This is a genomic window from Sphingobacterium alimentarium (assembly GCF_004342685.1).
GTDB lineage: Bacteria > Bacteroidota > Bacteroidia > Sphingobacteriales > Sphingobacteriaceae > Sphingobacterium > Sphingobacterium alimentarium.
This window is the reverse complement of sequence record NZ_SMBZ01000001.1, coordinates 115,343-173,013: the sequence shown is the minus strand read 5'-3', so window position 1 is coordinate 173,013 and position 57,671 is coordinate 115,343. Positions and strand designations below refer to the sequence as shown.

At 38.8% G+C, this 57,671-nt stretch carries 52 protein-coding genes and 1 pseudogene (2 of these 53 running past the window's edge); 19 read left to right on the top strand and 34 right to left on the bottom strand.

Annotated elements, in window-relative coordinates; genetic code table 11:
- From EDC17_RS00805 to EDC17_RS00760, 10 genes are all read left to right on the top strand, one after another.
- A protein-coding gene (locus EDC17_RS00805) for a 3-hydroxyacyl-CoA dehydrogenase/enoyl-CoA hydratase family protein (RefSeq protein ID WP_132775961.1) crosses the window boundary here: on the top strand, positions 1-639 show its final stretch. Its footprint begins 1,788 nt before the window's first position; 639 of the gene's 2,427 nt are visible here — the last part of the coding sequence; the start codon falls outside the window, past its left edge; it ends in the stop codon at positions 637-639.
- A gap of 237 nt (positions 640-876) precedes the next feature.
- Positions 877-2,052 (top strand): acetyl-CoA C-acyltransferase, encoded by a 1,176-nt coding sequence (locus EDC17_RS00800; protein ID WP_132775959.1) that lies wholly within the window; start codon positions 877-879, stop codon positions 2,050-2,052.
- 66 nt (positions 2,053-2,118) lie between these two features.
- Entirely contained in the window at positions 2,119-3,903 is a 1,785-nt protein-coding gene (locus tag EDC17_RS00795) for an acyl-CoA dehydrogenase family protein (protein WP_132775957.1), read from the top strand.
- Positions 3,904-4,350: 447 nt separating this feature from the next.
- Positions 4,351-6,945 carry a TonB-dependent receptor gene (locus EDC17_RS00790; protein WP_132775955.1) on the top strand — a complete coding sequence of 865 codons (2,595 nt, stop codon included), beginning with the start codon at positions 4,351-4,353 and terminating at the stop codon, positions 6,943-6,945.
- Between the two features lie 34 nt (positions 6,946-6,979).
- Complete coding sequence (locus EDC17_RS00785; protein WP_132775953.1) at positions 6,980-7,879, top strand: sulfite exporter TauE/SafE family protein; 900 nt, start codon at positions 6,980-6,982, stop codon at positions 7,877-7,879.
- Between the two features lie 137 nt (positions 7,880-8,016).
- A complete protein-coding gene (locus tag EDC17_RS00780) occupies positions 8,017-9,450 on the top strand; it encodes a phytoene desaturase family protein (protein WP_132775951.1) in 1,434 nt (477 codons plus the stop codon).
- Positions 9,450-10,370: an epimerase gene (locus EDC17_RS00775; RefSeq protein WP_132775950.1), complete on the top strand. Its 921-nt coding sequence runs from the start codon at positions 9,450-9,452 to the stop codon at positions 10,368-10,370. Before EDC17_RS00780 ends, EDC17_RS00775 begins: the two co-directional genes overlap by 1 nt.
- Positions 10,371-10,380: 10 nt before the next feature.
- Entirely contained in the window at positions 10,381-11,637 is a 1,257-nt protein-coding gene (locus EDC17_RS00770; RefSeq protein ID WP_317126022.1) for a YeiH family protein, read from the top strand.
- A 49-nt stretch (positions 11,638-11,686) separates the two neighbouring features.
- Positions 11,687-12,235 (top strand): RNA polymerase sigma factor, encoded by a 549-nt coding sequence (locus EDC17_RS00765; RefSeq protein WP_132775948.1) that lies wholly within the window; start codon positions 11,687-11,689, stop codon positions 12,233-12,235.
- On the top strand, positions 12,225-12,872 hold the full coding sequence (locus EDC17_RS00760) for a hypothetical protein (RefSeq protein WP_132775947.1): 648 nt from the start codon (positions 12,225-12,227) through the stop codon (positions 12,870-12,872). Before EDC17_RS00765 ends, EDC17_RS00760 begins: the two co-directional genes overlap by 11 nt.
- A 160-nt stretch (positions 12,873-13,032) precedes the next feature.
- Here the strand turns inward: EDC17_RS00760 and EDC17_RS00755 are convergent, their stop codons facing one another.
- From EDC17_RS00755 to EDC17_RS17685, 9 genes and pseudogenes are all read right to left on the bottom strand, one after another.
- Positions 13,033-13,596: a nitroreductase family protein gene (locus EDC17_RS00755; protein ID WP_132775945.1), complete on the bottom strand. Its 564-nt coding sequence runs from the start codon at positions 13,594-13,596 to the stop codon at positions 13,033-13,035.
- 123 nt (positions 13,597-13,719) lie between these two features.
- On the bottom strand, positions 13,720-14,982 hold the full coding sequence (pepT, locus tag EDC17_RS00750; protein WP_132775944.1) for a peptidase T: 1,263 nt from the start codon (positions 14,980-14,982) through the stop codon (positions 13,720-13,722).
- Positions 14,983-15,284: 302 nt separating this feature from the next.
- Positions 15,285-15,985: pseudogene (locus tag EDC17_RS00745) on the bottom strand (DUF4197 domain-containing protein).
- A 105-nt stretch (positions 15,986-16,090) separates the two neighbouring features.
- Entirely contained in the window at positions 16,091-16,924 is an 834-nt protein-coding gene (locus EDC17_RS00740; protein WP_132775942.1) for an endonuclease/exonuclease/phosphatase family protein, read from the bottom strand.
- Between the two features lies 1 nt (position 16,925).
- A complete protein-coding gene (locus EDC17_RS00735; protein WP_132775941.1) occupies positions 16,926-17,684 on the bottom strand; it encodes a glycerophosphodiester phosphodiesterase family protein in 759 nt (252 codons plus the stop codon).
- 16 nt (positions 17,685-17,700) lie between these two features.
- A complete protein-coding gene (locus EDC17_RS00730; protein WP_132775939.1) occupies positions 17,701-18,519 on the bottom strand; it encodes a phosphodiester glycosidase family protein in 819 nt (272 codons plus the stop codon).
- 44 nt (positions 18,520-18,563) lie between these two features.
- Positions 18,564-19,211 (bottom strand): HD domain-containing protein, encoded by a 648-nt coding sequence (locus EDC17_RS00725; protein WP_132775937.1) that lies wholly within the window; start codon positions 19,209-19,211, stop codon positions 18,564-18,566.
- A 321-nt stretch (positions 19,212-19,532) separates the two neighbouring features.
- Positions 19,533-19,859, bottom strand: coding sequence for an RteC domain-containing protein (locus EDC17_RS17690; protein ID WP_449441389.1), 327 nt, complete (start codon positions 19,857-19,859; stop codon positions 19,533-19,535).
- Between the two features lie 8 nt (positions 19,860-19,867).
- Entirely contained in the window at positions 19,868-20,356 is a 489-nt protein-coding gene (locus tag EDC17_RS17685; protein WP_432047020.1) for an RteC domain-containing protein, read from the bottom strand.
- Positions 20,357-20,392: 36 nt separating this feature from the next.
- Here EDC17_RS17685 and EDC17_RS17390 point away from each other — a divergent pair, with 36 nt between their 5' ends.
- Positions 20,393-20,515 carry a hypothetical protein gene (locus EDC17_RS17390; RefSeq protein WP_262708152.1) on the top strand — a complete coding sequence of 41 codons (123 nt, stop codon included), beginning with the start codon at positions 20,393-20,395 and terminating at the stop codon, positions 20,513-20,515.
- A 180-nt stretch (positions 20,516-20,695) separates the two neighbouring features.
- Here EDC17_RS17390 and EDC17_RS00715 read toward each other — a convergent pair whose 3' ends face one another.
- The 8 genes from EDC17_RS00715 to mobA form a co-directional block, all read right to left on the bottom strand.
- Complete coding sequence (locus tag EDC17_RS00715) at positions 20,696-22,750, bottom strand: heavy metal translocating P-type ATPase (protein WP_013597178.1); 2,055 nt, start codon at positions 22,748-22,750, stop codon at positions 20,696-20,698.
- A gap of 22 nt (positions 22,751-22,772) precedes the next feature.
- Positions 22,773-23,477, bottom strand: a complete 705-nt coding sequence (locus EDC17_RS00710; protein ID WP_003010388.1) for a transglutaminase-like domain-containing protein — start codon at positions 23,475-23,477, stop codon at positions 22,773-22,775.
- Positions 23,478-23,524: 47 nt separating this feature from the next.
- Complete coding sequence (locus tag EDC17_RS00705) at positions 23,525-23,947, bottom strand: Fur family transcriptional regulator (protein ID WP_013597180.1); 423 nt, start codon at positions 23,945-23,947, stop codon at positions 23,525-23,527.
- Between the two features lie 13 nt (positions 23,948-23,960).
- Positions 23,961-25,232 (bottom strand): efflux RND transporter periplasmic adaptor subunit, encoded by a 1,272-nt coding sequence (locus EDC17_RS00700; RefSeq protein ID WP_032132265.1) that lies wholly within the window; start codon positions 25,230-25,232, stop codon positions 23,961-23,963.
- Between the two features lie 8 nt (positions 25,233-25,240).
- Positions 25,241-29,599, bottom strand: a complete 4,359-nt coding sequence (locus EDC17_RS00695; protein ID WP_132775936.1) for a CusA/CzcA family heavy metal efflux RND transporter — start codon at positions 29,597-29,599, stop codon at positions 25,241-25,243.
- 132 nt (positions 29,600-29,731) lie between these two features.
- Positions 29,732-30,070, bottom strand: a complete 339-nt coding sequence (locus EDC17_RS00690; RefSeq protein ID WP_003010400.1) for a DUF6660 family protein — start codon at positions 30,068-30,070, stop codon at positions 29,732-29,734.
- A gap of 48 nt (positions 30,071-30,118) precedes the next feature.
- Positions 30,119-31,378: a conjugal transfer protein MobB gene (gene mobB, locus EDC17_RS00685; RefSeq protein WP_003010403.1), complete on the bottom strand. Its 1,260-nt coding sequence runs from the start codon at positions 31,376-31,378 to the stop codon at positions 30,119-30,121.
- A 4-nt stretch (positions 31,379-31,382) separates the two neighbouring features.
- Positions 31,383-31,817 carry a conjugal transfer protein MobA gene (gene mobA / locus EDC17_RS00680; protein ID WP_013597184.1) on the bottom strand — a complete coding sequence of 145 codons (435 nt, stop codon included), beginning with the start codon at positions 31,815-31,817 and terminating at the stop codon, positions 31,383-31,385.
- A gap of 540 nt (positions 31,818-32,357) precedes the next feature.
- On the opposite strand from mobA, the gene EDC17_RS00675 reads away from it, so the two are divergent.
- From EDC17_RS00675 to EDC17_RS00665, 3 genes are all read left to right on the top strand, one after another.
- Positions 32,358-32,816 (top strand): DUF3408 domain-containing protein, encoded by a 459-nt coding sequence (locus EDC17_RS00675; protein ID WP_132775934.1) that lies wholly within the window; start codon positions 32,358-32,360, stop codon positions 32,814-32,816.
- A gap of 380 nt (positions 32,817-33,196) precedes the next feature.
- Positions 33,197-33,493: a helix-turn-helix domain-containing protein gene (locus tag EDC17_RS00670; protein WP_132775933.1), complete on the top strand. Its 297-nt coding sequence runs from the start codon at positions 33,197-33,199 to the stop codon at positions 33,491-33,493.
- On the top strand, positions 33,490-33,771 hold the full coding sequence (locus EDC17_RS00665; protein ID WP_132775931.1) for a helix-turn-helix domain-containing protein: 282 nt from the start codon (positions 33,490-33,492) through the stop codon (positions 33,769-33,771). The genes EDC17_RS00670 and EDC17_RS00665 overlap by 4 nt, the downstream gene beginning before the upstream one ends.
- A 176-nt stretch (positions 33,772-33,947) precedes the next feature.
- Here EDC17_RS00665 and EDC17_RS00660 read toward each other — a convergent pair whose 3' ends face one another.
- From EDC17_RS00660 to EDC17_RS00625, 8 genes are all read right to left on the bottom strand, one after another.
- Complete coding sequence (locus EDC17_RS00660; RefSeq protein ID WP_132775929.1) at positions 33,948-35,579, bottom strand: type I restriction-modification system subunit M; 1,632 nt, start codon at positions 35,577-35,579, stop codon at positions 33,948-33,950.
- Between the two features lie 17 nt (positions 35,580-35,596).
- Entirely contained in the window at positions 35,597-36,781 is a 1,185-nt protein-coding gene (locus EDC17_RS00655; RefSeq protein WP_132775927.1) for an AAA family ATPase, read from the bottom strand.
- Between the two features lie 3 nt (positions 36,782-36,784).
- Positions 36,785-38,053, bottom strand: coding sequence for a restriction endonuclease subunit S (locus EDC17_RS16780; protein ID WP_165894344.1), 1,269 nt, complete (start codon positions 38,051-38,053; stop codon positions 36,785-36,787).
- Positions 38,040-39,077 carry a PDDEXK nuclease domain-containing protein gene (locus EDC17_RS00645; protein WP_132775925.1) on the bottom strand — a complete coding sequence of 346 codons (1,038 nt, stop codon included), beginning with the start codon at positions 39,075-39,077 and terminating at the stop codon, positions 38,040-38,042. The genes EDC17_RS16780 and EDC17_RS00645 overlap by 14 nt, the downstream gene beginning before the upstream one ends.
- A 6-nt stretch (positions 39,078-39,083) precedes the next feature.
- A complete protein-coding gene (locus tag EDC17_RS00640; RefSeq protein WP_132775923.1) occupies positions 39,084-42,095 on the bottom strand; it encodes a type I restriction endonuclease subunit R in 3,012 nt (1,003 codons plus the stop codon).
- On the bottom strand, positions 42,092-42,280 hold the full coding sequence (locus tag EDC17_RS00635) for a helix-turn-helix transcriptional regulator (RefSeq protein ID WP_132775921.1): 189 nt from the start codon (positions 42,278-42,280) through the stop codon (positions 42,092-42,094). The genes EDC17_RS00640 and EDC17_RS00635 overlap by 4 nt, the downstream gene beginning before the upstream one ends.
- A gap of 265 nt (positions 42,281-42,545) precedes the next feature.
- A complete protein-coding gene (locus tag EDC17_RS00630; protein WP_132775919.1) occupies positions 42,546-43,796 on the bottom strand; it encodes a site-specific integrase in 1,251 nt (416 codons plus the stop codon).
- Between the two features lie 322 nt (positions 43,797-44,118).
- Positions 44,119-45,288: a THUMP domain-containing class I SAM-dependent RNA methyltransferase gene (locus tag EDC17_RS00625; RefSeq protein WP_132775917.1), complete on the bottom strand. Its 1,170-nt coding sequence runs from the start codon at positions 45,286-45,288 to the stop codon at positions 44,119-44,121.
- A gap of 69 nt (positions 45,289-45,357) precedes the next feature.
- Here EDC17_RS00625 and EDC17_RS00620 point away from each other — a divergent pair, with 69 nt between their 5' ends.
- Positions 45,358-45,732, top strand: a complete 375-nt coding sequence (locus tag EDC17_RS00620; protein WP_132775915.1) for a DUF3127 domain-containing protein — start codon at positions 45,358-45,360, stop codon at positions 45,730-45,732.
- A gap of 107 nt (positions 45,733-45,839) precedes the next feature.
- On the opposite strand, the gene EDC17_RS00615 is transcribed toward EDC17_RS00620, so the two are convergent.
- A complete protein-coding gene (locus EDC17_RS00615; RefSeq protein ID WP_132775913.1) occupies positions 45,840-46,853 on the bottom strand; it encodes an acyltransferase in 1,014 nt (337 codons plus the stop codon).
- A gap of 121 nt (positions 46,854-46,974) precedes the next feature.
- On the opposite strand from EDC17_RS00615, the gene EDC17_RS00610 reads away from it, so the two are divergent.
- Together EDC17_RS00610 and EDC17_RS00605 are read left to right on the top strand one after the other, a co-directional pair.
- Positions 46,975-47,751 (top strand): 5-bromo-4-chloroindolyl phosphate hydrolysis family protein, encoded by a 777-nt coding sequence (locus EDC17_RS00610; RefSeq protein WP_132775911.1) that lies wholly within the window; start codon positions 46,975-46,977, stop codon positions 47,749-47,751.
- A gap of 3 nt (positions 47,752-47,754) precedes the next feature.
- Complete coding sequence (locus EDC17_RS00605; protein ID WP_132775909.1) at positions 47,755-48,858, top strand: toxic anion resistance protein; 1,104 nt, start codon at positions 47,755-47,757, stop codon at positions 48,856-48,858.
- Positions 48,859-48,920: 62 nt separating this feature from the next.
- On the opposite strand, the gene EDC17_RS00600 is transcribed toward EDC17_RS00605, so the two are convergent.
- From EDC17_RS00600 to fumC, 3 genes are read right to left on the bottom strand one after another with little or no spacing between them, the layout of a single operon-like run.
- Positions 48,921-49,871 carry a hypothetical protein gene (locus EDC17_RS00600; RefSeq protein WP_132775907.1) on the bottom strand — a complete coding sequence of 317 codons (951 nt, stop codon included), beginning with the start codon at positions 49,869-49,871 and terminating at the stop codon, positions 48,921-48,923.
- Between the two features lie 58 nt (positions 49,872-49,929).
- Positions 49,930-50,463 carry a fumarate hydratase gene (locus tag EDC17_RS00595; protein ID WP_132775906.1) on the bottom strand — a complete coding sequence of 178 codons (534 nt, stop codon included), beginning with the start codon at positions 50,461-50,463 and terminating at the stop codon, positions 49,930-49,932.
- Between the two features lie 4 nt (positions 50,464-50,467).
- Positions 50,468-51,865, bottom strand: a complete 1,398-nt coding sequence (gene fumC / locus EDC17_RS00590) for a class II fumarate hydratase (RefSeq protein ID WP_132775904.1) — start codon at positions 51,863-51,865, stop codon at positions 50,468-50,470.
- A 141-nt stretch (positions 51,866-52,006) separates the two neighbouring features.
- On the opposite strand from fumC, the gene EDC17_RS00585 reads away from it, so the two are divergent.
- Positions 52,007-52,495 carry a hypothetical protein gene (locus tag EDC17_RS00585; RefSeq protein ID WP_132775902.1) on the top strand — a complete coding sequence of 163 codons (489 nt, stop codon included), beginning with the start codon at positions 52,007-52,009 and terminating at the stop codon, positions 52,493-52,495.
- Positions 52,496-52,498: 3 nt separating this feature from the next.
- On the opposite strand, the gene EDC17_RS00580 is transcribed toward EDC17_RS00585, so the two are convergent.
- Positions 52,499-53,068: a hypothetical protein gene (locus tag EDC17_RS00580; protein ID WP_132775900.1), complete on the bottom strand. Its 570-nt coding sequence runs from the start codon at positions 53,066-53,068 to the stop codon at positions 52,499-52,501.
- A gap of 136 nt (positions 53,069-53,204) precedes the next feature.
- Between EDC17_RS00580 and EDC17_RS00575 the strand changes: the two genes are divergently transcribed.
- Entirely contained in the window at positions 53,205-54,818 is a 1,614-nt protein-coding gene (locus EDC17_RS00575; protein ID WP_132775898.1) for a S41 family peptidase, read from the top strand.
- Here the strand turns inward: EDC17_RS00575 and EDC17_RS00570 are convergent.
- The 4 genes in view from EDC17_RS00570 to mutL are tightly spaced (at most 15 nt apart) and all read right to left on the bottom strand, a layout consistent with a single transcriptional unit that may run on beyond the window.
- The gene (locus EDC17_RS00570; protein WP_132775896.1) at positions 54,815-55,933 is read right to left on the bottom strand and encodes an endonuclease/exonuclease/phosphatase family protein; all 1,119 of its coding nucleotides are present in this window, start codon (positions 55,931-55,933) and stop codon (positions 54,815-54,817) included. The genes EDC17_RS00575 and EDC17_RS00570 overlap by 4 nt on opposite strands.
- Positions 55,933-56,793, bottom strand: a complete 861-nt coding sequence (locus EDC17_RS00565; RefSeq protein WP_132775894.1) for a rhomboid family intramembrane serine protease — start codon at positions 56,791-56,793, stop codon at positions 55,933-55,935. The genes EDC17_RS00570 and EDC17_RS00565 overlap by 1 nt, the downstream gene beginning before the upstream one ends.
- A gap of 15 nt (positions 56,794-56,808) precedes the next feature.
- Positions 56,809-57,531 (bottom strand): rhomboid family intramembrane serine protease, encoded by a 723-nt coding sequence (locus tag EDC17_RS00560; RefSeq protein ID WP_207895613.1) that lies wholly within the window; start codon positions 57,529-57,531, stop codon positions 56,809-56,811.
- Between the two features lie 14 nt (positions 57,532-57,545).
- A protein-coding gene (mutL, locus tag EDC17_RS00555) for a DNA mismatch repair endonuclease MutL (protein WP_132775892.1) crosses the window boundary here: on the bottom strand, positions 57,546-57,671 show its 3' portion. The gene runs 1,755 nt beyond the window's last position; 126 of the gene's 1,881 nt are visible here — the last part of the coding sequence; the start codon falls outside the window, past its right edge; the stop codon is at positions 57,546-57,548.

Genomic DNA, 57,671 nt, shown 5'->3' with positions numbered 1-57,671 from the left:
ACGCTAGGCGGTGGATGTGAATTCTCTATGCATGCAGATTTCGTTCAATTGCACGCCGAGACGTACATGGGGCTGGTAGAATTTGGTGTAGGCGTTATTCCTGGCGGTGGAGGTTCTAAAGAATTTGCTTTACGCGCTTCGGATGAATACAAACCTGAGCAAATCGTACAAAGCACGTTGAAGGACAGGTTCTTGACTATTGGTCAGGCAAAAGTGTCTACCTCCGCTGTTGAAGCATTCGAATTGGGCTACCTGCGTGAAGGAAAATATGCCATTACCATGAATCGTTGGAGATTGTTGGCGGATGCAAAAGCGAAAGCTATTGAACTAGCTGATGCAGGTTATGTACAACCTATTCCACGTACAGATATTAAAGTGCTGGGTAACCAAGGTTTGGGTATCGTATATGTAGGTGCCGATTCTATGCGTGCCGGAAAATATATCTCCGATCATGACAAGAAAATTTCGGAAAAACTAGGCTGGGTAATGTGTGGCGGCGATCTATCCGCACCGACCGAAGTTTCTGAACAGTATTTGCTGGATTTGGAACGTAAAGCATTCTTAGAATTGTGTGCTGAGCGCAAGACACTCGAGCGTATCCAGCATATGTTGACCAAAGGTAAACCGTTGAGGAATTAATAGTAGGATGGACTAGAAGGTATTCGTATGCTTACGCCTAAGTCGATAGGTTTGGTAATAACAAAGGCGTAGCATATGATCGTTAAGTTTGAATAACTTCTTCCCGTTCCAATTCATTGAAGAATCAATATTTAGATAAACGAAGTAATGGTGTAGTAACGGAATGGAGAGTGATTTTATAATTCATCAAGCAATCCATAGGAGTACTACTTATTACACACTAGAAAAAGTAAAAAAATGGAAGCATATATAATAGCAGGATATCGGACCGCAGTAGGAAAAGCACCTAGAGGTGGTTTTCGTTTCATGCGTGCGGACGATTTAGCCGCTGAAGTTATAAAGCATTTAGTGGCTTCAGTGCCTAATTTAAATAAAGAAGAAATTGACGATGTCATCGTCGGCAATGCCATGCCCGAAGCAGAGCAAGGGATGAATATGGCGCGGTTTATCTCCCTAATGGGACTGGATACCGATAAGGTGCCCGGGGTAACTGTAAATCGGTACTGTGCGTCGGGATTAGATACCATCGCGACCGCTACGGCCAAAATCAAAACAGGAATGGCGGATATTATTATTGCCGGTGGTGCAGAGGTCATGTCGGGTATGCCTTTTGGAGGATGGAAAATTGTTCCTAATCCACAGGTAGCTAAGGAACATCCGGACAGATATTGGGGAATGGGTCTGACAGCTGAGGCGGTAGCACAGGAGTTTAATGTTTCACGTGAAGATCAAGACGCTTTTGCTTTGAAATCGCATCAAAAAGCCGTTCAAGCTATCAAAAATGGTGTTTTTAAGGATGAAATAGTGCCGATTAAGATTAAAGAAAATTTCATCAAAGACGGCAAGATGGCTACGCGTGAGTATGTCGTCGACACGGATGAAGGACCGCGTGCTGATTCCTCAATCGAGGCTTTAGCTAAGTTGAGACCTGTGTTTGCGGCAGACGGTTGTGTGACGGCAGGTAATTCATCCCAAACTTCGGATGGAGCGGCATTTGTATTGGTTATGTCGGAGCGCAAAGTGAAAGAACTGGGACTAAAACCTATTGCTAAGCTGATCTCATATGCTGTGGCTGGTGTGCCACCCCGCATTATGGGTATTGGTCCTATTGCAGCTATTCCTAAGGCGCTGGAAATGGCTGGTCTAAAGAAGGAAGATATTGACTTGTATGAGTTGAATGAAGCATTTGCTTCTCAATCCTTAGCTGTTATCCGCGAATTAGGATTGGATGAAGAAAAGATTAACGTAAATGGCGGAGCTATTGCGTTGGGGCATCCACTAGGTTGTACGGGTGCAAAATTAACTGTGCAATTACTCAGTGAATTAAAGCGCAGAAACAAAAAATATGGTATGGTGACTATGTGTGTGGGTACAGGTCAAGGTGCAGCAGGAATATTCGAACTATTGGATTAAAAAATTTAATAATCAACGAGCTATAGACGTGGTGCTATAGCTTGCATTTAAACCTATAATAAACTTATGAGCGACAACAAAACAATAAAAGGTGGTGAGTTTGTAATTAAAGAAACATCTTATAACGATATTTTTATTCCGGAAGAATTTGACGAAGAAGCACAGATGATTCGTCAGACTTGTTTGGATTTTTTGGACACAGAAGTTTTGAATAAATTGGATGCTATCGATGCCCAAGAGGAAGGTCTTATGGAAAGCCTTTTGGATAAATCGGGAGAGTTGGGTATGCTGGGAGTTTCTATTCCAGAAGAGTATGGCGGTTTTGGTAAAAGTTTCAACACTTCCATGCTGGTAGCAGATGCAGTGGGCGGCGGGTTTTCTTTTGCGGTAGCGTTATCTGCTCATACAGGAATTGGTACATTGCCTATTCTGTATTATGGAAATGCCGAACAAAAAGCCAAATATATTCCCAAATTGGCTACAGGAGAGTGGAAAGCTGCATATTGTTTGACAGAGCCTAACTCTGGTTCGGATGCGAATTCAGGTCGTACATCCGCAAAATTGAATGCAGAAGGTACACATTATTTGATCAATGGTCAGAAGATGTGGATTACCAATGGAGGCTTTGCAGATATTTTTATTGTATTTGCCAAAATTGATGACGACAAGAATCTAACAGCTTTTATCGTAGAAAAAGATTTTGGTGGTATTACCATGAATCCGGAGGAGCATAAGCTGGGGATTAAAGGATCTTCGACAAGACAGATATTCTTTAATGACTGTGCTGTGCCGGTAGAAAATATGTTGTCCGATCGGGAGAATGGTTTCAAGATCGCGGTTAATATATTAAATATTGGACGTATCAAGTTGGGCGCTGCGACGATTGGTTCTGCACGTGCGGTGATTTCTAGAGCAGTGAATTATGCCAATGAGCGTGTTCAGTTCAATCTTCCTATTTCCAAATTTGGTGCTGTGCGCTACAAGTTAGCCGAAATGGCGATCCGATTGTTTGCTACTGAATCTGCTGCTTATCGTGCTGGTCAAAATATAGATGATACATATGATACTTTGATAGCAGAGGGCATGGATGAGGCAAAAGCCAAATTGAAATCGGTAGAACAGTATGCGATTGAGTGTGCCATTATCAAAGTGTGGTGCTCGGAGATGTTAGATTATGTTGTGGATGAAGGGGTACAGATATACGGTGGTATGGGATACTCGGCTGAGGCACCAATGGAAAGAGCTTACCGTGATTCACGGATTAACCGAATTTTTGAAGGTACCAATGAGGTTAATCGTTTGTTGGTGGTAGATATGCTGTTGAAGCGCGCTATGAAAGGGGAGTTAGACCTTATGGGGCCGGCTCAAGCTGTTGCCGGTGAATTGATGTCTATTCCTGATTTTGGTGAAGAGGATGATGCAGCATTTGCTGCTGAAAAGAAAATTTTAGCTAACCTCAAAAAGGCGGGGCTACTAGTAGCGGGTGCTGCGGTACAAAAACTGATGATGTCTTTGGCGAAAGAACAAGAAATATTGATGAATATCGCGGATATCATTGGCTATGTGTATGTGGCTGAGTCAGTACTGTTGCGTGCAGAAAAATTGTATCATACGAAAGGTGAGGAGGCAGCTGCCTTAGCTACCGATATGGCACGCGTATATTTATATTCTACAATTGATAAAGTAAATATTGCAGCGAAAGAAGCTTTATATTCTTTTGGTGAAGGTGACGAATTGAATATGATGCTCGTGGGTATCCGAAGATTTACCAAAGCTAATCCATTCAATGTAAAAGAAGCGCGTCAGCGAATTGCTCGCAAGCTTATAGAAGAAAATAAGTACTGCTTTTAATTAGTAGCTTACTTAAGGTTGATTTATCGTGAACCCGCTAATTTAGCGGGTTTTTTTATTTTTAATCAATATGCTGATGTTAAGTTCATTATCTAAAATCTAGACTTTTAATTAAATAGTATATAAAATCTATAAAATTAGTAGACTTTTTATTTTTTGTTTATATATTTGCAGGTGTTAAATCACGAAAGGTCTTAAAGACCCTTCCTTAATTTTTAAAATTTTCTTATGAAAAGACGCAGCAAATCACCAAGTAATGTTCAGTACAGTAGCTTACTAAAATTTCTTCCAGAACTTTCGAATAGAAAAATGCGAATGTGTAGATAGTCTAATCCTTATAAATAGATAGGGGAAGTGTGAGGCTTCCCCTTGATTTTGTCTAATAAAAAACAAGTTCTCAATTGGCGTTGGCACTTGTTGATTTTTCCTATTAAACGATTTAAATTTATGAATTTTAAAGCTATTTACAGCATATCATTTGGATTATCTCTCTTTCTGAGCACCCACACAATCGCTCTAGCACAACAAAAAAATCCTAAACCTATTATAAATGCATCACTAGTCGGTACCGTGATTGATGCGGAAACTCAAGAACCTATTTCGGGCGTCACTGTGCAGCTTGACGCTGTCACACATCAGGTCAAAACGGATAGGGATGGTAAGTTTCAATTCATAACTGGTCAAAAGTTGCCATTTACCTTGATTGTATCTTACCTGGGCTATGAAACGCAAAAACTTGTGGTGGAGAATTCTCCGACAGTTATAGCATTGCGCCCAAGCGTCAATGCGTTGGATCAAGTCTTTGTCACTTCTCGCCGTCGAACAGAGAAAATCCAGGAAGTGCCTATTCCCATATCGATAGTTAAAGCAAATGTAATAGAAGATGCAGGAGCTTTTAACGTAAATCGTATCAAAGAAGTGGTACCCTCCGTACAGTTATATGCTTCGAATGCGCGCAATACTACATTGAATATTCGTGGTCTGGGATCTACGTATGGGTTGACGAATGATGGTATTGATCCAGGTGTGGGTTTTTATTTGGATGGCGTTTACCTAGCGCGTCCGGCTGCTACGGCTTTAGACTTTATTGATATCGAGCAAATTGAAGTGTTACGTGGTCCGCAGGGAACGTTATTCGGTAAAAATACGACGGCAGGAGCTTTCAATATTACCTCCCGACTTCCTTCTTTTATACCCGGAGCAAATTTTGAGGTAAGTTATGGTAACTACGGATATGTACAAGGCAAAGCTTCTATTACCGGACCAATTATAAAAGATAAATTGGCGGCGCGAATTTCATTCTCCGGAACACAACGCGATGGGTTATTATATAATGTGAATTCAGAACGCTCGATAAATGATATAAATAATTTAGGCGTACGCGGACAACTGCTGTTCACACCGAATGACAACCTGAAGATTACTTTGGCAGGGGATGTGACGAAACAAAGGCCTGACGGATATGGATGGGCGGTCGCCGGTGTTGTTCAAAATCAGCGTGCGGAATACAGACAGTTCAAAAGTATAATTAAAGACTTAGGCTATGAAATTCCGTATAAGAGTGCGTTCGAGCGTAAAGTGGATTTGGATACGCGTTCTAAAGCAGATAATGAATTGGGAGGAATTTCGTTTAACGTAGATTACAAACTAGGGAACGGTACATTGACCTCGACTACGGCTTGGCGCTATTGGGATTGGATCCCTTTGAATGATAGGGATTATCTAGGAATTCCGGTTTATACGATTTCATCTGGTAATTCTACACATGATCAATATTCGCAAGAATTCAGGTATTCGGGCGATATCAATGAGAAAATCAGCGCCACCGTGGGTGTTTTTGGCCTGTGGCAAGATCTCCGAACCGATCCTGTGCATACAGAAGAAGCAGGAGATGCATTGTGGCGTTTTCAGCAGAATGCGGCTACAGCAACACAGTGGGCCCCCGGTTTAATTGACAGAGTGGGCATCCGCACAAAGTATGGAATCAAAAGCACCAGCTTGGCAGTATTCGGTCAGTTAGATTGGGCCATCACAGACCAGCTTCACCTATTACCCGGTATTCGATACAATTACGATAAGAAAGTCGCGCATTATGATCGCGTCAACTACATCGATAATCAAATAACATATACCGATGCACAATTGGCCTCCGTAAAAGGTATTTATTCGAATCAACAATTTGATGTGGATGCCGATGCCGGAAACTTATCGGGTCAATTATCCTTACAGTATAGATTTACACCAAATTATAGTGCGTTTGCTACGTATTCAAAAAGCTATAAACCCATCGGCATTAATGTTGGAGGATTGCCAGTAATCGAGGGTGAGGTAGCTACTGCATTAGCGGAAGTCAAACCCGAATCTGTAAATCACTACGAACTCGGTGTGAAAACGAATCCTATACAAAATGCATTTTTCAACGTAACACTCTTCCAAACACATATTAAAGATTATCAAACCCAAGTACAAACTCCAGATCCAGGGGTGAACAGGGGTTACTTGGCAAATGCAGAAAAAGTTAGTGTAAGAGGCCTAGAATTAGATGGAAGTCTTCGTGCGACTAGTTTCCTGCGTATCAATGCAGCATTCGCTTATACCGATGGGCGCTATGATACCTTTACGAATGCGCCAGTTCCCTTGGAAGAAGTAGGGGGTGCACAGGCATTTAAGGATGTGTCGGGTGGACAGCTGCCGGGTATTTCCAAATATTCTTGGACCCTTGCGCCCGAATTGACAACAAAAGGTAATTTCCTGAGTCTTTCGGGCACCTATTTCTTGGGGGTAGACGCTTTTTATCGTTCCAGATTTTCCTCTAGTCCTTCACCATCTGCCTATTTGAATATTGATGCATATACCTTACTGAATAGCCGTATTGGATTCCGCGGAAGCAATGGACTATCCGTTATCGTGTGGGGTAGAAACATTGCTGACAAAGATTATTATGAACAATTGCTGGCCGCACCCGGAAACTTTGGACAATATGCTGGCGTAGTGGGTGATCAGCGCACGTATGGGGTGACTATGCGCTACAATTGGAGATAGCAACAGAATATCATCCTTCTAAAATATACAGAACATGAGCAATAAAGTAGAAGCCTTAGAAATACCTGCTAAAGCAAATAAGAAAAAAATATTATCACCGATAGTCTGTGTAATTCTCTTTTTAAAAATTGTAATTATTGGCTATTTTATCTATTTGTTTAATCAATCCTTCGAAGCGGGATCTGTACTGTTTGACCGTACTTTTTTCCTGTTTATTATCGCCGGGTTCTTTGCGCAGCTGATCGACGGAGCTTTGGGCATGGCCTATGGCATAAGTTGTACTACATTGCTCTTGAGTCTGGGAATTCCGCCAAAATTGGCTTCTGCTAGTGTGCATACTTCCGAAATATTCACGACCGGCGTGTCGGGACTTTCACATATACGATTCAATAATTTAGACAAAAAGCTATTCTTTAGCATTGTATTTACAGGTGTGATAGGAGCTACAGCAGGTGCATACTTATTGGCTGATATTTTAGATGGTTCTATGGTCAAGCCCTATATATCTGCTTATCTGGTTATTCTCGGTGCTTATTTGATTTATAAGGCTTTTCGCAAAAAAGAAAACAAGAAACCAAAAAGAAAATATGCGTCATTTTTGGCGCTATTTGGCGGCTTATTCGACGCTGTAGGTGGCGGTGGCTGGGGACCAATTGTTACTTCTAATTTATTGAGCCAAGGGCATAATCCTCGCAAAACAATTGGAACAGTAAATACGGCGGAATTTTTTGTTACCTACTTCGCTACTGTTGTTTTCATTTTTATATTGGGGGTTCAGCATTTAGATATTGTGCTGGGATTAGTAATAGGTGGTGTTATAGCTGCGCCTTTAGGCGCGTATATCGCTTCCAAAGTTAATCCCAAAACCTTGCTTATTTTGGTTGGCGTATTAGTGGTACTGACATCCTCATATAATTTATTTCAGCTCTTATAAGCTGCTGGCAATTCGGGAATGTCTATTTTTTGGATAGCCTAAAATATTCCAATTGGATTCATAATAAATAAAAAGGTGGCAGAAGAGTGCATATTTTCAGTTTTTACCTTTAAATTAGGTTATAAAACGAATTATCCTTGGAAAAATACGATGCCATCATAGTAGGTTCTGGTCCCAATGGTTTTGCTGCTGCCATCACTTTGCAACAGCAAGGACTTTCTACATTGATAGTCGAAGGCGCGGATACGATTGGGGGTGGTATGCGTACGAAAGAGCTGACGCTGCCTGGATTTAAGCATGATGTATGTTCAGCAATCCACCCTATGGCAATGGCGTCTCCCTTTATGCGGGCGATTCCGCTGCAGGCATATGGTTTGAATTTTCAATACGCTCCATATGAAGCTGCTCATCCGCTGTTGGAAGAAGAGGGGGCTGTGGTATCTAGGGACTTGCAGCAGACTATTCAAGATTTGGGAGAGGATGGGGACCGATACAGTCGCCTGATTGCTCCGGTAGTTCAACAATGGGATAAACTCGCGATAGATACGTTAGGACCTCTGCGGCGACCTCGGCACCCCGTTCAGCTCGCTAAATTTGGGATGAAAGCCCTTCAACCTGCCTCTTGGCTCGCTCATACATTTAAAAGTGAAAAAGTCAAAGCACTATGGGCTGGCATGGCCGCTCATGGTATACAGCCATTAGACAATATGGCTACCTCAGCGATAGCCATGGTTTTGTTGGGCGTAGGTCATCGCTATGGGTGGGCCATTCCGGAAGGTGGTTCGCAATCCATCGCTACAGCCTTGGAACGCTACTACCGCAGTATAGGAGGCAAGATTCAAACTGATTTCTGGCTGAAAAATAAATTTGACTTGCCTGCACATAAGGTGCTCTTGTTGGACATGACACCTAAGCAGTTGTTGGAAGTCAAAAATCTAAACTTTGCCCCGCCTTACCTCAAACAACTTCTTCGATACAAGCAAGGCATGGGCGTATTCAAGATTGATTGGGCATTGTCCGAAGAAACTCCTTTTTCTGATCAGCGTGCACGGCATGCAGCAACAGTTCATATCGGAAATTCTTTTAATGATATCGCTTTGGCCGAACATGATGCGCAAATGGGCCGTGTGGTAGACAAGCCCTTTGTATTATTCACCCAACAAAGTCTATTTGATAAATCGCGTGCACCCGAAGGAAAACATACAGGTTGGGCATATTGTCATGTGCCTCATGGTTGTACGGTTGATTATACGAATATTATAGAAAATCAGATAGAGCGGTTTGCTCCGGGATTTAAGGATACAATCCTAGCAAGACATACTTTTAGTCCTGCTCAATTAGAAAATTATAACCCCAATTATGTCGGTGGTGATATCAATGGGGGACTGATGGATATAACACAATTGTACACCCGTCCGACATTTTCGCGGAATCCACACCGAACTTCAGATCCAATGGTTTATATCTGTTCTTCTGCGACGCCTCCGGGTGGCGGTGTGCATGGTATGTGCGGCTATCATGCTGCTCGGCTCGCACTGAAAGATCATTTTAACATTAAAGTAGAGTTGTAATGAGTTTAAAAAAAATTGTGTTGGCAGGAGGGACTGGTAATATCGGCCAATTGCTGACAGACTATTTCTTGCCATTCGGATATCAGGTGGTTATTCTATCCAGAAGTGAGAGAAAAGGCGCTCCTGAGCGCGTACAGTACGTACAATGGGATGGTGAACATATGGGAGATTGGATGCTTGTGCTTGATGGAGCAGATATGTTGATCAATTTGAGTGGTAAATCTATTCAATGTCGATTTACAGCGCGTAATAAGGAAGTGCTTTTGGCATCCCGGATACTTCCCACTAAAGTATTAGGTCAGGCTATTGCACAGCTGCATAATCCTCCGCGATTATGGATCAATTTCTCAGGTGTTTCTATTTTTGAAGGTGTAGAAGGTCTCCATGATGAAGGTTCTACACAGTATGGACATACTTTTTTAGCGGATCTAGTACAGCAATGGGAGAATACATTTTTCGAATATCATACCCCTTCGACGCTGAAAGTCTGCCTTCGTCTGAGCCCTGTGCTGTCGCGTGATTTTGGTATGTTCAAAGAGTTATATCCGTTGGCAAAGCTGGGCTTAGGTGGACAAGTGGGGGATGGTGAACAGCAGGTTTGTTGGATACATGAGCAGGATTTAGTGCAAATGGTGAAGTGGATTATGGACCATCCAGCGCCTTCTCCATTATATCATGCATGTGCTCCAGAGCCGGTGAAAAATAAAATATTCATGAAAGAACTCCGCAAATCCGTAGGTATGTCACTGGGTATGCCATTGCCCACACCTTTTGCCAAAATTGGTGCTTATTTTAAAGATGTAGAGAGTGATATGCTGTTGCTTACCAATGCGGTGCAATCTTCTCGACCTTTGCAACAAGGGTTTCATTATAAATTTCCTAATCCAAGTATAGCTTTTTCACAACTAACCCAAAAATAATCCCACTACGATGATGTGGACAAAAAAAATCCCCTTCAATGAGGATTGGACCGTAGTTGTCCTAGGCCTCGGACTTATCTTGATGGCTTTACTAGGCTTTCTGGTACCCAAGCCGAGCTTCAGTTGGTCTGCCTCTTCCGAATTAGCGGAGAAGGTTCTTTCGCTATCCAATTTAACGAAAGTGGGCAGCCAGTTTCTTATGGTGTATATAACAGCCATTCTTGCAGCTCTACTCCTTAATAAATCTATTCGAGCGCTGTTGGTTGTATTTCCTGTAGTTTTCTTATTGACGTTGCTCGCATTAATTTTAGCTGGAAATGCGAGAGTAAAAGAATATAACCTCGAAGCCGTAATCTTTGCTTTGGGCATTGGATTATTGATTAGCAATACCATTAAATTGCCAGAAGGGTTTAAAAACGCGCTAAGTACGGAGCTATATGTCAAGATTGGTTTGGTATTGTTAGGGACAACCGTTTTATTTAATGAAATTTTAAATGCCGGCACCCGTGGCTTAGTACAGGCGTTGGTGGTTGTGATTTCAGTTTGGTACTTTGCTTTTTGGTTGTGTAAAAAATTGAAGATTGATAAAGAAATGTCTCTCATGCTTGCCAGTGCGGTTTCCATTTGTGGGGTTTCGGCAGCTATTGCGACTTCTGGAGCAATAAAAGGTGATAGCAAAAAATTGTCTTATGTCATTTCGTTAGTACTCATCACCGCTATTCCGATGATGATTTTCATGCCTTATCTGGCTGAATGGATGGGCCTTTCGCAAGACGTAACAGGTGCATGGCTCGGCGGCTCTATAGACACCACGGGCGCTGTCGTGGCTTCCGGATCTTTGGTAGGCGAGGAAGCGTTAAAAATAAGTACAATCGTAAAATTTTCACAAAATGTATTACTCGGAATAGCTGCATTTGCGATTAGTATTTATTGGACGTATGCCAAATCAGTCGACGAGGAAACGAAAAGAGAAAAGCCTACATTGAAAATTATTTGGGAGCGGTTCCCTAAGTTTGTTCTGGGTTTTGTCGCGGCATCACTTCTTTTTTCCTTTGTTATTTCGCCAGAAACAAATAATAATGTAAAAGATTCTTTGAAATGCTTGCAAACCCTATGGTTTGTTTTGGCATTTACCTCTATTGGATTAGAGACCAACTTCAAAGATTTATTTCAGCACAGCAACAAAAAACCTTTATATGCATTTTTAATTGCACAAACATTTAATGTAATTGTTACTTTAGTAATAGCCATGCTATTATTTCAATAATATTTATGGAAAAATCGATTTTAAAGCATCATTATAACAAATAAAGTGCATGAACGAAAAGGAGCTTCTCACACAATATAAAGCTACGGGTAGTCTAGCTGTATTGGGCAAGTTGTATGCTCCGTATATGTCTTTGCTGTATGGTGTATGCTACAAGTATTTGCAAGATGCGGAGCAGAGTCAAGACGCGGTGATGCAAATTTTCGAAGAGCTGATTCCCAAATTGCGTACACATGAGGTAGACAATTTTAAAAGTTGGCTGCACGTGTACACCAAGAATTATTGTTTGATGCAATTGCGCAGGGATAAGCGTCGTCCGCAAGTGGATATTGATGATAATATCATCGAAAGTGAGCAGCAATTGAATAATGTGGAGGAGGAAAAATGGACAGAGGGAGATTATGAGAAGCTCGAGAATTGTTTGCAGACACTGAATAAGGAGCAAGAACAGTGCGTTCGTTTATTTTATTTAGAACAAATGTGTTATAAAGATATCGCTGAAAAAACACAACTTGACCTCAATAAGGTTAAAAGTGCTATCCAGAATGGTAAGCGGAATCTTAGGATATGTATGGAAAGTAATAAAAATGGAAAATAATTACCAACTCTCACGCATTCACAATTATGTACATGGGTTAATGAACCCTGACGATATGCATGCGCTGGAACGTGAAGCATTGGAAGACCCATTTTTGCAAGATGCAATAGATGGTTATAGATTACAAAATGGGGTTGACACCAAGCAATTGAGTTTGCTACAGCAACGTCTTGCTTCCCGCGTGGAGGCACAAGCGGATACGCGCAAGAAACAGTTCTACAGCTGGCAAAGATTAGCTATAGGAATGGCTGCAGGTGTGCTATTTGTCGCTGTATGTACATTGGTGTTGATGCGGTATCTGACGGATACCAAAAAATCTGATTTGGTGGAAGTGCAGATTATGCAAGACCAAGTTTTTGATTTCAATATATTTCCTGTTTCTGGAAATGATGTTGAACCTGTTGATGGCTGGAAGGCTTTTCAAGAAGTGTTGGAGAAGGAGATTCTTGTAGATCAAGAACAACGCATTGAAGTCTCTTTTAATGTCGGTGAGAATGGTAAGGCTAGCGATATTAAGATTGAAGGAGGAAGCAAGGACACCAAAGATGTGTTGACTAATATTATCCAGAATGAAATATCATGGAAAGGCGGTAAAGCAAACTTCTATGTGGAAGCAACGAAAGTGAAAATTCCCTAAATAGAGAAAATTTTCTTTGAATTAGAGCTAATTCGGATTTACTTATTATTCAAAAATAGATTTTACATTTGACCCCGGTAGCTCCTACGGATATGATCATTGGCATTGGCTATAGGTTTTAAATAATAAAGGTTGGCAATTTGCCAACCTTTATCTTTTATTATTCTTCCCAACGGATTTTATCTTCGATAGGTGAGCGAACGGGTTCGCGAGGTTCTGCATTGTGATGTCCTAAATAGAATAAGCCAACGCATTTTTGATTTTCTTCTAAATTTAAGAATTCACCTAAATGATTGATTAATCCTGGAGTAGCCCAGTAACCACCAATATTTAATGAATGTGCTGCCAACCATAAATTTTGAACCGCACATGCTGTTGCTGCCAATTCTTCCCATTCAGGCAGATCACCCGTATAGTTTACAACAATTGCGATAGCTACATTGGATTGTGTAGCTTTTTTCGCCATATTTTGTTCCGTTAGTTCGGTATATTTTTCTGATGGTGTAATGTTTTTGTATATGCGTGCTAATTCGCTGCCCAATCTTTCTAAACCATCTTTGCGAAAGATGACGAAACGCCAAGGTTGCGTACGTTTGTGTGTAGGAGCAGCATTTGCCGCTTCTAAAATGGTTAAAAGATCTACTTTTGAAATATCTTGATCTGTAAAACTGTTTTGATTTACTGTTCTACGGAATTTGATTGCGTTTAAAACTTCGTTTGACATAAAATTATATTTAAGTAATGTCCTATTGCCGGACAGGCAGTTACTTTTTTAGAAAAAGCAACCAAAAAGTTGTCGCTGAAAACTTTGGCTTCGATACGTTTTTAGCTGTCGAATTATGTTGATTTAAGCTTTTTCTTCCCAAAGAGTAGCAATATGCAAAATTGTTTTTACTGCTTTCTCCATATCCTGCTTGCTGACCCATTCCATTTTACCGTGGAATGCATGACCACCAGCAAACACATTCGGACACGGCAATCCCATGAATGATAATCTAGAACCATCGGTACCACCACGGATGCTGCGACGTTCTGCTTTAATTCCTGCACGTTCGATAGCTTCCAAGCCAATAGCCATAATTTGAGGATATTGATCCAATACTTCTTTCATATTGCGGTATTGCTCTTTGGTCTCAAATGTATAGGTCGCGCCGGGATATTGAGCCACGATATCTTTTGCAAGTGACTCGAGCTCCGCTTCATGTTTCGCCAAATTTGCGGTATCATGATCGCGAACAATAAATCCTATAATTGCTTTTTCTACGGTACCCGATACATTTGTGGGATGCACAAAACCTTCTTTTCCTGAAGTACTCTCAGGTGAGAGTCTGTTTGTAGGCAAAGCGTCAATAATTTTTGAAGCTATTTTGATAGCCGATTGCATTTTGCCTTTAGCGAATCCTGGGTGTACGGATACACCATGAATCGTAATGGTTGCAGCATCTGCCGAAAATGTTTCATCTTCAATGGTGCCAGCCTTTTCACCGTCCATCGTGTATGCAAATTGGGCTCCTAAGCGCTCTAAATTCACAAAATCTACACCACGGCCAATTTCTTCATCTGGCGTAAATAATATTTTGATGTCACCATGTTTGATTTCAGGATGGGCTATCAATAATTTGGCTGCTTCCATGATTTCCGCCACACCGGCCTTGTCATCCGCGCCCAATAAAGTCGTTCCTGAGGCGGTGATGATGTCGTTTCCTATTTGCTCCGCCAAATCTTTATGCTCCCCAAAACGAATAACTACTGCATTGTCATCAGGCAATACAAGGTCTTGGCCTTGGTAATTGGCGTGTACAATTGGTTTTACATTCGTGCCAGAGCAATCCGGAGAAGTATCGACATGCGAACAAAAGCAGATGACAGGAACATTTTTGTTGGTGTTAGACGGAATGGTGGCATATACATAGCCATTTTCATCCAACTCTACATCCTGCGCACCCATTTCTTTCAATTCTTCTACCAGCAGTTTACTTAGATTGAGTTGCTTAACTGTCGATGGAAAGGTTACTGAACTTGCGTCCGATTGTGTATCTATCTGCACATAACGCATAAAACGGTCTGCCACAGAAAGATTCGATAGATTATTTATAATAGAATGATCCATTTTGACGTTATTTTAATACAAATGTAGCAAAGAAAGCAGGTTTTAAGGTATATTTATTGTCAAGAACGCAAAAGAAAAATGGGGAAAGATTGCTAAGGGCACTGAAAAAGTCCTCTTCAAAAATTTGAGTATCAAAAAAAGGGAAAAAGCACATATTTAACCCACTGAGAATCTCTTATTTGAAGATTTATTGATAAATGCTTTAAAATAAACAAAGGATAAGGGCTTATGAGTATAAAAATTCATAAGCCCTTTTTTAGTGGATAGTTTTTCAGTGCCCTCAGATTGCTTTCCCCATTTTTTTATTTTTGCTTGTCAACCCATCCAAATACGGATTGCAAGATATTGGTATTTCGGGATCCTCCGATATTCTGTCTGATTTTCAACTCTTCATCGGCTACTTTGACAAAAAGGCCTTGTATCGCTTTCTGCGTGACATAGGCATTCAAATCTGTTTGCACTTTATTCGAAGATAATGGAAGTGAATTATAGGCTGTGGTAAGCTGTGTCCAATAGGTATTGACGTTATGTTTGCCTAGGGCCGTAGCTACTATAGGGCTAAATTTATCTGTTAAAGTCGCTGAAGTAGTACGTTTGAAAAATTGCGTAGCGGCATCTTGTTGCGTGCCTAATAGAATATTGAAGGCATCCGTAACGGTCATTTGCGAAAGCGAATTTACAAATACAGGAGCAGCCTCTTTGACGGCTGATTCAGCAGCTCTGTTGAGACTTAATATGAAATTATCAACTAATTTTCCCATACCTGCTGAGCGCAGTGTTTGTTCTACTCGGCGCGCTTCTTCCGGCATCAATACTTTACGAGCGCATCTCCATAGAAGCCGTTTGTTGCCGATAAAGTTTTTATACTATTTTGCAAACCATTATTGAGTGCTTGCTTGATGCCAGTCACGGCTTCCGCTTGCGTAATAGTCGTGTTGGCTTCTGTGCTGGATGTTGTCGTGCCTGGGTTACCTTGTGGTAAAGTGGTTGCTATCTGACTCATAGTTTCGCAACCCGTCAGTAGAGGAAGGACGGCTAAGCTTAATGCTAAGTAGCTGAATGATTTCATATTTTAATTTATTGAAATACAAAAATACAAAAACTTATTTTACCAGTCTAGGAGCGCGACTACCGGGAAATGATCCGAAGGATATTTGCCTAGATAGGTGTCCGTCAATACGGCATATTTTTTCACCTGAAATGCCGGTGATACGAAAATATGATCTATTCTGCTTTTCTTTTGGATATTTTTTCCCCAGCCATTGAAGGTGGAATTGGGTTCGTACACGAATTCTGCGAGCTCATATGTGTCTTGGATAGAAGGCGAATTTGCCAATGTAAAGTATGCTTCATCCTGTTCATTGACATTCAAGTCACCGCAGATTATTAATGGTAATCCTTGAGCTAATTCTTTTGCTTTTTGCAGCATCAGTTTCGCACTCTCAGTACGTGCCACTCGTCCAATATGGTCAAAATGTGTATTCATAAGAATAAACTCCTTACCATTGCTTTGATCTAGGAAGACAGCCCAGGTGCAGATGCGGGGTAGGGCAGCGTCCCATCCTTTGTTTGGGGATTCTGTATCGGTCGCCGAAAGCCAGAATGTCCCGTTTTTCTTCACAGTATAGCGCTCTTTCTTATAAAAAATCGCTGAATGTTCGCCCTTATCCTTACCATCATCTCTGCCGACGCCTACATAAGCATATTTCGGAAGCATCTTTTGCAAATCATTCATCTGATCTTTAAATGCTTCCTGTACACCGAAGATATCGAAATCATGGTACTTTATTAGGTTGCCCACTTTATCCTTTCTGTCCATCCACAGATTGCCGGTATCGACCTGTGTGCGTAGACGGATATTATAGCTTGCTATTGTAAAAGACTGTCCATAGATTGAGCCAATACTACATAGCAGAATCAATAAGCTTATTATCTTTTTCATATTATTTGTTCAAAATATTATTTAACAATTCAGGTTCGTCAGTGGTGATATAATCTACGTTATTGTCAATGAAATATTGCATGTCTGCCTCATTATTGACCGTCCAAACATTGATTTTCATAGCACGATCTTTAGCATCTTTAAAATAGGCAGGATTATTTTTGAATACATAATAATTCAGATCCATCTCCGCGAATCCGTCATTATACAATTGAATAGGACTTTTGTCCCCACCCAGATACTGTATGCGAACATCCTTGTCCAGTTGTTTGAGGTGTAGGCAGGCGTCATAGCTGAAAGAAATAAAAACGGTTTGATCGAGTCCATTCATTTTTTTGACAAGTTTGTAGGCCATATCTGCCGCTTTGATGGAGCGTTCTTTGCCTAGCGTGCTCGGTTTGATTTCAAAGACCATTGTCGTGTGTTTTTGTTTCAAGCCTGTACGCATATACTTTTTAGCTGTTGGCAGTTTTTCACCGTTGGCTAGACGCTTTTTTCTTAAAGTTTTGTACGTGTTTGTGGCCACATCGATACCTTGATACTCATTGTCGTGATTCACTATGAGGACATCATCTTTGGTGAGCGATACATCAAATTCAGAACCCCATACTTTTTGGTCAATAGCATGTTTTAATGCCGCAATAGAATTTTGCGGTACATTGGTGTTTTTCCATGCGCCGCGGTGCGCCACTATTTTCGTTTGCGCAAATGCAGTGAGCATGGTAAAGGTAAGGAATAGGGCTAAGGTGATTTTTTTCATAATTGGGGTATTCGGTTTATTTTTTTATGTAAATTATATTAGAAACTTTTCGTTCGCCTTCGTGGTCAAACTTTTGATTGTCCGAAGGATAGTTTACTATTCCTTGAAAAGGCTGCCCTAGAATATACATGGCTGTGCTTCCACCACCATCAAGATTCATGGCATGTTGGCATCCGTACCATCTCATTATGTCTGTTAGCTCGTGTAGGCTGACACCTTGCGATTGGCTGCGTCGACCATCTACAGTCATGAAAATTAATTTGTTATCTTTAATGCCTATAGCAGTGCGTGGGTGTCTATTATCATTAAACGCATTTTTAGATAATGATAGTATATTGCTGTGCTCGATTAGCATGGGGCCGGCCAACATCACATTGGGATAGACGGCTATAGTCGCTGAATCTCTGACTATTTTCGTACGTTTATTATCGAATGCAAAATAGGCATTTGCACGTGCGCTCTTGGAAAGGGTAGGGTTAATAATCTGATTGTTCACTTTTATGAAATCTACCGCTCCACCATTTTTCATGTCAAAAAAACCGCCATTGATGGCTGCTAAAGCTTGGGCTTCCTGAGAGAGAGTGGAAGTGCGTTCACGACTATTCGGCAGCGCTTTCATGCCTAATTTTTTCTGGTACTTTTTGAGGTCAATCTCTACGATATTAATAATCTGCTGACTATTGAATAGGGAAGCGAATGCTGTACTTTTCCAGATGACGCCTTTGCTGAGTTTTTGGGTTTGCCATTGCTGCTGAACAAAAGTGAGCGAATCTGCTTGACAATAAGCAAGTACAGGGAATAATAGGACAAATAAAAAGGCAGTAATTTTTTTCATAATTACTGCCTAATTTAAATTATTTCAAATAAATAAACGAGTGTTTATCGCTTTCCTTCCCATTCTGCATAAAATTGTTGCAAGAACATTTCCATAAATTGGTGTCTTTGCTCGGCAATTGCTTTGGCAGTAGGGGTATTCATTTTGTCTTTTAATAACAACAATTTTTCATAAAAATGATTGATGGTTGGAGCTGAAGTCTTTTTGTATTCTTCTTTGCTTAGATTTTGTTTTGGGGCAATATTCGGATCGTACATCTCACGGTTTTTGTAGCCGCCATAATTGAAGGCACGCGCAACACCGATAGCGCCGATAGCGTCCAATCTGTCCGCATCTTGTACAACCTCGAGCTCTTTGGAGTGGTAAGTTACTTCACCGAGTGATGCTTTGAAAGACATATTCAGAATAATGAGTTTCACTTGCTCGATCACCTGCTCCTCGACACCAATAGAGGCCAGAAACTCGCCCGCTACACGCGGACCAATGGTCTCGTCTCCATCATGAAATTTACTATCTGCAATATCGTGTAATAAGGCGGTTAATTCGCATACCAAACGATCTGCTGATTCGGTCTCTAATATAAGTTTTGTATTGTTCCACACGCGTTGGATGTGCCACCAGTCGTGTCCTGCTTCAGCAAATTTAAGCCTATCTTGTACGAAAGCTACAGTAAGATCAATGATATTTTGCATCTGTAAATGAATAAAAAGCTAATATAAGAGTTCTTTATTAGCTTTTTATCCATTTATTTTAAAGTTTTCAGGAAAAAGCCTTTTCGGTTGAATACAAGGCTCTTATGTGGGTTATCAAAGATAGTCAAGTAACGATTTGGTAACGGTGCTTATTGCTTTGCTTTTCAACACGTTTCCGTTAGCTCACAGCAAATATACAAAATTTATTATTCTCAAAACCATACAAAGGATTTTAATATCCGATTATTACACTTGGTAAAACAGGACAAGAAAAAAGGGCTTTTATTAAACCCTTTTTACGCTGTACAGATATAGCAAACCCTACCTACCGTCCTGCTCGTCCATTTTTTTGATAAGGCTTTCTTTAAGGCTGTCAAGGAATTTAGTTCTGTTCATTTTTCGGGATTTGAGTTCTAAAAACGTGTGATAGAAATCTCCCAAATCAACATTAAAAGTGCTTTCAAAGACTTTGACGATAGGTTTAATATCTGCATTGGCGTTATTGAATATGCCTTGTGAATGTAGTGGATAAATCAATTCGGTTAAAGCGGTCTTGCTACCTGTCCAATGCAGGGTTGTCGGTTTGTCGCTTGTGGCTGTTTTTGATAGTTGGTCTTCGAGGTAGTCCTGTATCAAATCATTGGCAATAATCTTTGCTACTTTGTAATCGTGGGAAGTGGAAAAACTGTGGTCGGTTTCAAAAAATAGAATGTGTCCAAACTCAATTGAACATTGTGCTTGCCACGAACAAAATAGGTGTGGTCAAGATAAGTGCTGTCGGTTCTGTAATAGCTGTAAAACGCCATATTGTTATCAAAAAACCTTTTGAGCTTTGATAATTCTTTATTGAAATATTCTTCCAAAACTTCTTTTCCGCCATAAGGTCTTTTGGCTTCAATCTTATACACAGCATTGTAATAAATGAGCTTTGCAACGATGGTAGGTTTCTGATGTTTGAAAAAACGGATTTCTTCGTCTTCATCGCTGAACCCTGTTTTTAGCACATATTCCTTTAATTCGGATAGGCATTCTACAATAAGAAGTATAACAGCTTCTATCCGTTGTATGGAGCAATCAGCTTCAACCTCCAATTCGTTGACTGTTGTTTTTAACCTATGTAATGTTTCGTTGTAAAATTTATTCATTCGATTATTTTGAAATGTTTAAGCGCACTATGAGTAGTGAATTGCCAACAGCGCTGTTCCCTCATCAAAAACATCTGTCATTTCAACGATGATGATGATGTTGGTGTTGATGGTGCTGAAAATTACCTATATAATGATGATAAATATGACGGACAATAGCAAAAATTAGGAATATCAATATGGCAGAGAGGAAAATCAGCATTGTCCAATTAAGTATTCGGTGATGCAATCTTTCTACCCTTTTTACAGGCTTTCTTGATTGAGAAATATGCCGATTGGGGATATATTTCTTTTTGCGTATTTTCTTTTTCCTTTTCAAAACTCATAAATTGAAGGGGTTTAAAATTTCATTCGCTGTATTCTTACCGCATTTAAAATTGCCAATAACGCTACGCCAACATCCGCAAAAACAGCTTCCCACATTGTCGCCAATCCACCTGCTCCAAGTACGAGTACAATAGCTTTGACACCGAAAGCCAAACCGATATTTTGCCAAACGATTTTCTTTGTCTGTTTACCGATGTTGATTGCCATAGGTATTTTACTTGGCTTATCGTCCTGTATGACCACATCTGCGGTTTCGATAGTGGCATCACTCCCTAATCCACCCATTGCGATACCTACGTCGCTCAATGCCACAACAGGAGCATCGTTTACACCATCGCCCACAAAAGCAACGCTTTCGCCTTTGGCTTTGATGTCTTTAACTCTGTTTACTTTGTCTTCGGGCAATAAATCTCCAAAGGCATTGTCTATCCCCAACTGCTCCGCTACATATTTCACAACGGTACTTTTATCTCCGCTAAGCATCGTTGCTTTAACATTGAGCTTATGCAATAGGGTTATGGTTTCTTGTGCATCTTCTTTGATACTGTCGGCAATCGTGATGTAACCAACAAATTTGCTGTCGTATGCAACGGCAATAGTTGTATAAACGATGCTGTTCGGGTCTAAGTCGTATGATATGCCGAACTTACCCATCAGTTTGAAATTCCCGACCAATAAATCCTTACCGTTTACCGTTGATTTCAAACCGTGTCCGGCGATTTCCTCCGTATTTTCCAATCGAATTTCATTATTCGGTCTCCCCACGTATTCGTGAATAGCGGTTGCTACGGGGTGTGTGCTATGGCTTTCCAAAATGTTGACTAATTCCAGAATTTCAGCTTTATCAAATTCGGGATTGAAGTTGATATCCTGAACCTTAAAAACGCCCTCTGTCATTGTACCTGTCTTATCCATCACTACGTTTTGAATATCGGAAAGAGCATCTAAAAAGTTACTTCCTTTGAACAGTATTCCATTTTTGCTCGCAGCACCAATACCACCGAAATAACCTAAGGGAATGGAAATAACCAACGCACAAGGGCAGGAAATAACCAGGAATACCAAAGCCCTGTACAGCCAATCTCTAAACTCATAATTTTCCACAAAGAAATAAGGCAGTAGGCAAATGGCTATGGCTAACAGCACTACAATAGGCGTATAGATTTTTGCAAATTTCCGGATAAATAATTCCGTTGGTGCTTTTTGTGCAGTGGCGTTTTGCACCAATTCTAAAATCTTGCTCAACTTACTGTCGGTGTATGCGGTCGTAACTTTTACCTGCGATACGGTGTTGAGATTTATCATCCCTGCCAAAACGGTTTCGCCTTTGTTTTTTGTATCTGGTTTGCTTTCGCCTGTTAAAGCCGATGTATTGAAAGATGCCGTTTCGGACAACAGTTCTCCGTCTAAGCCTAATTTTTCTCCCGGTTTAAGCTGTATAATTTCGCCAACGGCAACAGTTTCTGCCTTTACGGTTTGCGGTTCATTGTTTTTTAAAACGGTTACTTCATCGGGTCTTTGGTCAAGCAAAGATTTGATGTTTGATTTTGCCCTCGAAACAGCCATTGTCTGAAAAACTTCGCCAACGGCATAGAACAACATTACCGCAACGCCCTCGGGATATTCGCCAATGGCAAATGCCCCGATAGTTGCAATGCCCATCAAAAAGAACTCCGAGAAAATCTCGCCTTTGCGAATACTCTCAACGGCTTCTTTGAGTACGGGCAGTCCAACAGGAGCATAAGCCACCACGTACCAAATAATCCGTACCCAATCGGTAAACCACGTCTGCGGAAACCAATTATCCATTGCAATACCTGCAAGCAACAGCGCAAGGGAAATAATGGCGGGAAGAAACATCTTGAAAACATTGTCAGTATCTCCTGAATGCGAATGGTCGTGTCCGTCATCATCACTGTGGTCGTGATTATGCCCGTCATTTTTGTGATGCCCTTTTACCAATTCCTTAGCACCTGCTTTGGTGTAGATTTTTTCTTCCTGTGTGCAACAAGTCATTTTGCCTTGTGCATCGTAAGTATGCTTGTGATTTTTGTCTGTATTTATCATAGCCTTTAATTTTTTAGGTTCGTTACACTTTTTTATTTCTTATTCTTTCTACATTATTATTCATTATATGCCTCACGATATGCTGAAAAATAAACTTCTTGAAAGCGTTCAGTTCTTGTTGATGTTTTGCATAAAACGCATCGGGTGTATCAAAAACGCCAAAGTCCCGATTGATGCCTTTATCCTGAATAAATGTATTATTGAGGTTCCATTCAATCGGCGGGTTCTCAAAATTATCGGTATAAACCCCGAAACCGCAAAAAGTGGTCTTGCAATCACTGTTCTGTTCCTGTAATTTAGTGAGGTACGGTTTATCCAAAATCACGCCCTCCAAAAAATACCATTGCTCGTTTACCCAAACTTCAACCCAGCTATGCAAGATATTCTTAGGCGATAGTCTGTACCAAATACCTGTAATAGCTCCTTTCTGCAATGCCTTGTCAATGGTAAAGCCGTGAATACGGTTAGGTACATCTGTTGCTCTTAACAAAGCCATTAATAAAGTGGCTTTTGTGTTGCATTGTCCGTACCCGTCATTCAGCACCTGCGATGCGGAAATATAATCAGAAACATTATAGCCAAACTTTATTTCGTCCCGTACAAAATTGTAAATGGCTTGAACTTTGGCAACGGTGTCCAAGTTTTCCCACCCTCTCTGCTCCAATAGCTTTTGTATGGAAGCATTGGAGTAGTCAAGGATTTTTGTTTCTTTAAGATAGGTGTCCATAACACATTTATATTTATAACAAAGTTACACAGGGAGAGCCTGCAATGCTATTGCAAACTCTCCTTTAAACAGTTTTCACAAATTCCCTTACCAAATAATTTTAGTTCGTCGATACGGTAATTCTGACTTCCATTCTGCGGTATTATAAAATCCTCCTTACAGGTTGTCTGCTTACAAATCTTACAATAGAAATGTAAGTGCCAATCCTTGTGTGTATTTTCATCACACCCATCGTGGCACAGAATATACTTGACCGTAGTGTTCTCCTGAATACTGTGTACAATGCCTTTTTCTTCAAAAGTTTTCAAAGTCCTGTAAATCGTAACCCTGTCTGCTTTATAAAAATGGCTCTCAATTTCAGATAAGGACATTGCTGTCTGCTGTTGCTCCAAGAAGTCGTACACCAATATCCGCATACTTGTCGGATTGGTGTTCTTTGACAACAGCTTCTGTTCAATGTTTTTTTTCATTATCCAATGTTTTTTAGTGAGCGTGGGCGTGTTCTCCCGAATCATCCATTTTTGCATTCACAAAAAACGCGCCTTTTACCACGATATGCGCACCGTGCGGAATTTCACTTACAGGTGTAATTGCCGTATAACCCAATTGCGTAGCACCTTTAACGACTTCCATTCTTACAAATTGAGTTCCTTTTTCAGAACCGTGGTTATGGTCGTGAGCTTCGCCCTCTTTATGGTCGTGAGCTTCTTCTTCCCGCTCCTTGACCAAAAAGATGTAATACTTTCCGTCTGCATTGACAATAGCATCGTTGGGTACAGCCGTACTTAATACATCATCTAAACTTACCATTCCGGTTATACTCATTCCGTCAATCAATCCTGCTTTATCTCCTGTAATCTTGCTGTGAACAGCAATAGTTTTACTCTCTCCGCTAAAGGATGAGCCGATACTATAAACTTCGGCAGAATAAGTCTTATTGGGATTGTTGGTTACGACAAAATCTATTTTCTGACCTATTTTGATTAAAGGAATATCCTTTTCATACACCTGTAAGTCCAAGTGCAGGGCTGTGTTTTCTATGATTTCAGCAATAGGCGATGACACATCTACATAGCTTCCGATTTTGGCAAAAACATTGCTGATAGTACCGCTTATCGGACTTGTAACGACCAATGAGGATTTAAGGCTCGAATTTGACAAGGAAGCCGGATTAATCCCCATCATTTGAATTTGCTGGTTCAAAGAAGACTTCCGTGTTCTCAACGTGTTCAGTTCAGTAGTGGCACTTTGCAGGTTTTTCTTTGCTCCGACATTTCCGTCGTTCAGCTCTCTTTGTCTTACAAGTTCCTGTTCGGCAAACTCTATCCGGCTATTGATGCTTAGGTATTCTTCCTGCAATTGTATGAATTGCGGATTGGAAATAGTAGCGATAACCTGACCTTTCCTTACGAAATCGCCTATCTCCACATTAAGGGATTTGATAACACCACCAAACAACGAGGTTGCATTCGCCTTGTTGCTGTTGGGAACTCTTAATGCTCCATTGGCTTTCAATGTTGCGGATAATTGCTTCTGTTCAATTGAACCGATTTCAATACCCACCGCTTTCATCTGCTCATCGGTCAGCACTGCAACATTTTCTTCTTCTTCTTCGTGTTCGTCCGTTGTTGTTTCTGCTTCCGTTCCGTGATTATGCCCATCGCCCTCTTTATGATTATTTGTACAGGCGTTGAAAGCAAAGAATGCAACGAGGACAAGAACGCTAAAAACTATATTATTTATGATACGTTTCATATATTGTATTATTTACTGATTAATGAATGGATAAGCGTTACAGCCTCATTGATTTGCTGAATGCTATTTAAATAATTAAGCTGAATGTCTGCTGTTGTCTGCAAGGCAAATAGGTACTCCACATAAGAAATATCTCCGGTACTGTACCCCAGCTTTGCAGCATTGATAATCTCATCAGCATTGGGAAGTGCCTGCTCCTTGAAATAGGTAAACTGCGCTACATATTGTTCGTATTGTTTCAAGGCGTTTGCCAATTCCGTTTTAAGCTGTTGTTCCTGCCATTGCGCATTTAATTCCAATGATTGTTTCTTGTAATCAAGCGAGCGAATTTTTGCTTTGGTGGTGGTAAAAATTGGGATTGTAATACCTAAATCAACAAAACTAAACCGCTGTCCTTTGCCATAAAATTGCTCTACACCATTTTTACTGTGCATTCCTATCAGCGATATGTTATTATAACCGAATGTAAAATCAGGCAAGCTGTTTGCTCTTTCCAATTTCTTGTTCTGCTCGGCAATTTTCGCCTCTTGATACAATAACTGGATGCTCGGATGATTTGCAACAGCCGAACTGTCAATGAAAGAACTTAACAGCAATGGTGTATAATCCGGTTGCGGTTCTATTAAGAAGTCTTCCTGTGTCTGCATCAGATTTTTAAGGCTTTGATAGGCGTTCTGCCTTAAAACCTCGTTCTGTTGATACAAAAGACTTATTTCCCCTTTCTTGGTAGTCGCAGTATTAACGTCCAGTTTGCCTATATCTCCGGTTTTGTACCGCAGTTCTGCTACGCGGATAAAGTCTGCATAAATAGTATCAAGATACTTTAAAACCGAAGCATTATGCTCCAAATATTCCAACTGGTAATAATAGGTTCTTACCTGTTTTCTAAGTTCATTTTCTGTCAGAGCCTTTGACCATTGCCGACCTTTGACTTGCTCTTTGACCAAGTTTTTCTTTGCCCCAAAGAGCGTTGGAAAGGGTATGGTCTGCGAAATCTGGAAGCCGTTATCAAATTCGAAACTGTTAATATTCCCATATTGGAAATCTACACCGGTCTTCGGCAGTTCATACGCCGTCTTGCTAAGGCTTTGGGCAGATTGAATATCCATATTTTTGGAACGTAGCTGAGGGTTATTCTCCACAGCAATCTCGATAGCCTTATCTACATTTATCGGAGTTTGTGCCTTACCGTTTTGAGAAAATCCCAAGAACATAAACAGGAACAACACGGGTGCTATGGCTTTCGTTTTATTATTTTTCGGAGGTTTTTGGTTTCTCATAAATACGAGGTACAGCAAGGGCAGCACGAACAACGTCAATGCAGTTGCTGAAATCAATCCTCCGATAACGACCGTTGCCAACGGTTTTTGTACTTCTGCACCTGCACTTGTACTCAATGCCATTGGTAAAAAACCTAAACTTGCCACAGATGCTGTCATCAATACAGGCCTAAGCCTTGTTTTAGCTCCCTCGATAATTCTCGGAACAATCTCGTTCCAACCCTCTTTCTCCAGTCTATTGAACGTGGCAATCAGTACAATCCCGTTCAGAACAGCAACACCGAACAGAGCAATAAATCCGACACCTGCCGATATGCTGAATGGCATATCCCGCAATAAAAGGGCAAATACGCCTCCAATGGCACTCATCGGGATAGCCGTATAGACCAAAACGGCTTCCTTGAACGAATGGAACGTGAAGTATAACAGGATAAAAATCAAAAGCAGGGCGATAGGTACTGCTATGAGTAATCTGTCGGTAGCTTTTTGGAGGTTCTCAAACTGACCACCATAAGTAAAATAATAACCTGTCGGTAGCTTAATCTGTTCAGCCAATTTATCCTGAATTTCATTGACAACGCTGGCTACATCCCGCCCCTGTACGTTGAAGCCGACATATATCCTGCGTTTACCGCCTTCACGGCTGATTTGTGCGGGCCCTAATTTGTAATCAATGTTTGCAACCTGTGAAAGCGGTATTTGGTCGCCGTTTGGTAGTGGGATAAACAGATTGCTCACATCCTCAATGGAACTGCGGTGGGCTTCATCAAGCCGTACCACCAAATCAAATCTTCGTTCGTTTTCATAAATCACACCTGCTGATTTACCTGCGAACGCAGTGCTGACAATATCGTTTATTTCCTGTACATTCAAGCCGTAATTGGCTATTCGGGTACGGTCATATTCGATATTGATTTGGGGAAGACCTGCTACCCGTTCTACCTGCGGAGCAGTCGCACCTTCTACTGTTTGAATAATAGCATTCGCTTTATTGGCATAAACCAACAAACTGTCGAGGTCTTCTCCGAATATCTTAACGGCTACATCCTGCCTGATACCTGTCATCAGTTCATTAAACCGCATCTGTATCGGCTGATTGGCTTCAAAGAATACACCGGGAATAACTTCAAGTTTCTCCATCATTTCATTGGAAAGCTCGTCATAGGATTTTTTTGTTTTCCATTCGTCCTGCGGTTTTAGGATAATCATCAGGTCAGTGGCTTCGGGAGGCATCGGGTCTGTCGGTACTTCGGCAGCACCAGTCTTGCCTACGACCATTCTCACTTCGTCAAATTCCTTGATTATCCTTGATGCCTGCATAGAGGTTTCCAGACTTTGGCTTAACGATGTTCCTTGTGGCAGGATACAGTGGAAAGCAAAATCGCCCTCGCCCAATTTTGGCAGGAACTCTCCGCCCATCCGTGAAAAAAAGAATATACTTATGGTAAACAGCCCAACGGCAACCGCAATAACCACATATTTCATCCGAATGGCTTTTTCTAACAATGGTTTATAAACCCCTTGAAGATAGTCCATCATTTTGTCTGAAAAATTCTTTTTGGTAATCGGCTTTTTAGACAAACACAAAGCACTCATCATCGGGATATAGGTAAAGGACAAAATCAATGCTCCCAAAATGGCAAAACTTACAGTCTGTGCCATTGGCGTAAACATTTTACCCTCTATACCCACCAAAGTAAGGATAGGGATATAGACAATGAGGATGATAACTTCGCCAAATGCGGCACTCGTACGAATTTTCCGTGCAGATTCATATACCTCTTCATCCATTTCTGCCTGCGTAAGTCTTTGTGTGGATTTCCGCAAGCCCAAATGATGCATTGTCGCTTCAACAACAATCAGGGAACCATCTATTACCAATCCGAAATCAATAGCCCCCATACTCATCAGGTTGGCACTTACACCAAACAGCCGCATCATTCCCAACGCAAAAAGCATAGATAGCGGTATGGCTGAGGCTACAATCAGTCCTGCTCTGAAATTCCCCAGGAATAGAATTAATACAAAAATAACAATCAGTGCGCCCTCAATGAGGTTCTTTTGAACCGTACTTATCGCTCTATCAACCAAATCCATTCTGTCTAAAAATGGTTCTATGACCACGTCTTCGGGTAGAGATTGTTGGATAACCGGTATTTTTTCTTTGATACTTTTTACAACTTCAGAGGTGTTTTCTCCCTTCAACATCATTACAATCCCACCCACAGCATCTACTTCGCCATTATAGGTCAATGCTCCGTACCGGGTTGCGTGACCAAATTGTACTTCTGCCACATCTTTGATAAATACCGGAACGCTACCTGTATTTTTAACGACGATATTTCCTACATCTTCCAATGAAGTAACCAGACCAATCCCGCGAATAAAGTAAGCATTGGGCTTCTTATCGATATATGCACCTCCGGTATTTTGGTTGTTGTTTTCGAGGGCGGTAAAAATATCGGAAATACTAACGTCCATTGCCTTGATGCGGTTTGGGTCGATAGAAACTTCGTACTGTTTAAGCAAACCACCGAAACTATTGACTTCTGCAATTCCCGGAGTACCGTAAAGTTGTCTGGCAACAATCCAGTCCTGCATTGTCCGCAAATCCATTGCGGAATATTTGTCTTCACTGCCTTCTTTGGGATGAAGAATATATTGGTACACTTCGCCAAGACCTGTACTGACAGGAGCAAGTTCAGGTGTTCCAATCCCGTCAGGTATCTGGTCTTGTGCTTCTTTCAGCTGTTGGCTTACTAACTGTCGTGCAAAATAAATATCGACATTATCTTGAAAGACAACGGTTACAACAGATAATCCAAATCTTGAAACACTTCTTATCTCTTCTACTTTTGGAAGATTAACGATACTTTGCTCTACGGGAAATGTTACTAATTGTTCTACTTCTTGTCCTGCCAATGTAGGCGACAGGGTAATAATCTGAACCTGATTGTTTGTAATGTCAGGTTGGGCATCAATGGGGATTTGGTTGGCACTCCATACCCCCCAAATGATGAGAAACAAGGTCATCAATCCTATAATGAACTTATTCTTTATAGAGAATTTTATAATACTATTTAACACTTCTATTGTGATTAATGATGAATAATTAATGATAAATTGCAATGATTATGAATACGAGAAATACGAAGTATGACCCAAAACATTCAGCTTGTTGCTGTACGCAAAAAGCTATAATCATTAAAACATTAAAAATTATGCATTAATCTTTGGCGGTTGCCAAATTCCCCCCAGATAGTGGGATATAAAGGTACATTTATAATAAACTTTAGGCTTAGAAAGGTCAAAAGTCTTCGCCTTAACTAAGCTGTATACATTCCATTGAAGCACTATACCTGAAACTATTCCACAACAACCGCATAAACAAAATGGACTGCACATATCAGTTGTTTCCTGATGGTCGTGGCTTCCTTGATGGGTTAATTCTTCCGAATGGTTATGGTTTTGAAAGTTGTCCTTTTCATACATATCGGTACACGGCATTAAAAATACCGTCATCATATAAATTGCCAATATGGAGTAAAAGACTTTCATATTCTTTTGCAAAGTTAGTAAAAAAGTAATGCAATGGCATTGCATTGTTTATTGCAATCGTCTCTTTTTCTTCTTCATCCGTTTAGCAAATGTTTCTTCTTTATAATCCACGCCTTGTGCATCAGGTAAAAGGCTGAATAATCCTATATCGAAATTCTGAGAATGTTCCTGTGGGATAAACTCAAAAAGGTCTTTCGTTGGTTGGTTGTCTATTGTATTCGTTTTGGAAAGAGGGTTATCCTGTGTTTTCAGTTCGGGTTTGTTGCCGTTGTTCCACCAATCGTTAAAAACATTTGCAGACAGGTTTCTGTCTAACTGTGAACCATTCCATACACTACGGCTCTCGTGGTCAATGAAAGTTACTCCGTAAATCCGTCCGTTGTCGTTTCTGCGAACAATCGTATTAATACCGTGTTCGGTCAATTGTTTTCTAAATTCTATTTCGTTGCTTGTCGTGTGCATAGCCAATTCAACAGTATTCTTTAAAACTGACCTTACAGGATTGGTTTTCATTTTCTCTTTTGACTGTTCAAAATGCTTTTGTAGTTGTGCAACTCCTGCGTCTTTTCCGAAAAGCGATGCCTTAAACGGATTGCTTGCCTTGTTTCCGTTTTCGTCCACTGCCACATAGACCAATCCGTTTACCGGCTGACCGTTCCGCTCGCCTTTGACTTCTTCCGCTGTGATGTTGAACAGCGACAATAAAGCATTATAGCTTCCCATAGTCGGAAAGCTGTAATACTTCGGCAAATGCCGTACTACCGAAGCAATCTGACTTTTGATGTCGCCTTTGTGGTAATCCACAGGTTTGAAAACTTTGTTGGCTTGTTTCTGCTCCTGCTCGGTTGCTTTGTGCAGGTTGTATTTCGTTTCAAAATCCCGACAGATTGCCATTGAACGTGGGTGGTCGTAATCATCGGGGATTTTCTTACCGTCAATGCCTACACAGGTCGAAACGATATGGATATGCATTCGGTCAATGTCCGTATGTTTGAAAACAATATAAGGCTGATTTCCGTAGCCCATACGTTCCATATATTCCTGTGCCATTTCCGTAAACTGCTCATCGCTTACCTCGTCTTTCGGGTCTGGGTTCAATGAAATATGCCGTACCGTTTTTTCTGTTTTGATGTTTGCAGACAAATACGGCTCAAAACATTTATTGAAATACGCTACGGAATACCTGCCGTCCATTGTGTCGGGTATTTTGTTCAGCAACAAAACCGCTCCGTTTTCCCTGTCCACTTTCTGCTGATTGTACAAAATCGCTCCGTACATATTGCTTCCCTTTCCGATTTTTGCAATCATAATTTTACTCTTTATGTAGATATTGCTTTTCAAATCTGTCGGTAAGAATTAAAACCTTTAGCAACAGTTCTTTCATTTTTGCGGTCTGTTTTTCCAATTTATAGAGATATGCAGATGCTTTTTTCTCCGAAAAATTGGCGTTCAATAGCCTTACAATCTGATTGTAATTGGTTGCTATTCCTCGAAACTGACTGAAAAATTTGGTCAGTCCTGCGTGGTATTCTACCGCATTCATATCAATTTTTACGGTCTTTACGGTCTTTTGAAAGATGCAAGCCGTAATGAAATGTGCCTTTACACTTATCCCCGATTGGTCAAAGAGGGCAAGGAACTTGGCGTTTTCCTCTGCATTCAGGTTAATAGAATACCGATGTACGGCAGGGTCATTCTTCGGTTTTCTCCCTGTTTTCCTAATTTGTTTACTGTTCTTTTCTTCCATAATAAATCCATTTCTAATGTTAAACAAAACTGCGACTTCGGAGCGGTTTTCAGCTCCCTGCAAGGGCAAGTGCTTTTGAGTGCCGAAATTCATTTCGAGTACCTCAAAAGATAACTTGCTCTGAACAGGAGTTCAGAAAAATCCGTTTTGCAAACGGATTGGAGTTAGCTGAAAAAGCTAATCGCTTTCGTTACAAAGTTCGATAAGACCATTTGAATAACAACGACTTACAATCACGCCAAACAAAGCCAATAAACGCCAAATACTGCCACCTTTATGTGGATTGGAATTGCTTTTATTTCCTTTGTATCTGGTTAGCTGGCTGATTGGTTATGCCCTTAATTAAATCACTGAACAGCAAAAAATCCCGACAGCAAATAAGTGTGAATGATTGCAGGCGGATTACAGATTTTTCAGTTAATGAAACAGCTAATTAAGAGTATATAGGTGCATAGCAACTTACATACGTGCTATGATATTTACAACTGACTGTTCAGCTAACTAAATAGCTAATGGGATATAATATTAAAAACAATAGATATGATAGATGAAGAAAACAAAAAACAGCAATCCGAAGCACAAGATTTTTCTTTAGAAAATTTTCTTGGCAATGAAAAGAAACAACCTGCACATGAGCAGAACACCTTACCGCATAGTGATGACCTTACTGCAATAGAAACAAGCGAAAAATCTGTAGAAACAGAAGATGAAAAGTCGGTTGCAGGTATTACCAAAAGAAATGTTTCAAAACCAAAGAAGCTGACGAAAGAAGATTATTGCGAACAGTTCTTTAAAATTCCTAAAAGGAATGCAAGCAAAGGCAAATCGGTCTATGTACGGCAGGAACACCACGAAACGTTTAACAGGCTTACAAACGTTATGGGGATTGATAAGCTCACGATTTATGCGTATCTGGACAATATTATCGAATACCATTTTCACGAGTTCGGAGAACTGATTAAGGAAATCTATAACGATAAGCACAAGCCGTTGTTTTGATAACCGTCCTTTAGTCAGGATGTATAAGTCCCTGTTAAAATTGTTTCCAAAAGAAAAAAACAGAAAAAAAAGAAAGCTATTCAAACAAGGCGGACAGGTGGAAAAACCAAAAGGAAACGGAATAAGTCCCGAAGGGTGGCAGGGCAAGCACAACTATTCGGCGAAGCCACCATATTTGCCCTGCCATTATGCCGTAAGCTTTTGGTTGGGTGGTGCGGTGGATGTCCGCTTTATCTTTGCTACCTTTTTATTCTTTTTTAGATTTTTTTTAATATTTCTTTGATAGTATTTGGCAAAACAACGCCACTAAACGCCAATGGATACAACATTAGAAAGCTCTGTATAATTACCTTATATTTTCGAGGTTTAATGATGTAGATATGGAAATAACAGTTTTAGACATTCAGATTTTAAAGGCATTGCATAGGGAAGTAAAGAAAGTTTCTCTATTGATTTCGGAAATGACTGCACCCTATAAAGCATTGCAACAGGCAACGAAATGGCTCGACCAACAGGAAGCCTGCCAATTGCTTAATATCAGCAAAAGAACGTTGCAGACGTATAGAGCAAAAGGCATTCTTGGGGCAACGCAAATCAATCGGAAAACATATTTCAGATTATCTGAAGTGGAATTACTTATGCAGGGAGAGCAACCATTAAAAAAGCAAAAGAAATGAAACAGATTGGAAATTCAAACGAAGATATGCTTGTCCTGCTCGAAGCTGTGGAAGGTATCAAAAATGAACTGCTGTATATCAGAGAATATTTTCATCCACTCTTAAAAGGGGAAATCTACCTGTCAGGCGAACAGGTTTGCGAGATGCTACACATCAGTAAACGAACGTTGCAACAGTACAGGGATGACGGACTGATACCTTTTATCAAACTCGAACGGAAAATCTTGTTTCGTGAAAGCGATATTATCAAGGTATTGGAAGATAACTATCAGCGGTAGCCGACTAAAGAGCCTTATCCGTATCGGTCAATTAAAGAAACAGCCCACCTATTTAAGCAGTGGGCTGTGGTGTTTTTGTGGAACTAATATTAATTATTTTTCGAATTTGTAGGTTACAATGTTCTTTCCGTAAATTCTGTCTCATTTTACATTTAAGACCAATTGTACAAGGACTTTTATATTGTTTTCAAACCTAATTCTATTAAAAATTCATTGTGTTTGTTTGTACTGCTATTGATTTTTCGTTCAATTATTTCCAATTCCCTATGCACCTCTTTTAAATCAATAATCACTTCCTCTGTTGCTGTACTTACATAACGGGAAATATTCAAATTATAACCATTCTTTTCGATTTCATCCATCGAGACTTTACGGGAATACCGCTCTCTTTCAGTTCGGAATTGGTACGTTTCTACAATGTTTTTAATGTGTTTCTCACTAAGTGAATTTTGTCGTTTCTCTTTTTCGTAATGTTCTGCTGCATTGATAAATAATACATCCTCTTGTTTTTTACACTTTTTCAACACTAAAATACAAACAGGAATACCCGTAGAATAAAATAAATTAGGAGGCAGACCAATAACCGTATCAATATGGTTGTCTTTCAGTAATTTGGTTCTTATACGCTCTTCTGCTCCGCCACGAAACAGTACTCCGTGTGGCAAAATAATCGCCATTGTACCTTCTTTACCAAGAAAGTGAAAGCCGTGCAATAAAAATGCAAAATCGGCTGCCGATTTGGGAGCTAAGCCGTAGCTTTTGAAACGAAAATCTTCACCCATTGTTTCGTTGGGTTCCCAACGCAAACTAAATGGTGGATTGGCAACAATGGCATCAAACTCTGTTTTTTTGCTTGGGTTCATTTCATTGAGTAAATCCCATTGATTGAGCAAAGTATCTCCGTGGAATATCTCAAACTCGGTATCTTTCATTCCGTGCAATAACATATTCATTCGGGCGAGGTTGTAGGTAGTAATATTCTTTTCCTGACCGTAAATTTTGCCAATACTTCCCTTAGCGTTTTTTAATTGATTACGAACATTTAAAAGTAAAGATCCCGAACCGCAAGCCATATCCAGCACTTTATCCAACTTTGGTTTCAAACCTGTTGCAGGGTCTTGGCTGTCTAAAGTAACGATTTCGGAAAGAATAGTTGAAACTTCTTGTGGTGTATAAAATTCTCCTGCTTTTTTTCCTGAACCTGCTGCAAATTTACCAATCAAATATTCATAAGCATTTCCAAGTGTATCGGTATCCGTTGAAAAATCGGCAATCCCTTCGGCAATCTTTCCAATAATCTTACAAAGTTTGTCATTTCTTTCTTTTGGTGTTTTTCCTAGCTTCTCCGAGTTGAGATTAATTTCAGAAAAAAGTCCTTTAAAGGTAGTACCAAACGATTCGTTTTCAATATAGCGAAATCCATTTTCAAGTGTTTCTAATAAATCAGCATTTTGCGTACGAGCCAATTCGGTAATGTTACTCCACAGATATTTAGGCTCTATAACATAATGCACTTTTCTACGCATCTGTTCTTCAAACTCTTCTACATCTCCCTCATTATTTTTGTACCATTCTTCTAACGGTGGCGGAATTACAAAATCGGGTCTTAAATCTTTTGACTTAATTTCAGGATAATCTTTTCCCAATTCTTTTTTAGCAGCTTCCTCGTAATTAAACGATAGATACCGAAGAAAGAGAAACGAAAGCATATAGTCACGAAAATCATCCGCATTCATTGCTCCCCGTAAGTCATTCGCAATGTTCCAAAGTGTATCGCCTAATTTTTTATGTTGTTGTTTTTGTGTCATTCTTTTCTATTATTTCTTTAATTAAAAATATCTGGGAGTTTAAATTGATATTTATCAATAAATCCTTTAAGAATTTTTTTGAATAAATCCTTATTGTCATCATTCATAGTTGAAGGAGTAAATATGGAGTGCCTTCCGTGACTAAGTAACTGTACTGCTCTGTGATAAAGCACTTCATCTTCTAATCCATGGATAACTTCATCAATTTTATTGTATCCAAAAAAACTCACAGCTTTTTCCATAACTGTTCTTAAACCATTAAAGTGATACGTATGAATAATTCCCGATTTTGCTACTTTTTGCAATTCACTCAGTAAAGCGATGTGATGAAAAAATGGGGTATCATCCGTATTTTGAAGACTATAATTTTGAGGGCTAATTGAATGAAGAAAATAGGTTTTCCCTTTCATTTTTAGCTCATTGTGCATCACGTTAAAAAAAAGACTGTGATGTGTGGATATTACCACTTTTACTTTTCGATCTTTTTCTTCTTTTCTTTTCTCTCCAGCATCTTCAATTTCATTATATATCCCACCTTCTATCATAGTTGCTAAACCACAGGCTAGAGCAATAGCATTGTTTTCGTCCAAAGAGGAAATAGGGTCGTCTATATAAACATATTTCACCCAATCGTAACCTTCAGCACCATCGATTGCCAATTGATAAATTGCAAGAAAAAAACACCAAATAAAAAGATTCTCTTCACCTCGAGATACTTTTATTTTTTCGACATTCTGCGTAACTCCATTTACTAATTCTTCTCTAATAAATCTTACTGCCCAATGAATTTCTGGATTAGGCATATTCTCTTCACTAGGTTTAATATAATTAAAATCAATTCTAAAATTGAAATTACTATAATTATGGAGTATAGGTCTAATTTTATTCTCGATATCTAAATCCTCAATACCACCAAAAAACTTAGAATGTTTGTTTAAAAAAAGAACTCTGTGTTCATCATTATCTAAATCATTATCCCAAGTAAATAAATCTTCAGTGAATGCATTAAAGTATAGTGTATCAATTTCTGGGCTTTTCTTTCTTCTTTTACTAATATTTTTAAACTCAACAGAAAGACGAGTTTTACCTGTCCCATTATGAGCATATAACAATACAAAGTTATGGTCGTTTAAATCGTCCCTTAATCTTACTGCAACATTTCTCAATGTCTTGTACTTATATATTTTTTTTTGACCACTCATCTTCTAATCATTCATTTTAGGAAACAAACCCTGCATCAAGCCTTTTTTATGCTGTTTCAATTGTTCTATTTGCTCGGTTTGTGATGTGATGAGTTCATCTAATGCAGAAAGACAAGATGCGATTTTTTGTTGTTCTATCATTTTCGAAGGCAAAAAAACTTCTATATCTTCAATTTGTTGGAAAGACAAATTCGGAGGTTCATTCCCTGCAATATTTTTATTAATATTCTCAATCATTTTTGTTGTTTGAAGAAGATAATAAACAAAACTACTGTCATTGGAAGTTACTATTTTTCCGACACGTTGATTTAATAATGAGTCATTAAAAGCTTCATCAATTCGAGCGATTTTCAGCTTCATATTTAAAATGGGACGAGTTAAAGCTAATACATAATCACCTTTCTTTACTAAGAACTTCTTATATTTTTCTTTAAACTCCATAGGTAAAAAAGACTGCGTATCATTTTTCATTTCTTGGATACCAACATCAGCTATTTTTATCCATCTTGTTCCGCTAGTGACATTATCATTACTTGCAAATGCATATCCTTGAAATATTGAAAACAATTGCTTTACAGGTTTTTTCTTCCACTCCCCATCATTCTCAAACTCCTTAAACCTATATCTAGGTACTTTCTCCCCCTCTTGCGGAAAAAGATTTTGCATCAATCCTTTTTTGTGGGATTTAAGTAAATCTAACTTTTGGCTGTGAGCTGTAATCATTTCTTCTAAAGATGAAATGCAAGACGCTATCTTTTGTTGTTCTTTTTTATCGACTGGTAGAATTAGAGATTTAGAAAGAAATGTATCATTATGAATGTTTATGGTATTTTTAGCTCCCTTTTGGATGATAGAAGATAAATAATTAATTGTTCTTTCTGGATATTCAAAATATGCATCCAGTATAATACCAATGTCGTTAGTTTCAGGTCTAAAGACACCATATAACGGTGAAACAATAACTGGTGTTGAAACTTTACTTTGCTTTATAATTCCAAATGGAAAATCTCCAGTGGGACTTTTAGTATATATAATATCACCTGGCAATACTTTTTTGTAATTACTCGTATTACTTGCGGCAAAGACACGCCCCAAATGTTCAATTTGATTAACTACACCTTTATGTACTGACACTGAATAAACCTCTTCTTTTCCAGTACTTTTTTCTTTGTGTTCAAAGAGTACATCTGAAAGTTTTCTCTCAGCCCAAGTTTCATTCTTCTCAAACTCAGGGAAACGCAATTCGGGTATCAATTTTTTATTCTTGCTCATTATCTCCTTCTGTTGCGTTTATTTCGTTCAATACTAGCGCTTGCAGTTCTTCTTTAGGTAATAGCAACTGGTATTCGGCTACACCAATAGGCTTATTAATGTCCTGCAAAGCAATTTCTACATCCAAATGATCTTTATCGGCACAGAGAATAATGCCAATAGATGGATTCTCGTTTTCGCCTTTCTCCAATTTATCCAATAAGGAAAGATACAAGTTCATTTTGCCTACGTATTCGGCTTTAAAACTGCCAATCTTTAATTCTATAGCCACCAACGATTGTAATCCTCTGTGGAAGAAAAGCATATCTACAAAGTATTCTTTGTTGTTGTATTCCAATCGGTATTGGTTACCTATAAATGAAAAACCTTTGCCTAATTCCAATACAAAAGCCCTGATTTTGGTTATCAACCTGTTTTCTAATTCCAATTCTTTTACAGGTTCTGTAATACCCAAAAATCCGAGATTGTACGAGCTTTTAAATACTTCGTTGGCATATTCGGCACTTATTTCGGGTAATGTATTCCCGAAATTATTGGTTTTTAGTTGATTGTCGGCACTGCTATAGCTGTCCATTTTGATGGCGTTGAGCAATAAATCTCTTGACCAGCCTTTTGTAGCTACTTCATTGGCATAAAACGCAACAGCAGAAAGCGATTGGACTTTGTCTAAAAGCAACAAATTATGCCCCCACGGTAAAACTGCTACACCCTGTAGCAGTTTTGTATCTACTTGATAATAACGTTCATAAAAGCGTTTCATATTCCACAAGTTGCGTGGCGATAAACCCATATCTGGAAATTCATTTTTGAGGTCAATAGATAATTGCTTTACAACACCACTACCGTAACCTTCTTCTAACTGTTTTTCAAACAGTAGTTTTCCCAAATTCCAATACACGGAATTTGCAGTACTGTTTACCTGCTTTGCAATTAGCGTTCGGGCGGTATTAATTTGGCTTATCGCTTGATGTAAAATCTCCCGATACTCCGAAACATTTATATTTATTTGAGGTTGATTACTCATTTCATTTTATTTATTATCATAAGCAGCTAAACCACTTATTTCTCTACCTTGAGCTAATTTTTTTAATTGCGGAACAAGGTCTTCCATTAATGACAATTCTTTTGCTCTACGTTCTTTCCAGCTTAAATCTAAAGGCTCCAACAAATCCGTTAATTTTTCTCCGTCAAAAATCATACGGCTCATAATCGTATCTACAAAAATTTTTAAGACTGTGGTTTGTAAGCCGTACTTGTTGGCAAGAGTTGTAATTTCCTTATTATATTTTTCATCTTTAAATGTATCGTAACCTTTTCGAAGCTCCTCTTCACTTAATCCTTTATTCCAATCTAAACTATCAATATATTCAGATAAGTCTTCTTCCTCATCCATTAAATTGGAGTTGGACTTTAATAAACTTTTTACTTGTTCTTTGCTCATTTTCTGCTTACCTGGTTTCATTCCAAGATTTTCCGCAGTTAATCTCATTATGTAGTCATAATCAATTACAGCAGAAGCAAACAACACAAATTCAAAATCCAATTGCTGAATATCATCAGGCGCATCATTACCTTCTTTTTTCTGTATTTCCTGCAATTGTTTTGCCGTTTCTATATATGAACTGCGGAACTCCTGTAAAGTTTCTTTAGATAATATGGATTCAATTTTTTCCTTTTGTCTGTCGTCTAAATCTGTATATTGGTCAAGCTGTGTTTTAAGTCGCTGTACTTCTTTGAAATTTTTAACAAAGGCAATCCGAGCTGCATCACCTTTTAGGTTGTATACTTCTTCTGGTTCTCTGAGTAAATTGTTTTCCTGCATAAATACACCTAATTTTTCAACAGCTTCTTTATACTTGTTAATCATCACAGGTGCAGGTTCAACCAACCAAATTTCTCTTGATTTTTCTTTATTATCTTCTCCCGAGAATAAAGCAATAGCTTGGTTTACGGCTTCTTGTTGTGAACGAAAATCGAGAATATTTCCATACGGTTTAGTGTCGTTCAACACACGGTTGGTTCTGGAAAATGCCTGAATCAATCCGTGATATTTCAGGTTTTTGTCCACATACAAAGTATTCAAGAATTTACTATCAAACCCCGTGAGTAACATATCTACCACAATAGTTATATCTATTTTTTCTTTGTGAGGTACGTCTTTGTTGCTGTATTTTTGGTCTTTGATACGTCTTTGTACATCTTGATAATACAAATCAAATTCGTTGATATTATGATTGGTTTTATATTGTGTATTGTAATCGGCAATAATTTGCATTAATGCCTTTTTCTTTTCTTTGGGATTTTGCTGATTATCCTCTCTTTCTTGTGTTAAATCTTCTTGAAGTTGCTTGATGTCAGCAGCATTCTTTTGACTTCTTTGATCTCCATCTTTTGTCATTAATTGAGCAGGTGGAGAAAATACGCAAGCGATATTTAGCGGAACAAAGTTTGGATTATCATTTTGCTTTATCTTTTGTAATTCCTTGAAAATTTGATAATATTCAATAGCGTTATTGATAGAGGCTGTTGCCAATACCGCATTAAATTTACGCTCGTTAGTTGCTGCATCGTGTTTTTCCAGAATAGCCTCCACTACGGCTTGTTGGGCAATCGCTTCGCCAGGTTTGGCACTCTTTGAGCCTTCGCCTTTGAAATAATCAATATGGAACTTCAATACATTTCTATCGTCTATGGCGTGTGTTATAGTGTAAGCGTGTAATTCTTTTTCAAAAATATCTTGTGTGGTTTTATAAGACTCATATTCTCCTTCACGTATTTTATAAGTAGCATTATCAGGAAAAATAGGTGTTCCCGTAAAACCAAATAATTGTGCATTAGGAAAAAATTCTTTGATAGCTTTATGATTTTCACCAAACTGCGAACGGTGACACTCGTCAAAAATAAAAACAATACGTTGTTTGCTCAACGGCTCTAAACGTTCTTTGTAGTTTTTCTTTTGGGTACCATCTAAAGCCAAACCTAATTTTTGAATGGTGGTAACAATTACTTTATCCGCATAGTCAGTAGAGAGTAAACGCCTTACCAACGTTTCAGTATTGGTGTTTTCCTCCACACTGCCTTCCTGAAATTTATTAAACTCCTCACGAGTTTGTCTGTCCAAATCTTTCCGATCTACTACAAACAAGCATTTTTCAATTTCGGGATTATCCTTTAAAAGTGTAGATGCTTTAAAAGAAGTCAGTGTTTTACCGCTTCCCGTAGTGTGCCAGATATAGCCATTTCCACGATTTTGATTGACACATTCTTCAATAGCTTTTACAGCATAAATTTGATAAGGTCGCATCACGAGCATTTTCTGCTCACTTTGCACCAATACCATATATTTGCTAATCATCTCGCCCAATGTGCATTTCTTCAGAAATTTATCCGTAAAGTCTTCAAGATGCTTGATTTTCCTGTTTTTTTCATCTGCCAAATGGTAAGCAGGTAAAAATTGCTCATCGGCATTAAATTGGAAATGTTGTTTTATATTGTTTGCAAAATAGAAGGTGTTTGTTCTGTTACTTACAATAAACAACTGCATAAAGCAAAGCAGTGAATTTCCGAAACCATTGCCTGCTTCGTTTTTATAATCCACAATTTGCTGCATTGCTTTTCGTGGCGAAATGTCCAATTTTTTCAATTCAATTTGCACCATAGGCAAACCGTTGATAAGCAAAATCACATCGAATCGTTGATGGCTGTTTTCCGTATTAATACGTAATTGGCTAACTACTTCATACTCATTTTTGCACCAGTCTTTGATATTGACCAATGTATAATGTAAAGGTGTTCCGTCTTCACGTTGAAAATACTGTCTTTCACGCAAAACTTTAGAAGCAGCAAATACATCAGGATTAATGATTTGTTCCCGAAGTCTTAAAAATTCACTGTCAGAAAGCCGAACACGGTTCAATTCTTCAAATTTAGTCTTGAAGTTTTGCTCCAGTGTTTTTCTGTCAAAAATATCTGGACGATGAATATATTTCAGCCCTTTTAGTTGCTCAATTAGTTGTTCTTCTATTTGGTTTTCTTTACTCATTCTTCTATCAATAAATCTTTTGCATTAACGCCTAAAACTTTAGCAATTCGATACAAATCCTCAATGCTTGGTTGCCTCACGTTTCGAGCGTACTCGTTAACGGTGTTGTAACTTTTGTCCAACTTCTTAGCAAGCCAAGCTTGTGAGATTCCTTTCTCTTTTAAAACGTCTTTAATTCGGTTCATTGAAGCCTAATTAATTTTTACCTGTTCAAAGATAGTCAAATTACACTGTCCAATAGTGTAAAATGTCACAATATTATAGTGAAAGGTAAAGCTGTTTTTTAGCATTGAGTATCAAAAAAGACAAATGTGCTTGACCATACGTTTGAAACATTATTACTCATTCACTCCATTTTGTTTATCAGTGGGATTTTGGGACGTTCGTTCATAACATTTGCGTCCAACTCAAAAAATAGCGGATGTTATCCTTTTAATTGTTTTATTAGTTTCAAAGTTGCGAACCAAAAGACTGCTCCATACCCTTGAATTTATGCGATACTTTTTGCATATCCTTACCAACTTTCTCGTTGAGTATCTTGGCGTAAATCTGTGTGGTAGCAATATTTTTATGCCCTAACATCTTGCTCAAACTCTCCAATGGAACACCTTCGCTTAAAAATAGTGTTGCAAAGGTATGACGTGCCAAATGAAAGGTTACTTTCTTTTCTACAAGGCATTTAATCAGTTGGGATATTCTCTTTAAACTGTCATTACAAATCGTATTTGATGGGACAGGAAAGACCTTTCCATCCTTTGAGAATCCTGCATATTTTTCGATAATCATTTTCGGTATATCCAAGAGCATCACGTTTGACGATGTAGCCGTTTTCTTTCTGCGTACGATTATCCATTGGTTGCCATCAAAAAAGTCTTGAATATTACTGTTTCTAAGTCCTTTCATATCTGAATAGGAAAGACCTGTAAAGCAACTGAAAACAAACAAGTCTTTAACTAATTCGTCTTTCTTTTTATCGCAGTTGAACGTTACGAGCTGTTCCAATTCATTACGCAATAGATAACCACGGTCTTTATCCTTTTTGGTATTCTTGTACTCGCTGAACGGATTAAAAGCAAGATGCTTTCTGCTCATTGCCAATCGGCAAAGCGTAGTAAATCCAATCATATACAGCCAAATGGTGTTGTGTGTTAAACTTTGGTCGTCACGCAGGTAGTAATCAAAGTCCTGCACAAAGTCAGGTGTAAGGTCGTTAAAGTACACATCGGAATAGCCGTATTTTGTAAGTGCAAAATTTCGAAGATGTTTCAAAAGTATTTTGTATTTACTGCGTGTGCCATTTACCCGAAGTCCGCTGTTTACCTTTTTTTCATAGTCAGACAGGAACTGTTCATAGAATTTGAAAAAGGTAAGCTCTCCGCTTTCCATACCAAGAAAAGCATTTTTAAGTTTAGCACTGTTTACAGCCCCCTCGTTTTTCAGGATTTTGGAATAACATTCCTCGATACCCGAACGAATTTTGTCAAGTTTGCTGTTTGTGTCTTGGGCTTCTCGGCTTTTACCTAAAACCCTGCCGTACTTCAAATCCCAATTTGTTGCGGAAATATCCAGCTTGGTACTGAATGCAGACTGTTTACCGTTTACGGTAACCCTGCACATAACCGTAACTTTTCCGTTCTTCTTCGGGGCGTTCTTTTTAAGGTAGAAAAGCACCTTAAATGTTGATTTTTTTGTCGTTTCCATACTCAGAATTCTTAATGATAAAATTAAACTTATGTGAGCCACGGAACAATATGAAAAATTGCGCAAAAAGCTGAAATACAGTATTTTGAATTGATTGTTTCCGATGTTTAAAAGTAACGTTTTAGTAACCTTACTTTTGCCAATCGTTGCTTTTTCCTGCTTTTTACCACATTACCAAAAAATCATAAAACGGCTGTAAAGCCTTTATTTACAACCGTTTTTCCTGTTTTCAATCTTTGATGTATATTTACTGAAAATTTATTTTAAAAAACAGTATTTCTCAGTAGGGTATCTACGGTATTCCGCAGTACGGTATTTTGAATTACTTTTGATCTTCTTTGGTACCATCGTAGAGCTCATATTGCAGGAGTCTACAATCTAATTTGCCATTGAAAAATTCAAATCTTCGCGAAGCTTTGAGTCCAATCTTTTTGGCAAGGTCAGGATTACCCGTAAACACATATCCCCGGTAGCCTTTGCATTCCTGCTTCATGAAGTCTCCGACGCGTTTGTAAGTCAATTCTAATTTGCTGTGCACACCTAGTCTTTCTCCATATTCAGGATTGAACATGATAACTCCCGGCTCAGCTGGAACTGTCGTGTCCGCAAAATCACAAACTTCAAAGGTAATCAAATGCTCTACACCAGCGGTCTGTGCATTGATCTTGGCGATTTCAATCGCTTCTTTCGAAATATCAGATGCGATGATAGGCGGAAGATTGGTCTTCTCGGTTTTATCTTTTAGCAATCTTCTTTCTTGGAAGAAAACTTCTTCGTCGTACCCAATGAAGTGCATAAATGAATAGTTCATACGATACAAACCGGGCATTCTCTTTTGTGCTAGCAAAGCTGCCTCAATAGCCAATGTTCCTGAACCACACATCGGATTAATAAAAGGAGATTTACCGTCCCATTTGGTAGCCATGATGGTTGAAGTAGCTAATGCTTCTAGCATTGGTGCTTTTCCCGGGTGTTTACGGTAGCCATGCTTCGCCAATGTTTCGCCGGATGTGTCCAAGAAAATTTCTGCGCGATCTTCCATCCAGTGTAAGTGAATCACACATTTGTGCGCATCGGGACCTGTATCTGGACGAACCCCTTTCTTATCTTTGATTCTATCTACGATAGCATCTTTCACTTTTACATTTGCAAAAAGTGGCGTAGTAATCGTGTCGTTGTGCACGTTGGATGTCACGGTGAAATATCCATCAAAAGGGATAATGGTTTCCCACTCGATTTTCACTAATGCATCGTATAATTCTTTGGGGTCATTGGCACGAAATGAACCTAATTCATATAAAACCTGACTTGCTGTGCGCAAGTTCAGATTCAGTCGAATACATTCGTTGATGGATGCGTGTAATTCTACACCCGTATTGAATGCTCTCTTTATTTCGTATCCTAATGCTGTAACTTCCTCTTGAAGGTATGGTGATAATCTTTTGTTACAAGTTATTATCACTTTGCTTGCTGTGTTGAAAACTTCTTTCATATTTGTGCAAAGTTAATTAATCTTCGACGCAAAAAATGTGTAATTTTACGGTTTAATACAATTAATGATATGGAAATCAGAGGAAAAGTTCACGAAGTAGGTGCTGTACAACAGGTTACTGAATCTTTTAAAAAGAGAGATTTGATCGTTGCATACGCAGAAAACCCACAATTTGTGGAGTATATTCGTTTTGAAGCGACACAAGATAGAGTTAATATTTTTGATAATTTGTCTGTAGGCGAAGAGATTGAAATTTCTTTCAATTTACGTGGTCGTCCTTGGACGAATGCACAAGGTGTAACAACGTATTTCAACTCATTAGTAGCTTGGAGAGTGACTAAATTGGCAAATACGGCTGCAGCTTCTGCACCATCATACAATGATATGCCTGCTCCAGTAGATATTTCATCTTCAGGTGCTGACGATGACGATTTGCCGTTCTAATCTTTAGAAAATAACCGTATAACACATACTTATAAAAAGCTATCTCCAATGAGATAGCTTTTTTTTGCTGTGAAAAGGATGATTCCCCCGTCCGATATAGGGGGCAATTATCCACTCACATATTTTCCATAAGGAATCTTTCTCAATACATATATAATTCCAATCGAACTAATCAATGTCAATAGCGTAGCTACTGGGACCACCCACAGAGTACTCATATATTTAGATACATGAGGATGTAGATAATTGAGCGGTAATATATGAACGAGATAAATACCAAAACTGTATTCATCTATTACGCGAAGCCAACTTGGTAGTTCGGTGTCTTGGGGCGTAATATTTTTTATAAATAAGAATATGAATCCCGCGGCTAATGCTGTGTTCGGAAAAACATAATTATACCAATGTGGGATGTATTTGTTAGACTCTAGGCTCCAATTGTATGTCATATATACGGTGAAAATGGATACTACTATGTAACCAATCAGGGGCAGATATTTGTTCCAATTGAAAGATTTGATGGATAAATAGTACCCGAATACCAAATAACCCAAATATCCCGAGAAAAAGGATAAATCGAATTTTGGTACAACAGGATAATAGTGCTTGTTCAACAAAATCATCGATGCAAACCACAGCATTAAAAATATCTCAATCTCCCGAATACTAACTTGGTTAATAATTTTACGCAAATAGGGGATGGCTAAGTACATTCCAATAATCATGTACAGGTACCAAAGATGTGCATTAGACCCATGCAATATTTTATCTTGAGTAATACTAACTATTTTGTCCGTGGATAAAGCATTAAAATTGGTGTATCGATAGAAGTAATAAGTCAGATAAATAATCGTCCAAAACGCAAAGGGATACAGTAATTTGGTAATCCTTTTTTTATAAAACACAAATGTGTCTTCATCTTTTCGAAGGAGTAAAGCCCCTGAAAGCATCACAAAAATAGGCACTGAGCAACGTGTCGCCGAATTAATCCAATTGGCATAATTCCAACCAAAGCCATCAGCATCAAACCGATTCAAAAATCCGGTGCTGGCATGAATCAATATAACAAAGACTGTCGCAATGACACGTAAGTAGCTGATATAGTTGTTTTTTGTTGCCATTGTGTAAAAATATTGATTATTGGAATAGGAATTGAACGTTTTATTAATGTTGCTGTGAATTTGATATATTATAGCGATAAAAAAAATAAGTATATTTAAACATTATAACGAATAAAGGACAATGGGTTTTGCGACAAAGAAAAGTAAACGTTGGGAATTTGGTCAATTAAAATGGACATTTTTTTCCATTTTATTGTTTATTCCACCTATTCATCCCTTAGTGATGATGTCGCAGGCTTCCAAGAGTAAAGTGCGTTCATGGTATATTCTAGCCTGGATAATGTTATTTATCCAATTTGGCTTATTTTATTCCTTCTATTATTTTGCGGGCGCCATGTCATCGGGTATGTTGGCTACCGTGTGTGGGTATATTGCTTCTTATATCGCTGGTAATGGATTACTATTGAGTCAATCCAAAGATTATTTACAGCGCTTAGAATTATCAGAAGTACGTCAGCTTACTTGGGTCAATAGCATTTCACATCAGCGACAACTCGAATTGGCGATGGCAGAGATTGAAACTCCTCAATCTTTTGTTACAAAATTGATGTTTTATAAGAAATCTATTCAAAATAGAAATCTGCAAACACATATAGAAAAGATAGTTCGTTTGTTTCATCTGCTGGAGCAAAGGGACCTTCAAGAGGCGGAAAAATTTTTGGTAAGACATGGTACCGTAGTGAATGTACTGCGCGAGTATTATGATCTGGAGCAGACGCGCTTGAATAATGCCATTACACTAGAATCAAAGAATAAGCTGGAAGCGGTGCTTGTACAAGCTTCTTCGGCAATAGAATTAGATGTTACCAATTTGATTAAATACCGGTTGTTGGATGTGTCTGCTGAGTCGGACGTCTATCTACAAACCCTCAAAAATAAAAAATTACTTAATGACTAAACTATGAGTACAATAGACCTAACTACTTACGATGATAATAATTCGGATAAGAGTCAAGATATGCAAGTGAATTTTTCACCTGAAGAGAAGGCTTTGATCCAACAATATAAGGATAAAATAAATCTGAATTCCACAACCGACATCATTCAGTTTGGTGTGGCGAGTCAGACTAAGGTGAGTAATTTTTCGAATGAAATCCTCAAGCAGGTGCGTACCAAAGACATGGGCGGTGCTGAAGATATTTTGCTGAACTTACGTTCGGATATCAAATCTTTTGATGAAAATCTGAACAAAAAGCCGTTGATTCCATTTTTTGACAACCTGAAGAAAAAAGTAGCGCGTCTACGTACCGAATATGCTTCGGTCGAAAAAAATATCCATCAAATCGAACTCAAGCTCGAAGGGCATTACAAAACGCTGTTGAAAGATGTCAATATTTTTGATAAACTTTTTCAGGAGAATCAGAATTATTTCAAAGAATTGTCCCTGCATATCGCTGCGGGAGAGGAAAAGCTACAAGAAGTACACACAGTTACACTTCCTCAATTGAAGAGAGAGGCGGAAGAATCCGGCGATCAACACAAGATTCAGGCCTACAAGGATATGGAGCAGCATGTTGTTCGTTTTGAGCGTAAAGTGCATGATTTGAAATTGACCCGTATGGTCGTATTACAAACAGCACCTCAGATTCGTATGATTCAGAGTAATAGTTCTTCTTTGATGGAAAAAATCCAATCCAGTATTGTAAACACATTGCCACTTTGGAAAAATCAGATGGTGTTGACTTTGGGTATTGCGCATTCGCAACGTGCTTTGGAAGCGCAAAAGGCAGTTACTGATGCGACAAATGAATTATTACGTAAGAATTCGGAAATGTTGAAAGAATCTACGATTAGTGTAGCACGTGAAACGGAACGTGGTATCGTGGATATCGAAACAATCAAGAAAGCAAATAGCGATATTATCCATACTATCGAACAGGTGTTGCAGATCCAACGTGACGGTCGAGAGAAACGTAAGGTTGTAGAGCAAGAACTCTTGCAATCTGAAAACGAATTGAAACAAAATCTGCTAAAATCTTCAGATGATACGAAATTGATAAACTAGAAAAAGCCGCTTAAAGCGGCTTTTTTAATTGATTTAAGTCTTTCGAAGATTGGGAAATATTATCAATCCTCGACCAGAGAAATTTCATAAATGTCTATTCTCTTCATGTTTTCATTTTTAGTATTCACTGTAATTTCTTTAAATAGTTCAACATAGGTTGCAACACCATAGTAAGAGTTATATTGATGGGTATTATGAATATAAATATTCATGTCCATATTCTTGAATTCTTCCTCATTGATTGGTTTTTCTTTGTTTTCGTACTTTCTTGCGAAATCAAGAATTTTCTCCTTAAAATTAGAGTTAACAGTTTTTTCTTGAACTATAGAGATGAAATCATTTTCTTGATCATATTCAGCACAATAATATATTCCTTCCATAGTAATTGGAACATTTAAAATAGGAGCGAGAGACTCTTCTTCAAAAGAAATAGTATCTTGGAGATTTAGTGAGGCACCAAGTGCATAATGCAATGCATGTATATCTTGAGCATAAACAGCAATTAATGATTTGGGATCTATTGAACCTTGAAAATCTTCTAAAAATTTTTGGATATTTTCATCCGAATTTTCTGTAGACAACATTTCAAATATTTCTTTCAAATCTGAGGATATTTTATCCGCGAGTTGGTCCTCATTGAATATTTTTTTGAATGTGCCTAATTCATTCGTTTCATAGTCGAATTTTACTGTTGATAGATTAAAGATTTTTTGTTGCATTTCTTCTGGCAATTCAAGCAACTTTGGATTAGCAAAAATATCTGCAGTTCGATGATAGCTAATTATATAACTTGAATCTGTAGAATCTTTTACTGTAATTTTGAAGTTAAAGGCTTCTTCTGTTGTTTTGGGCTCTTTGGTGCTACTTGAGTCAATTCTTGTTTTTAAAACAGCGTAGTTTAAAGTTTCGCCTTTTGCTATGTACGAAATTAGATTGACTATTTTAGTGCTATCGCTTTGACCATAGCAAACATTAAAAAGTATTGTGGCAATTAAGAATAATCGTGTTTTCATGTTGGGTTAAAAATTTAAATCAAAATGCTAATAATATTTAGCATTTTTAATTTAAATTTTACATTTCCCAACGTTTCTTTGGAATACAGTTAATATCTTGAGTCTTGCGCAATGTAATAGGTTTTGATTCAAACTTATTTTGTAGGACTACTGAATCTTCAGAGATAGATATTATCTTAAATCGAGGTAAGTACTGTCCATTTTTATAGCATCCCGATATCTTTTGTTTACCATTTTCTTTGGTGTAGACGCCTTCTACGATGAGGCTATCTCCCCGTTGTACGTATACGCCTTTTGCATATTCCTGCCAGTTGCCATTATTATAGCAAGAGTCTGGAATAGTCTTGGTTTTGGCATACACATCCATGGTGCTGTAAATAGAATCACAACGAAAAGTAAAAGAATGTAGAGAATAGGAAAGCAGATTAGCCTGATTTTCGACGCTATCCTGTACCCAGACACCTTGCAGTGCTTTGACACCCTCTGTTTGCATATCCGAGTGGCGCTGGCAGCTCATGAAAGCAGAAAGCATACCTACCATGATAAATAGGTATGCTTTTGGAAAATTATATTTTTTCGAAAGTTTAATCACTATATTATTTTAAACTTCCCACCATTTCTTCTGGTTTTACCCATTCGTCAAATTGCTCGGCTGTCACATAACCTAAAGCGATAGCTGTTTCTTTCAACGTAGAGTTATTCTTGTGTGCCGTCTGAGCGATTTCAGCAGCCTTGTAATAACCAATTTTAGTATTCAACGCAGTCACTAGCATTAGCGAATTGTCCACTAATTCTTTGATGCGCGTATAATTCGGTTCGATACCTGCTGCACAGTGCTCCTCGAAAGATACACAAGCATCACCGATTAAGCGTGCTGACTGCAAAAAGTTAGCCGCCATCAATGGTTTGAATACATTTAATTCATAGTGACCTTGTGTACCACCAATAGTGATAGCAACATCATTTCCCATTACTTGAGCAGCGACCATTGTCAATGCTTCACATTGTGTAGGGTTTACTTTGCCTGGCATGATAGAAGATCCTGGCTCATTTTCAGGAATCAAAATCTCTCCGATACCAGAACGTGGACCTGAAGCCAACATACGGATATCATTCGCGATTTTGTTTAAAGCTACGGCCAATTGTTTCAATGCACCATGTGCCTCTACAATCGCGTCGTGAGCAGCTAAAGCTTCGAATTTATTAGGTGCAGTCACGAAAGGATGCCCAGTGAATTCTGCAATATATTTTGCTACCAATACATCGTATCCAGCAGGTGTATTCAAGCCTGTACCTACAGCAGTACCGCCTAATGCAACTTCTGATAAGTGTGCTAATGTATTTTTAACTGCTTTAAGTCCGTAGTTCAATTGAGCAACGTAACCTGATAACTCTTGACCTAAAGTCAAAGGAGTAGCATCCATCAAGTGCGTACGACCGATTTTTACGACACTCATGAACTCTTCAGATTTGCGCTTCAAAGTATCACGTAATTTTTCTACTCCCGGAATAGTCACTTCTACTACCGCTTTGTATGCCGCAATGTGCATCCCTGTAGGGTAAGTGTCGTTGGAAGATTGTGATTTATTTACATCATCATTAGCTTTCAATACAGGTTCGCCTTCACCGATTTTTCCGCCTGCCAGTACTTGCGCACGGTTAGCGATTACTTCGTTTACGTTCATGTTGGACTGTGTTCCTGAACCTGTTTGCCAGATTACCAACGGAAACTCATCGTCTAATTTACCTGCAAGGATTTCATCACATACAGCAGCGATAGCATCACGTTTTTCAATAGGCAATACACCTAATTCGTGGTTAGCATAAGCCGCCGCTTTTTTCAAATAAGCAAAGCCTTCAATGATTTCTTTTGGCATAGAGCCCGAAGGGCCGATTTTAAAATTATTACGTGAACGTTCGGTTTGTGCACCCCAGTATTTTTCTGCTGGTACCTGAACTTCACCCATTGTATCTTTTTCTATTCTGAATGACATGATAGTAAAGTTTTATTTTTTTTTTGTGACCCAAAGTTACTGAATTATCTATAGAATAGAAACTTTGAATTGCAAGGGAAATGTCTCTTTTGATTCAATTTTTTCGTATTTTTAAGAATTGATTTTATTAATTCTAAGCTTATGAAAGGAAAGTTCTCCCTGCGTATTATTTGTTTATCCCTTTTATTTCCTTTGACATTATGGAGTTGTATGGGTGATAGCGAATCTAGCAGCACTTCTACGGATTCCATAGCAAATACTTCGGATGCAGTCGTCGAACCAAAAGTATCATCCGTCACTTGGAAATACGATGCCGAAGCAGATAGCATGGTGCAGTTGGCCGTACCAGATAGCTTATCCATTGACCAAGTGCTTGCGGATTTGAATAAACAATATCAAAGCATGCAGTTGGATTTGGTGAAAACCTCTGGCGATACGATATTCGTTAAGATGAATGACGTGACTTTTTTAAGCCAAATGGGCTCCAGTGGCAACTATGGTGTCTTAGCAGAAATTGTGTATTCACTGACAGAAGTTCGTCCCTTTCAATTTGTTTATTTAGACTTTGAAGAATTGGACCACGCCACCCCAGGATTGTATGATCGTGAAAGATTTAATAACAAGTTGTAAAGCCTACATATTCAATCGCTTTTGCAGGCTCTCTTCGATTTGTTTATAGAGCTGTTTGGGTTTGAGGGTGCGCCAAGGGATTTCGTTGAGGTATCCGCCAAAGTTGATATAGTAGTCAATGCTATTGTCTTTGAATTCGTCGATGACATGTTCTCTGAAATGTAAAGCAGCAATCCAACCATCTTCGATGTCTTGAAACCACTCCTCGTAATACGAGTCATCCGAGCTGTGGAAGTTCAAAATGTTTTCGCCAATGAGTATGTATTTGGTGATGCCCTCGCCGATCATTACATCAATAATTTCGCGTTTGAGTGCCATAATGTCGTTGTAGATGGCGTCATTCCATTCGCCAATAAATTCGATTATAGCAAAGCTGTGTTCGTAATCGGCATACAATACCTTCAGATACAAGGTTTGTGAGCCAAATTCATCCCATTGAGGATGAAGCAGGTAGTTGTAGACTTGTTTGTCAAATTCAAACTCGTTGTATTCCACGCCGTAGAATGGTGATTTTTCATCTTCAGCTGCTATATAGTCATGTCTCCAATTGTAGAAAGGCTCAATTTCGTGCATAATATCTAATCTTGTCCAAATATTGGTATTTAATTATTGATAATAAAGAATTTGGAATACAATTTGTTTTAATAAATATTGAAATATCTATACAAAAAATTGAATTAACTCTTATTTTTGCACACGTAATTATTTCATGCAGAAAGGTACTGGAAGAAATTTGTTTGTAGCGGCTACTTATGCGGCTACACTTCTGCTGGGTATTATTCTAGGGCAAAACTATGTCGCTCAACAGAATAATAATCCAGGGGTATCCCTTATTCCCATTGGCCTATCTGACAATTCGTATAAAATACAACAAGTTCTTGACTTACTGGCCACTTCGTATGTCGATAGCATCAATTTGGATTCGTTGCAAAATGGCGCTATTAACCACATTATTTCGCACTTAGATCCTTATTCTACTTATTTGGTGCCCAACGAGACTCAAAATCAAAATGAGATGTTGGAAGGTACTTTCGAAGGCATTGGATTGGATTTTTTCAATCTCCATGACACATTGCTTGTGGTGGGATTGGTGGGTAATGGACCTGCCGAAAAAGCCGGTTTGAAAGTAGGAGATAAAATCATCCGAATAGACACCACTTACGTATCGGGTCGCAATATCGGTCAGAAAGTGGTGGATCGCTTGATGCGCGGCAAGAAAGGGTCGATAGTGAATCTGCATGTGCAACGGGATAGTTCAACTATTAATCAGTTATTCAAAGTAAGACGGGATCAGATTAGCGTAAGTTCTATCGATGCTTCCTACATGATTGAACCTCAAATAGGATATATTAAGGTGCGACGATTTGGCCTTAAGACGGCAGAAGAATTTCGTACCGCACTCATTGAACTTAAGAAAAAAGGCGCACAAAATTTAATTCTTGATCTTCGTGATAATGGTGGTGGGTATTTTCACATTGCCATAAAAGTGGCAGGCGAATTTTTCGGTGACAAAAAAATGCTCGTATATACGCAAGGAGCTCATGAACCTAAGCGTGAGTATTTTTCGGATGGGAATGGTTCTTTTCCTCAAGGCAAGCTCACTGTATTAATCAATGAATCCTCAGCGTCCGCATCAGAGATTGTCGCCGGTGCGCTGCAAGATTGGGATCGGGCGACTATTGTAGGACGTCGCTCCTATGGTAAAGGGATCGTGCAGGAGCAGTTTGATTTCTTGGATGGATCACGGATAAATTTAAGCATTTCGAGATATTATACCCCACTTGGACGGTCGATACAACGCAAGTATACAGCCAATTGGTCCAATATGGTGGACTATGTATCGATGTATCGTGGACTCTGGGCTCTCGATACGACCTATAACAGTTCACAGATTTTCAAGACTTTGGCTGGAAGAGAATTATTTAGTGGGGGAGGTATCAATCCGGATGTGAATATTCAGATAGACTCAAATGCGTTGAGTTTATTGTATCAGGAGATTCAGAAATCGAGCTATGTTGAAAATTTCGTGTATGAGCGCTTTACTAAGCTTCTGCCTGCCTATTCGTTGGAGAATTTCTTGCAAGGTTATCGATTACCACAACAGGAATATGATTCCTTTATTGATTATTTGAAGGACAAAGGTCTTGTAATAAGTGATCGTAAGAAGCGAGAGCTGTTGAAGTTGATTCAATCCGATATTGAGGCTATCGTAGGAAGGTACTATTTCGGTAGAGAAGCTTATTTTAAGGTCAAAAATCGATATGACGACTATTTAGATACTGCGCTAAGAATCTTGCAGCCTGCCAAACCTGCATCTTCTTAATAGGCCAAATCTGCCCAGATCGGGTAGTGGTCGGATGCTTTTTCTTTCAAAATCCCAAAATCCTCGATACGAATCTGTTTGTCGCTCATGATGTAATCGATTTGAAAAATTGGCAAAATTCCAAAATACGTTACTCCCCAACCAAAGCCTTTTTCAGCAAATGCATTATTCATATTTTTGCCTACGAGGTTTACACTATACGACATGGGAGTGTCGTTAAAATCGCCCATCACCACATACGGATGTGGACAGTCGTTTTGAATATGCTGGACCAGTGTTTTGGCTTGTTGACTTCTATTGGTAAAGGCTGTTTTTAGCTTATGGCCGAGTTTGATTGTTTTTTCCTCATCTTTCACTTGTTCAGAAGGAGATTTTTGTATGAAGTCCTTGTCTTCATCTTGGAGCGCAAAAGAGCGCAAGTGCACATTATAGATACGTAAGGTGTCGGTTTCGCGTTTGATATCCGCGAAAATGATACGATTCACCCCATAGCTATGCTCATTGATAGAACCCGAATTGATAATAGGGTATTTGGAAAAAATAGCTTGGCCATAGCCTTGATAATCGTTCCGTTTAAAAGGTTCGAAATAGTAATCTTCAAATTCACCTTCAGCCTGTAAGACCTTCGTAAATTGCTTGGAACCGCGGATGCGACTATAAAATTCCTGAAAACAGATTACGTCAGGGCTGACTGTACGAATAAATTCTATGGTCTCATCGCGAAAGCTTGTACGGTGCTTATCATAATGCTGGAACAGATGCACATTGAAGCTCATAACACGAACAACAGAATCAGGTTTTACAAGGATTTTATCGTTATTATTTTTGAAGTTGATGTGTTTGCTGAGGAGTGACCAGCCTGCCACAATCGCCAAAAGGCTTATCAACATATATCTTTTTTTGCGTAAGAACCAATAAACTATAAAGCCGATATTGATGATCAGGATGGGTAAAAATCCTAACCCAAAGAATGCTATAGGCCAGAATTGGCTGGGATCAATGAAGGAGGCGCTGTAACTTAATAATAAAGCCACTACAGCCAAAATATTGGCTGTAAATATTGTTTTGCTAAAGTAACCGAGTTTTTTATTTCTTAAAAACCGTTGGTTTGCCATTAATCTTGCTTTTTACTTGCCCTAAAAAGTAACTCTTTCTCTCGCGAAGTTAGGCTTTCATAACCGTTGAGCGAAATTTTATCCAGAATTTGATCGATTTGATGTTGATCTGGATACTCTTGCTCCACATTTTTTTGGTTGATAGTATAATTGCCCTTAATAGGTTTTAATTTTCTTCTTTTTCTATCCAAAACCTTACTCCAATCTTTTCCATTTTGCAATTGGTGCATGAATAACATACCCCCGGCTGCAATTACGATGTAAGTGATTGCCGCTGCTGGGTTACTGTTTATATGAAGTGCAAATTGTATACCCAGATAGACTATAGCGATCCATTTGAATTTAACGTTACCTAGCAAAAATAGCCTTAATTCGGCATTGGGCACCAATAGGAGCAGTGCGCTAATGAGAGCCGCAAGACCAAAGGCACTTGTGTGCCAGGATAGTCCTTGCGCATGGAAATTCGGAATAAAACCTAAACTTAGATATAGTAAAGCGCCTGCCGCCAATCCACCTATAAACACGGTGTTGAATTGTCGTGTATTTAGATAGGTCAAAAACATATTGCCTATCCAGTATAGCCAAAGACAGTCGAATAATAGGTTCCAGAGACTTTGGTAAATAAATGGATGTGTAATGAATGACCAAGGTTGTGAAATAAAATCCTCCGCACGAAGAGGAAGTGTGCTCTTGGACAAAAGTAGACTAAACAAATCCACAGATGTCGTCTCTGCGAAGGTTAAAAGCTCCAGAATATGAAGAAGAACAAATAGTACTACTTGCGCCGTAATAATATACGGGATTATCGAGGTGGTCTTATACGTATCCCTAATGAATGAAGTTACTACATTCTCTCTCATATCGCTAGTGTGCTGTTAATAATATCCTTTTTTATAGCCCCAGATTTTAATCATTAGGTAGCCAAATAATGCACCGCCGACATGGGCTAAATGCGCTATTGAAGAACCGAAATTATTAAATCCTAGGTATATTTCAATCAAAATATATGCCCCAACGAAATATTTAGCTTTAATAGGTACTGGAATGAATAGAAAATACAAAGGCATATTGGGATAAAAATATGCAAAAGCTAATAATAAGCCGAATATTGCTCCTGATGCTCCAACCATCGGAATATTATAAATGTCGGAAATAGTGCCTATATCCTGTACATCCAAAGCGGTATTCATGGGAAAGTACCGGCTATATTGGGGAATATATTGCAGCATAGATTTTGCAAATGGTGTTCCCATAATCTGTTGCACTTCTATGGCTTGGACACCATATTGAAGTACGAGCGCACCCAGTGCCGTAATAATATAATAGTTCAGAAATCTTTTAGCGCCAAACATACGTTCGATCACAGGTCCAAACATCACTAAAGCAAACATATTGAAGAATATATGCCCAAAGCTGGTGTTGTCATGCATAAACATATAGGTAATGGGCTGCCATACTTCGAAAAATGGCGAGTCTGGATAGTATACACCTAAAAGTCTATTTGCACCTGGAAATATCATACTTCCGAAAAAGCAGATGACATTGATGATTAGTATATTTTTTACTACAGGTGAAAGATTTCCTAAAATATTATTCATTAATAATGTTGCTATTAAATTTTATCAAATTTTTCCATCAACTCCGCTAACGTGAGTGTAATAATGGTTGGCTTGCCATGAATGGATATATTCGGGCTTTCGCAGGCGAATAATTTATCAATCAATTCAGCGATCATTTC

What these genes read in the sequence shown, in the direction of transcription:
- EDC17_RS00800 (WP_132775959.1), top strand. Translation starts at nt 877, where the DNA reads ATGGAAGCATATATAATAGCAGGATATCGGACCGCAGTAGGAAAAGCA.
- EDC17_RS00795 (WP_132775957.1), top strand. Translation starts at nt 2,119, where the DNA reads ATGAGCGACAACAAAACAATAAAAGGTGGTGAGTTTGTAATTAAAGAA.
- EDC17_RS00790 (WP_132775955.1), top strand. Translation starts at nt 4,351, where the DNA reads ATGAATTTTAAAGCTATTTACAGCATATCATTTGGATTATCTCTCTTT.
- EDC17_RS00785 (WP_132775953.1), top strand. Translation starts at nt 6,980, where the DNA reads ATGAGCAATAAAGTAGAAGCCTTAGAAATACCTGCTAAAGCAAATAAG.
- EDC17_RS00775 (WP_132775950.1), top strand. Translation starts at nt 9,450, where the DNA reads ATGAGTTTAAAAAAAATTGTGTTGGCAGGAGGGACTGGTAATATCGGC.
- EDC17_RS00770 (WP_317126022.1), top strand. Translation starts at nt 10,381, where the DNA reads ATGATGTGGACAAAAAAAATCCCCTTCAATGAGGATTGGACCGTAGTT.
- EDC17_RS00765 (WP_132775948.1), top strand. Translation starts at nt 11,687, where the DNA reads ATGAACGAAAAGGAGCTTCTCACACAATATAAAGCTACGGGTAGTCTA.
- EDC17_RS00760 (WP_132775947.1), top strand. Translation starts at nt 12,225, where the DNA reads ATGGAAAATAATTACCAACTCTCACGCATTCACAATTATGTACATGGG.
- EDC17_RS00755 (WP_132775945.1), bottom strand. Translation starts at nt 13,596, where the DNA reads ATGTCAAACGAAGTTTTAAACGCAATCAAATTCCGTAGAACAGTAAAT.
- pepT (WP_132775944.1), bottom strand. Translation starts at nt 14,982, where the DNA reads ATGGATCATTCTATTATAAATAATCTATCGAATCTTTCTGTGGCAGAC.
- EDC17_RS00740 (WP_132775942.1), bottom strand. Translation starts at nt 16,924, where the DNA reads ATGAAAAAGATAATAAGCTTATTGATTCTGCTATGTAGTATTGGCTCA.
- EDC17_RS00735 (WP_132775941.1), bottom strand. Translation starts at nt 17,684, where the DNA reads ATGAAAAAAATCACCTTAGCCCTATTCCTTACCTTTACCATGCTCACT.
- EDC17_RS00730 (WP_132775939.1), bottom strand. Translation starts at nt 18,519, where the DNA reads ATGAAAAAAATTACTGCCTTTTTATTTGTCCTATTATTCCCTGTACTT.
- EDC17_RS00725 (WP_132775937.1), bottom strand. Translation starts at nt 19,211, where the DNA reads ATGCAAAATATCATTGATCTTACTGTAGCTTTCGTACAAGATAGGCTT.
- EDC17_RS17685 (WP_432047020.1), bottom strand. Translation starts at nt 20,356, where the DNA reads ATGAATAAATTTTACAACGAAACATTACATAGGTTAAAAACAACAGTC.
- EDC17_RS00715 (WP_013597178.1), bottom strand. Translation starts at nt 22,750, where the DNA reads ATGATAAATACAGACAAAAATCACAAGCATACTTACGATGCACAAGGC.
- EDC17_RS00710 (WP_003010388.1), bottom strand. Translation starts at nt 23,477, where the DNA reads ATGGACACCTATCTTAAAGAAACAAAAATCCTTGACTACTCCAATGCT.
- EDC17_RS00705 (WP_013597180.1), bottom strand. Translation starts at nt 23,947, where the DNA reads ATGAAAAAAAACATTGAACAGAAGCTGTTGTCAAAGAACACCAATCCG.
- EDC17_RS00700 (WP_032132265.1), bottom strand. Translation starts at nt 25,232, where the DNA reads ATGAAACGTATCATAAATAATATAGTTTTTAGCGTTCTTGTCCTCGTT.
- EDC17_RS00690 (WP_003010400.1), bottom strand. Translation starts at nt 30,070, where the DNA reads ATGAAAGTCTTTTACTCCATATTGGCAATTTATATGATGACGGTATTT.
- mobB (WP_003010403.1), bottom strand. Translation starts at nt 31,378, where the DNA reads ATGATTGCAAAAATCGGAAAGGGAAGCAATATGTACGGAGCGATTTTG.
- mobA (WP_013597184.1), bottom strand. Translation starts at nt 31,817, where the DNA reads ATGGAAGAAAAGAACAGTAAACAAATTAGGAAAACAGGGAGAAAACCG.
- EDC17_RS00675 (WP_132775934.1), top strand. Translation starts at nt 32,358, where the DNA reads ATGATAGATGAAGAAAACAAAAAACAGCAATCCGAAGCACAAGATTTT.
- EDC17_RS00670 (WP_132775933.1), top strand. Translation starts at nt 33,197, where the DNA reads ATGGAAATAACAGTTTTAGACATTCAGATTTTAAAGGCATTGCATAGG.
- EDC17_RS00665 (WP_132775931.1), top strand. Translation starts at nt 33,490, where the DNA reads ATGAAACAGATTGGAAATTCAAACGAAGATATGCTTGTCCTGCTCGAA.
- EDC17_RS00660 (WP_132775929.1), bottom strand. Translation starts at nt 35,579, where the DNA reads ATGACACAAAAACAACAACATAAAAAATTAGGCGATACACTTTGGAAC.
- EDC17_RS00655 (WP_132775927.1), bottom strand. Translation starts at nt 36,781, where the DNA reads ATGAGTGGTCAAAAAAAAATATATAAGTACAAGACATTGAGAAATGTT.
- EDC17_RS16780 (WP_165894344.1), bottom strand. Translation starts at nt 38,053, where the DNA reads ATGAGCAAGAATAAAAAATTGATACCCGAATTGCGTTTCCCTGAGTTT.
- EDC17_RS00645 (WP_132775925.1), bottom strand. Translation starts at nt 39,077, where the DNA reads ATGAGTAATCAACCTCAAATAAATATAAATGTTTCGGAGTATCGGGAG.
- EDC17_RS00640 (WP_132775923.1), bottom strand. Translation starts at nt 42,095, where the DNA reads ATGAGTAAAGAAAACCAAATAGAAGAACAACTAATTGAGCAACTAAAA.
- EDC17_RS00635 (WP_132775921.1), bottom strand. Translation starts at nt 42,280, where the DNA reads ATGAACCGAATTAAAGACGTTTTAAAAGAGAAAGGAATCTCACAAGCT.
- EDC17_RS00630 (WP_132775919.1), bottom strand. Translation starts at nt 43,796, where the DNA reads ATGGAAACGACAAAAAAATCAACATTTAAGGTGCTTTTCTACCTTAAA.
- EDC17_RS00625 (WP_132775917.1), bottom strand. Translation starts at nt 45,288, where the DNA reads ATGAAAGAAGTTTTCAACACAGCAAGCAAAGTGATAATAACTTGTAAC.
- EDC17_RS00620 (WP_132775915.1), top strand. Translation starts at nt 45,358, where the DNA reads ATGGAAATCAGAGGAAAAGTTCACGAAGTAGGTGCTGTACAACAGGTT.
- EDC17_RS00615 (WP_132775913.1), bottom strand. Translation starts at nt 46,853, where the DNA reads ATGGCAACAAAAAACAACTATATCAGCTACTTACGTGTCATTGCGACA.
- EDC17_RS00610 (WP_132775911.1), top strand. Translation starts at nt 46,975, where the DNA reads ATGGGTTTTGCGACAAAGAAAAGTAAACGTTGGGAATTTGGTCAATTA.
- EDC17_RS00605 (WP_132775909.1), top strand. Translation starts at nt 47,755, where the DNA reads ATGAGTACAATAGACCTAACTACTTACGATGATAATAATTCGGATAAG.
- EDC17_RS00600 (WP_132775907.1), bottom strand. Translation starts at nt 49,871, where the DNA reads ATGAAAACACGATTATTCTTAATTGCCACAATACTTTTTAATGTTTGC.
- fumC (WP_132775904.1), bottom strand. Translation starts at nt 51,865, where the DNA reads ATGTCATTCAGAATAGAAAAAGATACAATGGGTGAAGTTCAGGTACCA.
- EDC17_RS00585 (WP_132775902.1), top strand. Translation starts at nt 52,007, where the DNA reads ATGAAAGGAAAGTTCTCCCTGCGTATTATTTGTTTATCCCTTTTATTT.
- EDC17_RS00580 (WP_132775900.1), bottom strand. Translation starts at nt 53,068, where the DNA reads ATGCACGAAATTGAGCCTTTCTACAATTGGAGACATGACTATATAGCA.
- EDC17_RS00575 (WP_132775898.1), top strand. Translation starts at nt 53,205, where the DNA reads ATGCAGAAAGGTACTGGAAGAAATTTGTTTGTAGCGGCTACTTATGCG.
- EDC17_RS00570 (WP_132775896.1), bottom strand. Translation starts at nt 55,933, where the DNA reads ATGGCAAACCAACGGTTTTTAAGAAATAAAAAACTCGGTTACTTTAGC.
- EDC17_RS00565 (WP_132775894.1), bottom strand. Translation starts at nt 56,793, where the DNA reads ATGAGAGAGAATGTAGTAACTTCATTCATTAGGGATACGTATAAGACC.
- EDC17_RS00560 (WP_207895613.1), bottom strand. Translation starts at nt 57,531, where the DNA reads ATGAATAATATTTTAGGAAATCTTTCACCTGTAGTAAAAAATATACTA.